Source organism: Veillonella sp. HPA0037, from assembly GCF_000411535.1.
GTDB classification, from domain to species: domain Bacteria; phylum Bacillota; class Negativicutes; order Veillonellales; family Veillonellaceae; genus Veillonella; species Veillonella atypica.
Genome location: NZ_KE150483.1, coordinates 1,734,961 through 1,792,631, shown reverse-complemented (window position 1 = coordinate 1,792,631; position 57,671 = coordinate 1,734,961). Strand labels below are relative to the sequence as shown.

Below are 57,671 nucleotides of genomic sequence, written 5' to 3'. Positions count from 1 at the left end.
AGCGTCCATCAATTCGCCTGCTAAGCGTTCTTTCATAGTGCGTTCACCACGAAGACGAGCGTAGTTTACAACCCAACGAATACCGAGGGTTTGACGGCGATCAGCACGAACTTCAACTGGCACTTGGTAGTTCGCACCACCGATACGGCGAGCACGTACTTCAAGTACAGGCATAACATTTTTCAATGCTTGATCAAAAACTTCCATTGGGTCTTGACCCATTTTGGAACGAATAATTTCAAATGCATCATATACGATAGTTTCAGCAATGCCTTTTTTGCCATCGTACATAACTTTGTTAATGAAACGTGTTACTAATTTGCTGTTGTACACCGGATCTGGAAGTACATCACGTTTCGGAACAGGGCCTTTTCTTGGCATGTTCAATTCCTCCTTTATATTGATGTGTGTTAATTTCGTTTAATGGCTAAAATTATTTTTTAGCTTTTTTCGCGCCGTATTTGGAACGACTTTGCATACGATTTTGTACGCCAGCTGTATCCAATGCACCACGAACGATGTGATAACGCACACCTGGAAGGTCTTTTACACGACCGCCTCTGATAAGTACAACACTGTGTTCTTGTAAATTGTGACCAATGCCTGGAATGTAAGCAGTTACTTCAATAGCGTTTGTCAAACGTACACGGGCAACTTTACGAAGCGCGGAGTTTGGTTTCTTTGGAGTAGCTGTGTACACACGAGTACATACACCACGTTTTTGTGGAGATTCTTGAAGCGCTGGAGCTGTAGATTTTTTAGTCAAGCTCATGCGACCTTTGCGTACTAGCTGATTAATTGTTGGCATTTGGGCACCTCCTTTCCAAATTTGAGATTTATAATTGATCCGTCATAACAAATTGTTACATCGGATATTACCGAGATTAACGTAGGATGCCTACCGCTGTGGCCCGCACCTTAATGCGGCACGCACGACCAAGGTCATCCATCGTATGCTTATCGTCGAACGGTATATTATGTTCCACGCAAGCCATCCGTACAGGATCTACTACGTAGCTATCGCTATCGCAGCCGAGAAACACAAACTTAACAGAGCCTTTTGCAATTGATTTAATCGTTTGCTTAGCACCTATTGTCTTGTTCGCCGATGCCAAACGGGCAATGTCCATGGTTACATCTTCTCCTTACGAAACTATGCTCAGGGCGCACTTGCCCTCTAAGCACTATGTAAGTATATCAATTACTCAAACGCATGTCAAAGGTTTTTTAACACTCAAAACCGCTATTTCACTGTATTTAATATGTACACCTATCCGTGTGTATCATTTATAAGAATTCCATGAAGTATTCTCGTTTTTTTATACAAATATAGATAATTTCGCTTATTTTTATACACTTTATACATATTCAATTCTATTGGCGCAGTCTTATTATGCAAAATTGATATAACAAAAAAAGAGATATCCCTAAATTATATAACAATCTAGGAATATCTCTTTTATTTTCTAATCATAGCTATAAGCTATAAAACCTTATTTTTCTATGATTTCACCGTCATCAGTTAATTCCAAAATTTCAGGAGCCTTTTTAACTACTTCAATTTTACGGTAACGGCTCATACCAGTACCGGCAGGAATCAATTTACCGATGATAACATTTTCCTTAAGACCCAATAATGGATCGATTTTGCCCTTAATAGCAGCATCTGTAAGAACACGTGTAGTTTCTTGGAATGATGCAGCAGACAAGAAGGAATCTGTAGCCAATGCAGCTTTAGTAATACCCAACAATGTACGTTTACCAGTAGCATTTTCACGGCCATTCAATGTTAAACGACGATTTTCTTCATCAAATGTGTTGATATCAATCATGTCGCCAGGAAGCATATCTGCATCGCCAGCAGTTTCGATTTTAACCTTATGAAGCATTTGACGAACAATAACTTCAATGTGTTTATCGTTGATTTCTACACCTTGAGATTTATATACTTTTTGTACTTCGTATACGAGGTAACGTTGTGTTGCTTGTGTGCCCATTACACGCATGATGTCATGAGGATTAATGGAACCTTCTGTCAAACGTGCGCCCAAGGATACAACATCACCGTCTTTAACGATAATGCGGGAACCATAAGGGATGAGGTAATCGAGTTCAATACCATCTTCACCTGTAATAAAGATAGTATTAGTACCTTTTTTACCTTCGTTAGGTACAACACGTACTACACCTTCATTTTCAGCAATGATTGCATTACGTTTTGGTTTACGAGCTTCGAACAATTCTTCAACACGAGGCAAACCTTGTGTGATATCGTCACCTGCGACACCGCCTGTATGGAATGTACGCATTGTCAATTGTGTACCAGGTTCACCGATGGATTGAGCCGCAATGATACCAACTGCTTCACCGACTTGAACTTGGTCACCTGTACCAAGGTCACGACCATAGCACTTACGGCATACGCCATAAGGGCTGCGACAAGTCAATACGGAACGGATTTTAACAACATCGTAATGTTTTACAACTTCATCAGCAAGTTCTTCAGTAATTTCACCATTCAATGGAACGATAACTTCACCAGTTTCCTTATTGATTAATTCTTCAGCTGCAATACGACCTACGATACGGTCTTTCAATGGTTCAATAATACCCGTACCTTCAACGATAGCTTCTACTTCAATACCGTTGATTTCATTATTGCGTACTTGTACCTCTTTTACATCAGAGTTTAGAATTGCTTCGATACCCTCTTCTGTAAGGCGTGTATCAGCAGGGTAGATTTCTACGCCATTGCTGTCCACGATAGCATTCACAGTATCCTTGTTCAACATATTTTGAACCATAGTTTCTTTTAATGTTGCACGGATACTATCGTCGCTTTCACCAAGAAGGATCTTTTGTACCAAATTAGTATGGTTAATATCGCTATCAGAGCCTAAATGTGCACCACGTAAGGAGATAGCAGTTACACCAGCATCTGCGATATCTGCTAAGCTTTGTTCATCAAGAATAGTTTCTGCAGGAACAGCCAATTCACCTGTTTCAGCATTTACTACATCTTTATCGAGAACGCGGCCAATCAATTTGTCTTTCAACATTTCAAGAGCTTGACGTGGAGATGTAGCCAAACGAGCGCGTTCACGAACGAGATCGATACCTACAACGTCACAATCGTCCTCACGAACGATAACGTCTTGAGATACGTCAACAAGACGACGAGTCAAATAACCAGAGTCAGCAGTACGAAGTGCTGTATCGGCCAAACCTTTACGAGCACCATGAGAGGACGTAAAGTAATCCAATACAGTCAAACCTTCTTTAAAGTTTGCCTTGATTGGCAAGTCGATGATACGACCAGATGGGTCAGCCATCAAACCACGCATACCAGCAAGCTGACGAATTTGTTGTTTGTTACCACGGGCACCGGAGATAGCCATCATATATACAGGGTTGAAGCCATCTTTATCGCGCGCCATATTATCCATCATGGCATCAGTAACATCTTCTGTTGCTTTTGTCCACAATTGGATTGTTTTACGATAACGTTCTTCTTCTGTAATAAGACCACGGCGATATAGACGAGATACTTTTTCTACTTCTTGTTCTGCAGTATCAAGTAAATCGAATTTTTCTTCTGGTACTTTTATATCCGCAATGGCTACTGTCATACCTGCACGACGTGCAAAGGAGTAACCAAGGGATTTAATTCTGTCTAAGAGTTCAGCAGTTTTTTCATTGCCGAATAATTGGAAACATTGATCTACAAGTTTACCAACCGTCTTCTTATCCATAACCTTACCCAATGTGTAAGTACCGTCTTCTTTTTGTTCATATTGCCATAATTCTGGGAACAAAGCGTTGTTAAAGATCAAACGACCAGCTGTAGTTTCTACGCGACCGTGTTCAGGCAAGCGAATGTATAAAATATCTTGCAATCCGATAACATGAGAATCGTAAGCAAGCATTACTTCGTCATATGTAGCAAATGTTTTTGCTTTATCACGAGTATCTTCGCGTACAACTGTTAGGTAATAAGTACCCAAAATCATATCTTGAGATGGAACCGCAACTGGCTTACCATCTTTTGTTGATAAGATATTATGAACGGATAGCATCAATGTACGAGCTTCGGATTGAGCTTCTACGGACAATGGTAAGTGACAAGCCATTTGGTCACCGTCAAAGTCGGCGTTGAAGGCTGTACATACTAATGGATGCAATTTGATAGCACGGCCTTCCCAAAGGATTGGTTCGAAAGCTTGAATACCAAGTCTATGCAATGTAGGGGCACGGTTCAAGAGAACTGGATGTTCTTTGATAACCTCTTCCAAAGATTCCCATACACCAGGACCTACGCGTTCTACTTGGCGCTTAGCAGCCTTAATATTGGATGCTTGTCCACGTTCTACCAAGCGTTTCATAACGAATGGCTTGAACAATTCCAATGCCATTTCTTTAGGCAAACCACATTGATGCATTTTAAGTTCTGGACCTACTACGATAACGGAACGACCGGAGTAGTCAACACGTTTACCGAGCAAGTTTTGACGGAAACGACCTTGTTTACCTTTAAGCATATCGGACAAGGATTTTAATGGACGGTTGCCAGGGCCTGTAACAGGACGGCCACGACGACCATTATCGATCAATGCATCAACCGCTTCTTGCAACATGCGTTTTTCATTGCGCACGATGATATCAGGAGCACCTAAGTCTAACAAACGTTTCAAACGGTTGTTACGATTGATAACACGACGATACAAATCATTAAGGTCAGATGTAGCAAAGCGACCACCATCTAATTGAACCATAGGGCGCAATTCAGGTGGGATAACAGGAACGACATCCATAATCATCCATTCTGGACGGTTGCCAGATTGACGGAATGCTTCTACTACTTCAAGACGGCGAACGGCACGGATTTTACGTTGACCACTTGCAGTGTTCAACTCTTCGCGCAATTCAGCATTTAATTGTTCTAAATCAAGTTCAGATAATAATGCTTTTACCGCTTCTGCACCCATGTCGATACATACGAATAAGATTTCTTCTGTAGCACCTAATTCGTAACGTTCTTCACGAGTTAATTCTTCATATTCTTTATCAGCTTCTGGAATTGTAGCATCTTCACGAAGTGCTGCATTATAACGTTCTTTACGTTGTGCTTCACGAACGATAGCCAAACGTTCATTACGTTGTGCCACAGTTTCGATAACTACGGATTTACCACCGATAGTATATCCTTCTTCATTGAATTGAGCTTCGTATTCACGGTATTCTTGTTCAGATAACAATTGGCGTTTTGCCAATGGGCTACCTGCAGGATCAACTACGATATAGGAAGCAAAATACAATACGCGTTCCAAGGAACGTGGAGATACATCAAGGATAAGGCCCATACGAGATGGGATACCCTTGAAGTACCAAATATGAGATACAGGTGTAGCCAATTGGATATGGCCCATACGTTCACGACGCACTTTAGCACGTGTTACTTCTACGCCACATTTATCGCAGACAACGCCTTTATGGCGGATGCGTTTATATTTACCGCAGTGACATTCCCAGTCCTTTGTTGGTCCAAAAATGCGTTCGCAAAATAGACCATCACGTTCTGGCTTTAACGTACGGTAGTTAATTGTTTCTGGTTTTTTAACTTCCCCATGAGACCATTCTAAAATTTGCTCTGGAGAGGCTAAACCGATTCGCATGGAATCAAATTCATTTACGTCTAGCACTACTATCGCTCCCTTCCTAATATTCAGTATCAGTCTTCATCTGCGGAGGATTCACTAATTGGATATGCTAATTGGCTAAGAATATCATCATCGCCACCATTAGATACTTCTTCCTCTACTTCTGGGTCTACAACTGTTACTTCATCTGTTTCAACAGCATCGCCGTCCATAACATCTTCAATACCAGTTTCTACCACTTCATCTTCGTCATCAAGTTCTTTCATAACAACTTCTTCTTGATCTTCGTTCAAGATTTTCACATCAAGACCGATACTTTGAAGTTCTTTGAGCAATACTTTGAAGGACTCAGGCACACCTGGTTCAGGAATATTTTCGCCTTTAACGATCTTTTCGTATGCTTTAACACGACCAACAACGTCGTCAGACTTAACAGTTAATAGTTCTTGAAGAGTATAGGCTGCACCATATGCTTCAAGGGCCCAAACTTCCATTTCCCCGAAACGTTGGCCACCAAATTGAGCTTTACCACCCAATGGTTGTTGTGTAACAAGGGAGTACGGACCTGTGGAGCGCGCATGGATTTTATCATCAACCAAATGGTGAAGTTTCAACATGTATACGTAACCAACCGTTACACGGTTATCCATAGGTTCACCGGTACGGCCATCGTACAATACAGTTTTACCATCATCTGGGCGACCAGCGATATCCAATGTTTCGAATACATCTTTTTCATGGGCACCATCAAATACAGGTGTAGCGATATGAATACCAGCTACATCCGGTTTTGGCATACCATAGGTATCATAGTCATAGCCTAATTTTTCCAAATCTTTGCGAATTTCAACGCGTTTAGCACGAGCTTCTTCGATATGGTTCAATGTAGCACGTACCTTGTTGATGCGTTCTAATTCTTCAACAAGAGCTGGATCCATTTCAGGCACTTCTTCTTCAGTGCCGAAATATTCCATGTGAAGTGCATTGTATTTAGATTCTAATGCTTTCAATTCATTGTAACGAGCTTCGCCACCAAGTGCAGCCAATTTCTTTTGAGCAGCTTCTTCTACGTGACCTAAGATTTGAGATTTCAAATCGATGATTTTTTCATCAATATCAAAATGAGCTACTGTTACATCTTCTTTCGCTTTAGCTTCTAACTCTTCAATTTCAGCATATAATTTGCGAATTGCATCGATTTGTTCCCAATAGGATTCATCAGTACGCGCTTCTTTCAATACATTTTGAATATGAAGATCTGTAGCCTTAATTTTCATGCCCAAGCCTTGAACAGCCCAGCCTAAGTGAGTTTCAAGAACCTGACCAATGTTCATACGAGAAGGTACGCCCAATGGGTTCAATACGATTTGTACTGGAGTACCATCTGGAAGGAATGGCATATCTTCTTTTCTCATTACGCGAGAAACGACACCTTTGTTACCATGACGACCGGCCATTTTATCGCCTTCGTGGATTTTACGTTTTTGAGCGATGTAAACGCGAACAAGTTTGTTTACACCTGGTTGTAACTCATCACCATTTTCACGAGTGAACACTTTAACGTCTACAACCTTACCACATTCACCATGAGGCACACGGAGGGATGTATCTCGAACTTCGCGTTCTTTATCACCAAAAATAGCACGTAACAAACGTTCTTCTGGTGTTAATTCAGTTTCGCCTTTTGGTGTAGCTTTACCCACGAGGATATCACCAGGATGTACTTCTGCACCGATACAGATGATACCATCTTCATCTAGGTTTTTAAGTGTATCATCACCAGTATTAGGCAATTCACGAGTGATTTCTTCGGCACCTAGTTTAGTGTCGCGCGCATCACATTCGTATTCTTCAATATGAATGGATGTATAGATATCTTCTTTGCAAAGTTCTTCACTAAGCAAGATAGCATCTTCGTAGTTATAACCTTCCCAAGGCATGAACGCTACAAGAACATTAAAGCCAAGAGCCAATTCACCACCATCAGTAGCAGGACCATCAGCCAATACTTGGCCTTTTACAACATGGTCACCACGATTAACGATTGGTTTTTGGTTAAAGCAGGTGGATTGGTTAGAACGAAGGAATTTATTCAAACGGTATGTATCAACACGACCATCGCTATCGCGAAGAACGTGGATTTCATTACCCCAGCAACGTACGACTTTACCAGCTTCGCGTGCCAATACGCAAACACCAGAGTCAGTAGCCGCTGTATATTCCATACCTGTACCAACTAAAGGTGCTTGAGCACGGAGCAAAGGCACCGCTTGACGTTGCATGTTCGCACCCATCAAGGCACGGTTCGCATCATCGTTTTCAAGGAATGGAATCATAGCTGTACCGATGGATACAACTTCTTTTGGACTAACGTCCATGTAATCAACCTTATCAGGTGTTACTTCTAATACGTCATGACCACGACGACATGCTACATGGTCATTAGCAAAACAACCGTCTGCATCAAGAGGGGAGTTCGCTTGGGCAATTGTCATGCCTTCTTCTTCATCGGCAGTCATATAAGCAACGCTTTCAGATACGCGTACTTTTACAACCTTATCCGCGTCAGCACCTTCGCCGTAAATTTTTTCAACCTTACGGTATGGAGCCTCGATGAAACCGAATTCATTAACCTTCGCATAGTTAGATAAGGAGTTAATCAAACCGATGTTAGGACCTTCTGGTGTTTCAATAGGACACATACGGCCATAGTGAGAGTGATGCACGTCACGAACTTCGAAACCTGCACGTTCACGAGATAAACCGCCAGGTCCAAGGGCAGATAGACGACGTTTATGTGTCAATTCTGCTAATGGGTTTGTTTGGTCCATAAATTGAGACAACTGAGAAGAACCAAAGAATTCTTTAATCGCTGCTACAACAGGACGAATATTAATCAACGCTTGAGGCGTAATGGATTCAATTTCTTGAATTGTCATGCGTTCACGTACAACACGTTCCATACGAGTCAAGCCAATACGGAATTGATTTTGTAACAATTCACCTACGCAACGAAGACGACGGTTACCCAAATGGTCGATATCATCTGTATGACCGGCACCATCCATCAAGTTCAAGAGGTAAGAGATATTAGCAATCATATCTTCTCTTGTAACTGTACGATGGTTAAATTCTAAGTTGCAGTTGTTGCAAATGATTTTGGATACTACACCATCTGGATTAGTGATATAGAATTCAGCAAAACCTTCGCCGCTAAATACACCGCTCTTAGCAACGATATCAAGTTGTTCTTCCCCAACTTGTACGCCTGCATCAAGGATGATTTCACCTGTTTCAGTATCAACAATTGGTTGTGCCAATGTTTGACCCAACATACGTTGACGCCATCCTAGTTTTTTATTTAATTTATAACGACCTACGCGCGCTAAATCATAACGGCGAGCATCGAAGAATAAATTATCGAATAAATTACGAGCAGATTCTACAGTAGGAGGTTCACCTGGACGTAATTTTTTATAGATTTCTACCAATGCTTCATCAGCAGATTGAGTTGTATCTTTTTCCAATGTACGAACAATGCGTTCATCATATACTGGTAAACCATCTTCATCTGTTTGACCGTTCCAGAAAAGATCAAGAATACTTTCATTAGTATCCCAACCTAATGCACGAACAAGCACAGTAGCTGGTAATTTACGGTTACGGTCGATACGAACGGCTACAACTTCGCTAGCATCTGTTTCTAATTCAATCCAAGCACCGCGATTTGGGATAACTGTGGATTCATACAAACGGTTACCCATGGTATCGATTTCTTTACCATAGTAAACGCCAGGGGAACGTACTAATTGAGATACGATAACACGTTCTGCACCATTGATAATGAAAGTGCCTGTATCCGTCATCAATGGGAAATCACCCATAAATACTTCTTGTTCTTTAATGTCCATATTTTCAGGATCATTATTAACTAAACGGATATTTACACGAAGTGGTGCTGCGTATGTAGCATCACGATTTTTGCACTCATTAATATCATACTTAGGCTCACCTAAGCTAAAACCTTCAAAAGAAAGTACTAAATTACCTGAATTGTCTTTAATCGGAGAAATATCGTTGAAAATATTTTGTAAACCGCTCTCCAAGAACCATTCGTACGATTTACGCTGAATGTCCAACAAATGCGGCATCTTAATAACTTCGTTAATTTTTGCATATGTATAACGAGTCCGTTTGCCTACCTGTTCAGGTTTGAACATATGTGCTTTCCCTCCTTCAAATACACTGGTCCACCATATTTCTATAACGGCATAGAAAAGACATCTTACAGGTCTCAGTTTTCCTGCTTTAATAACGCCAAATAAGCAAGGCCCTTTTTTATTTAAAAAATAACCTTGCTCTGTTCATTATCCAAGCACAACCTTGGAAGAAAACCCTTAATACGTAAGTTATAGCTTCTACATGGAAAAGTAGAAAATGCTACTTTTGCAATTTATAATTCTATCATCATATAAAAAAGCTGTCAACCAAAAGGCTGACAGCTTTCACATTTTCACGTATTATTCACATTATATGACAAAGTTCATTAATAAAAATTAATTTCCTTTGTGTTTTAACAAATCAGCAGCGGCAATACCAGGGCGTGTCATTTCTTTAGGAGAAAGAATATGATTGATTTCATCTTCGGTCAATAAACCTTTTTCTAGGATAATATCGCGAATAGCACGACCAGATGTGTAGGCTTCTTTTGCAAGTGCAGAAGCGGTTTCATAACCAAGGTGAGGCAACAATGCCGTTACGATACCAACAGAACGGTTCAACCAGTATTCGCATTGTTCACGGTCTACTTCAAGATCGATAAGCAATTTATCAACGAATGTGTTAACACCATTTTTAAGGTAGCAAAGATTATTGAACAAATTGTAAGCCAATACAGGTTCCATTACGTTCAATTCAAATTGACCATTTTCTACAGCCAAAGAAATGGTAAGATCGTTACCGATAACTTGATAACATACTTGATTCAATACTTCGGCGATAACTGGGTTCACCTTACCAGGCATAATGGAAGAACCAGGTTGACGAGCAGGTAATTTCAATTCCCCGATACCACAACGAGGGCCAGATGCCATCAAACGGAAATCGTTGGCCATTTTAATCAATACAAGAGCCGTAACCTTCAAACCACTAGAGATATCAGCAAAGATATCCGTGTTGTTCGTAGCATCAATCAAGTTATCTGCAGTATAGAATGGTTCGCCTACGACTTCGCTAAGTTCGTATGCTACGTCATGAATGTAATTTGGTTCTGCATTAAGGCCTGTACCAACGGCAGTAGCCCCCATATTGATAACATGTGCTCCTTCAACAGCAGATTTAATACGTCTAATACCACGGCGAACACCTGATGCATAAGCACCCATTTCTTGACCTAATGTAATAGGCACCGCATCTTGTAAATGAGTGCGCCCCATTTTTAAAATTTCGCTATACTCATCAGCCTTTTTCTCAAGTTCATCCACAAGGCGTTGCAACGCTTCAAGCAAAGGTTTAGATTTCAAAATCGCACAAACCTTAATAGCCGTTGGAAATGTATCATTGGTAGATTGCGCCATATTACAATGGTTATTAGGACTTACAATATCATACGATCCTTTTGGATGTCCCAAAATTTCACAAGCGCGGTTTGCTAATACTTCATTCATGTTCATATTCACAGAAGTACCTGCACCACCTTGAATTGGGTCGACTGGAAATTGATCTGCGAATTCGCCGGCGATGACTTCATCTGCGGCTTGAACAATGGCTTTACCAATAGATACATTGAGGCGACCTGTTTTCATATTGGCCAAAGCGGAGGCCTTTTTTACCATTGCTAAAGCTTTAATAAAATCTTGGTCTAAATGTTTTCCTGTAATGTGAAAGTTTTCTAACGCACGAATCGTTTGTACACCATAATATAACTCATCAGCTACTTCTAATTCACCTAGGAAATCATGTTCTTTTCTCATTGCTATCCTTCTTTCCACTGAATGTGTATATCATTCAAATTACATTGTATAAAATGGTCTTTCTTTTGAGTTTATTATAACATGTATTTTGTATACACAAAAGTCATTTAAGGTATTCCATAAAAACAATATTCTATATAATTTCTCTCATGACATATCTGAACCTTGCAAAGTATAGTAAAATATAAGCATATACTATTAACATAAAGGAGTGTTTAAAATTAACATAAGTCATCGAACACGAATCATAGCACTGTTTTTAATTACAGTCATAAGCTATGGTTTTTATAATGCCTATATACCGATTACCGATCCAGTAGAATCTAACTATGTATTAAGTGCCCTAACTATGTTAACTCACAATTCATGGATTTCACCTATGATTTACGACCATGTATGGTATGATAAACCACCATTAACATATTGGGCACTTATGATCTGCTATAATTTGTTCGGTATATCAGATTTTGTATCACGCATCCCCAATACATTAATTGCAGGGGCCAGTGTATCGCTCATGTATCACATGGTATACCGTATCAAACAGTCCGTCCCAGTCGCAGTAACCAGTGCCATCCTCTTGATGAGCACCTTACAATTTTGGTATATATCACATGCGGTTATAACAGATGGCTTTTTATTTTTCTTTAGTCTTGCCATATTTGGTTATGCTTACCTAGCTTTTACAAACAATGATAAGTCGTCAATGATGAAAGCCTATATTGCAGCTGCCTTTGCAGTCTTAACAAAAGGACCCATTGGATTACTATTACCAGGACTCATATTATTAGTGTTTATGGTCCTTCAAAAATATAGTAAGGCCAATAAGGATGAGGTAAGTTTACTAAGAAATTTAAAGATTGCGTTTACACCGCTAGGTATTGTATTATTTTTCGCCATTGCTAGTCCATGGTACATAGCAATGTATTCTATTCACGGCCAAGATTTTATTAGTGGATTTCTTGGTCTACAAAATGTAGGTCGTGCCCTCGTATCCGAACACCCTAAATTCGACGTGTGGTACTACTATCTAATAATTACGCCGCTTGCTTTATTGCCATGGACACCAGTGGTTATATATCAATTGCGGAAACTGAACTGGAAGGAATCATTCAACCTACTTGGCGGTATATGGTTTGTTATTATATTACTATTTTATTCTATTGTAGCAACCAAGTATTTAACCTATACACTACCCGCAATTATTCCATGTATCATATGGGGTAGTGAGGCAATTGTCAATTTACTGTTTAACCCTAATCTATCTAAATATTGTACTTCTTTAGTAACACTACCATTTGGCATATATACATGCATTCTAGGTATTGGCGTAGCCGTCAGTGCTAGCGACTATATCTTAGAGTATATGATCATAGTTAGCATAGGCGCTCTGATTTTTAAAATAGCTAGACATTACATACGAACACATTCACAACTCACATTGCTATTTTTACTTCCAATACTAGCCCTATATTCGGCCACTACCATTTCTGTAACGCCCATATTAACGAGTCAATCTGGTATTCAGTTTACATCTTATATAGAAAATACAAATCAACCTGTTTTCGTATACGGTGGATATTATACTTCAGTCGTGTATTATACAAAACATATACCAACACAAGTATATTTAAATAAGACTGATGACGAACGCTGGGCTAAGGCCAGAAACATTATGCCTACCATTACCAAAGATGAGTTTTTAGATCAACTTCCAAACGAATCAAATGCTATTGTTATCGTACCTAATCGGAATATAAAAGACTTTGAAAGTTCACCTGCAGCTGTCATTACAAAACCATTGGGCAAAACTAATGGAGCCACAATATATAAAGTACAAGATAGTATTTCATTTTAATAGAGCGTGTCCTTCGGGGCACGCTTTTTAATATCAAGTTTATACAGAGTCGTTTCACAGTAATCAGAACGCAAAAAAGGCGTACCTTTAGGTACGCCTTTTAATATGGCTAGAATTATTTCAATTCTACAGTTGCGCCAGCTTCTTCCAATTGAGCTTTTAAAGCTTCAGCTGCTTCAGTAGCCACGCCTTCTTTTACAGGTGCAGGAGCGCCGTCAACGATAGCTTTAGCTTCTTTCAAGCCAAGACCAGTTGCTTCACGAACAACTTTGATTACGTTGATTTTGGATGCGCCAGCTTCTTTCAAGATTACGTCGAAGGAATCTTTAGCAGCGCCGCCGTCAGCACCACCTGCAGCTGCTACAGCTACAGGAGCTGCTGCAGTTACGCCAAATTCTTCTTCAATTGCTTTTACAAGATCATTAAGTTCAAGAATAGTTGCTTCTTTTAATTCAGCAACGATGTTTTCAATGTTCAATGCCATTTTAGTTTTCCTCCATAAAATAGTTTATTGTATCGGTCTTAAGCGACCAATGAATAATTCACAGAAATTATTATTCTGCAGCTTCTGCTGGTTGAGCGTCTGCAACAGCTTTGACAGCGTATGCAACATTGCGAACAGGTGCTTGCAATACGGAAAGCAACATGGAAAGCATACCTTCGCGGTTTGGAAGGCTTGCGATTGCTTTAACGCCTGCAGCGTCCATAACTTCGCCTTCAACGATACCAGCTTTTACAGTAACAACTTCTTGTTCTGTAGCTTTGATAAATTGTTCGATTACACGAGCAGGTGCAACAGCATCTTCTTTAGAAGTAGCCAATGCAGTTGGACCTTCTAAATGCTCAGAGAAACCTTCAAGATTCAATTCGTTTGCAGCAATGCGAGTCAAAGTATTTTTGATTACTTTGTATTCAACACCTTCAGCCAACATTTTGCGACGAAGATCAGTTGCTTGCGCAACAGTCAAACCAGAGTAACCAATCAATACAGCACCTTTTGCTTCAGAAAGAGTTTCTTTCATTTGAGCAACGATTGCTTTTTTTGATTCAGTGACAGCCATTAGATTACCTCCTTATAGATTTTGTGGTGCTCTATGTACTATCTTAGCGTAAAAACGACCTCATCGCACGCGATGAGGTCGTAACTAGTCCTAGGTTGTTCTAGTGTCAGCCTCAGCGGGCGGATTTACATCCATTATACATACCAGCCGTCTACAGCTAAGAGACATATGTGATTATTGCTCTTTAGTTACGTTGCTCAATTTGAACACGTTCAAAGGCACACCAGGGCCCATTGTAGCGGACAAGGTTACAGATTTAATGTATTGACCTTTAGCTGCTACAGGTTTAGCCTTGATAATAGTATCAACGATTGTACGGTAATTGTCAAGTAATTTTTCATCATCGAAAGAAGCTTTACCGATGGAGCAAGAAATGATACCTGCTTTATCAGTACGGTATTCGATTTTACCAGCTTTAATTTCGTTTACTGCACGAGCAACGTCTGGAGTTACAGTACCAACTTTAGGGTTTGGCATCAAGCCTTTAGGACCCAAGATTTTACCAAGACGGCCAACTTGACCCATCATGTCTGGTGTAGCAACTACTACGTCGAAGTCGCTCCAACCACCTTGGATTTTAGCTACTAACTCTTCAGAACCTACGAAATCTGCGCCAGCTTCTTCAGCTGCTTTAATGTTGTCGCCTTTAGCGAACACAAGAACGCGTTTAGTTTTGCCAGTACCATGAGGCAATACTACTGCACCACGAACTTGTTGATCAGCGTATTTAGGGTCGACATTCAAGTTGAAAGCGATTTCAACTGTTTCATCGAAATTTGCAGTTGCAGTTTTCTTAACTAACTCAATTGCTTCAACTGGTTCATAGAACTTACCAGCTTCAATAAGTTTTACTGCTTCAGCGTATTTCTTACCTACTTTTGCCATTATAATATCCTCCTTATGTGGTCAAACGGGAATTCCCTCCCACCGATTTGCGCTTATGCGCAAGTCGTACGCTTATTAGTCAACGATTTCAATGCCCATGCTGCGAGCAGTACCTTCTACCATGCGCATACCTTGTTCTACGGTATTAGCATTCAAGTCAGGCATTTTCAATTCAGCAATTTCACGAACTTTATCGCGACCTACTTTAGCTACTTTATCACGATTAGGTACACCAGAACCTTTTGGGATACCTGCAGCTTTTTTCAACAATACTGCAGCTGGTGGTGTCTTAGTGATGAAGTCGAAGCTACGATCTTCATATACGTTAATAACTACTGGAATAATCAAGCCAGCTTGTTTAGCAGTACGTTCGTTGAATTCTTTTGTGAAAGCAACGATGTTAACGCCTGCTTGACCTAATGCAGGACCAACTGGTGGTGCTGGAGTAGCTTTAGCGGCTTCAATTTGTAGTTTTACTTGTTTAACTAATTTCTTAGCCATGGGTAATTAAACCTCCTATGATTCTACTGTGGTGGTAACGGATAAACATCCTCCCACTGCAACCAAAATCGATTGCTCTTTTAGAGTTATATTTATATATTAAAGAGCTTTTTCAACTTGAGAAAACTCTACCTCTACCTCTGTATCTCGATTGAACATTTCTACATTAAGTTTCAATGTTCCTTTTTCAGGGTTAATTTCGGTAATAACACCTAGTCTATCTTCAAAGGCACCGGATGTAATGCGTACCGTTTCACCAACCTCTACATCGACGTTGATTGTTGGTTTCTTATCCAAGCCCTGAGACTTAAGTATATGTTCTACTTCGGAATCAGAAAGTGGAACTGGTTTAGTGGCAGAGCCAACGAAACCTGTTACACCTGGTGTGTTGCGCACAACATACCAAGAACGGTCGTTAACTTCCATTTCAACCAATACGTACCCAGGAAATATTTTACGTTTTACTACTTTTTTAACCCCATCTTTTTCATCTATTTCATCTTCAAGAGGTACTAGAATTCGACTAATAACATCTTGTAAGCCCATAGATTGAACCTTAAGTTCTAAAGTGGTTTTAACTTTATTTTCGTAGCCTGAATAGGTATGAATTACATACCACTTCTTATCTGCTTCCATGTAATGGCCCCCTATCCAACAATCCGCAACAACATATTAATAAGTTGAGCAAAAATCGCATCAAATACATAAATGAGTAAAGCGATAAATATAGTTACCAAAAATACTACAATTGTGTAATTGATGAGCTCTTTTCTTGTTGGCCAGACTACTTTTTTCAGTTCAGCCTTTACGCCGCGGAAGAATTTACCAAATCCGCCACGTTGTTGTACTGCTGAGTTAGACTTTGCCATTTGTTCACATCCTCAAATCAACAGGTAATGAATGATAAGAATTATTTCGTTTCACGGTGTAATGTATGTTTACCGCAGAATTTGCAATATTTCATCATTTCAATACGATCAGGATTGTTTTTCTTATTCTTGTTCGTTTGGTAATTACGTTGTTTGCAATCTGTGCAAGCTAAAGTAATGGCATTACGCATCCGGACACACCTCGCTTTATATTTACTAATAAGTCTCTTGTACTCGAAAACGCTCGACTACATACTAATGAATAGTATCATATGTGTCTAGCAATGTCAAGATTTTAAGCAACTCAAAAAAGCCAGGCACATGTACCTGACAGGAATAGTATAACAAAAAATGGCGTTCCTTGTCTAGAACTTTACACAAAAATAGGACCCCTTACGGAGTCCTATTTATTACAAAGGCTACTAATTAACCTTCGATTTCAGTTACAACGCCAGCGCCTACTGTATGGCCACCTTCGCGAATCGCGAAACGAAGACCTTCTTCGATAGCGATTGGAGTAATCAATTCGATATTCATTGTTACGTTATCGCCAGGCATACACATTTCTACACCTTCAGGAAGGTTTACAACACCTGTTACGTCTGTTGTACGGAAGTAGAATTGTGGACGGTAGTTGGAGAAGAATGGAGTATGACGGCCACCTTCTTCTTTAGTCAAAACGTATACTTCTGCTTTGAATTTTGTGTGTGGGTTGATGGAACCTGGTTTAGCCAATACTTGACCACGTTCGATGTCTTTACGGTCAACACCACGAAGCAATGCACCAACGTTGTCACCTGCTACTGCAGAGTCCAAAGTTTTGCGGAACATTTCAAGACCAGTTACAACGTATTGTTCAGCTTTATCTTTCAAGCCTACAACTTCTACTGTGTCGCCTACATTTACTTGACCACGTTCAACACGGCCAGTTGCTACTGTACCACGACCAGTGATTGTGAATACGTCTTCCACAGGCATCAAGAAAGGTTTGTCAGTATCACGAACTGGTGTTGGGATGTAGGAGTCTACAGCTGCCATCAATTCGTCGATTTTAGCTACATATTGAGCGTCGCCTTCCAAAGCTTTCAAAGCGGAACCTACAATGATAGGTACTTCGTCGCCAGGGAATTCGTAGGAGGAAAGAAGTTCACGAACTTCCATTTCTACCAATTCGATCAATTCTTCGTCGTCAACCATGTCAGCTTTGTTCAAGAATACTACGATTGCAGGAACACCAACTTGGCGAGCCAACAAGATGTGTTCGCGAGTTTGAGGCATAGGGCCGTCAGCTGCGGAACATACCAAGATAGCGCCGTCCATTTGAGCCGCACCAGTGATCATGTTTTTAACATAGTCAGCATGGCCTGGGCAGTCAACGTGTGCATAGTGACGGTTTTCAGTTTCGTATTCAACGTGTGCAGTGTTGATTGTAATACCACGTTCACGTTCTTCTGGAGCTTTATCGATCATGCTGTAATCTTGGAAATCAGCTTGGCCTTTTTCAGCCAATACTTTAGTGATTGCAGCAGTCAAAGTAGTTTTACCATGGTCAACGTGACCGATAGTACCAATGTTAACATGCGGTTTCGTACGTTCAAATTTTTCTTTTGCCATTAGGATTATATCCTCCTTCACAAAAACAAAATACTTTTATAGTATTACTATAATATAATAACCTAATTTAATCAACGGAATATACATTCCTACAGATTATTATACCATAATACACAAATGTCAATAAACAAAAAATTACATCCTATTTCGAGGGATGTAATGAGTTATAATTATATTTTTATAGTAGATACAAAAAAATCCCCACCAATGTGAGGTTTAATGGTGGCGGCACACGGATTTGAACCGCGGACACACCGGGTATGAACCGATTGCTCTAGCCAACTGAGCTATGCCGCCATGTATGGAGCTAGTGACCGGGATTGAACCGGTGACCTTATCCTTACCAAGGATACGCTCTGCCGACTGAGCTACACCAGCACAATGAACGTTCACTTCACTGTGAAATTATGGTTGCGGGGACAGGACTTGAACCTGCGACCTTCGGGTTATGAGCCCGACGAGCTACCAACTGCTCCACCCCGCTATAAATGGTGGAGGGAGAAGGATTCGAACCTTCGAAGTCGAAGACGGCAGATTTACAGTCTGCTCCCTTTGGCCGCTCGGGAATCCCTCCATAAATAAAATGGAGCTGGCGATAGGAATTGAACCCACAACCTGCTGATTACAAGTCAGCTGCTCTACCTATTGAGCTACGCCAGCATCATTACGACAAGATGCATTGTATCATCTGACACACTAAGTGTCAAGAACCTTTTAAAACTTTTTTGAAAATTTTGTTCGTTCTTCGCGGTCACCCTTAGTGCTATATCAATATATCATGAAAGTTTTTCTGACGCAAGTATTTTTTTAGAATTTTTCCAACTTCATTTTTGCCTCATAGGAACTCACATCTAAACTCACATATATAAATAGATTATTGCTAGAATAGCAACTATAATTCGATAATATCCAAACGACGCCAACGAGGATCTATTTAGATACCATAAAAAACCTTTTACCGTTATATATCCCACTATATAAGATACAACGGTGCCAATGATAAACATAATGATATCATTTAATTCCAATACATGTATGACACGCACTAAATCATACACACACACGATAATCATAACAGGCACAGCCATGATAAACGAAAAATCAGCTGCGGCCCTCCGTGTACAGCCGATAAGCATCCCCCCTGCAATGGTTGCGCCAGAGCGCGAAAATCCAGGCCATAGACAAAGCATTTGATATAGACCTATTTGAAAGCATTGATATATAGTCAAATTATTTACAGAATCCACCAATCGCCCAGATACTGTTCTTTTTTCAGCATAAATCATAAATATAGCACCTATAATAAGGCCTACTATAACGGGAATGGGTCCAAATAAATACTCTTTTATAATGTATTGCAAAAGATATCCAGCCATTAATACGGGTAACATGCCCGCACTAATATGTAGCAAGGATACGCCGCGTGTTTTTATCCAATTTTTCCGTTTCAAAAAGCCGTTAAATGTACGTCTATAATGTGTATAAATAGCAAGGATGGCACCTATCTGAATAAACACTTCAAATACATCAGCATGTGTGCCTTCAAAATTGAGCATATGCCCAATAATAATCATATGACCTGTACTCGATACAGGAATACATTCTGTTATACCTTCTATAACACCTAAAATGAGGGCTATTACATATTGTTCCATGTCATTCACCTTCTTTCAAAATGTGGTCACAACGCATGGCAATATATAATGCCCTCATTAATTAATGTAACGCTAATTAATCAATAACCATAACACGCTCAGGTTTAGTGATTGTCACTACCGCATGTTTGGGATCATTATTGTGTTCTAAGTACAATTGATCACCTTCGAGATGACCACGCCAACCTACAACAATCGGATATGTTTTACTAATAGTCTTTAATAGTTCAAGAGGATTTAAATTTAATATCGGTGCAAACAATACATTAATACCATCGATAAGAACAACTTCTGTATCACTGCGACTTAATGCACGACGAATTACTTCTTCTGCAAGTTGTGGTCTTTCATCACGAGGTACTAACAAAAACTCTTCTTCAATAAGTTGTTTTGCTTCTAAGTACTTCCACCCTTTTTGTTCAGATAATTCACGAATCAATAAACTTTTACCAGAACCAGGACCACCAACGATAAACAATATGCGTTCATCATTATTTTGAATTTGTTCCCACCGTTCTTTCACATCTTGTACAGTAACCATATCCTTGCCTCCTCGCTGTAACCGTTCCTACTTAACTGGACGGTCAGATAACATAACGGATTTGATATATTGGTTTTTATCATCTAAGGCGAACTGCAAATAGGAATTATTCGACCTTGGATTTTTATATTCATATACCGTAGCCGTTCCCGTACTAGTTGTAGATTCAGCAATACGTGTCGGCATACCATATACAAAGAGCAATAAATATTTAGTATCACCCATAGCGATACCACGACGTGTTGGTGTGTAGACATTTAATAAAACGCGATTAATAAGCGAATTACCGTCAACACTAACACCATATTCATTATAGCCTATGAACGTAGACCCAAACAGCATGCCCTGTGTACGCCATTCACCATTTGCATCATTTACAAAATGTTGATTCAAATGCAATCCGCGTAGCACAAAGTCATCCTCAGTCAACTGACCGGCATGGAAGGAATACATAGGCGCCTTAGGCAATCCAAATCGAGACCATACTTGACCATCCAAAATATCAACAGCCTCTACCGTATTATTTTTAATGGTGAAAGCCACATAGGATTTTCCATTTTGAATAGTTTCTGGTAATTGGCTATTATTATTTGTATTCGCTACGGAAGAAGAAAATTCCTTTTTTTCTGGCCATGAATTTTCGGAATGACCTTCATATAAAAAGATATATGATTCATCAGTCTGATTCCGCCACATCGCATTAGGACTACCATAGGAGAAAATCATTTCCATACGAGAACTGCCTACGCCGATATCACGAATTGTAACCAATCCTTTATCAGTAGTATGAAGATTAGTAATAGTACCAACAGGGAATAAATAAGTCGCACCTTGTCCACGCAACTGATTATCTACTAAACGCGATTTGTCTGGGCCTGTATATACAGTTATATCCATATCTTTTTCATGATATGTTGTGAATACACCCTTCACAGTCTTTTGAGCTGATGGACTAGGTACATACACATCACCAACACGATAGACCGGACCAATACTTGTACCATCTTCAGACTCGGGCTTTTGAGCCAGACTATAGTCATCCTCATCACCAAGCGCTGGTAAATTATTAGACGTGTAAGAACGTCCGATATCTGCTAGATTATTTTTTGAATCTTGTGGCATAACACCATCATTTTCACTAGCAGCTTGCCAATACTGTAAGGAGTCACCAAAAGCAGTGACAGCCAACTGTTCTGCTAACCAACCTGTTTTCGAAGATTCATCAGCAGCAGGAGCTTTCACAACAGCTACTGCATTTTTTACTTCCGGTATTGTTGGTCCTGCATCAACGGCCCCCACCGATGCGGTTCCTAAAGCACTTAACACTGCCATCATCAATGCAGTACGAGATAACATATGTTTCATTAACGTTTCTCCATTTGTTCTCTAATCCATGTTAACCAAGGCGCCAATCCATCCTTAGCAGTACAGCTAATTTCAAATATATAGCCTTGAGGATTTAAATTACGAATATCTTTAATGGCTTTATCTTTATCGAATGGCACATACGGTAATAAGTCAATCTTATTGAGCAATATAGCTTTTGATTCCTTAAAAATAAGAGGATATTTCAAAGGCTTATCTTCACCTTCTGTAACAGATAAAACGGTAACCTTCATCGCCTCACCAATATCGAACTCAGCAGGGCATACTAGATTACCTACGTTCTCGATAATAATCATATCGAGTTCATCAAGATCTAAATCAGTTATAGCATCTTGAATCATATTAGCATCTAAATGGCAACCCCCAACGGTATTAATTTGTATAACAGGCACACCTAGGGCATGAATACGTTCTGCATCCTTAGATGTAAATAAATCACCTTCGATAACAGCTAATTTATAGTCTTTAACTAAATCTTGAAGTGTTGCTTCTAGCAAAGAGGTCTTTCCGGCCCCTGGAGAGCCCATTAGATTAAAGACAAATATATTTTTTTCTTTAAATACTTGTTGTAACGATGATGCAATGGCATCATTTTTCGCCAACACATTTGTTTTTACTTCTACTTGCATATATACCTCAATCTATATCAATAGATGTCACTTGTAATTCGCGACCACCTATAGTATTTACAAAATGGCTTTCACAATGAGGACAGATGAATTTGTAATCTTGTACATCAAATATCGTATCACAATCTAAGCATTGCCCTTTAATAGGAATCGTATGAATATCGATTTTTGAATGCTCTGCCGGCGTTTTCTTTGTAACGGCATCCCAGCAGAATAAGAGTGCATCAGGTTCTACACCACTCATCAACCCCAAGTCGAGTTGCACAGAATGAATGATAGACGCATCATTGTTTTTCATGGTTTCTAAGACAATATCTAAAATACCCTCAGCGATTGACATTTCGTGCATGGTACGCCTCATAAACAGCTTCTAACATCATCGTAGTCGTAACAGAGCCCACACCACCTGGTACAGGTGTGATAGCCGAAGCTACCGTGCTCACCGCCTCATAATCAACATCCCCTACTGTTTTTCCGTCTAATTCATTAATGCCTACATCGATAACAACAGCGCCAGCTTTCACCATGTTAGCTGTAATCATATGTGCTCGGCCCGCAGCAGCAATCACGATATCAGCTTGTTGTACATGGTTTGCTAAATCAGCCGTACGAGAATGGCAAATAGAAACCGTAGCATGACGTTCAAGCACCATCAACGCTACCGGTTTGCCAATCACTTGGCTACGACCAACAACGACCACATGTTTACCTTCTAAAGGAATACCATAATGATCCAAGATTGCTAGGCATGCCTTCGCAGTACAAGGTGCAAAACCACCTTTACCAGCTGTAACAAGACCGATGTTATAAGTTGTAAGACCATCGATGTCCTTCTTAGGATTCAATGCATCGATTAATTGCTCCGTATCAATTTGTTTTGGCATCGGCATGAGTGGCAATATGCCATGCACCGCATCATCATTATTCAAAGCCATCAATGCATCGTATACCTCTTGATGCGTAGCTGTACTTGGTAGTTGCTTACGCACGAAACCATAGCCAAAATTTTTGGCCGTTTTCTCCATGAAATCCGCGTACATGTTAGCGCCATGATCATCACCAACGAGCAATACAGCCATTGTAATTGTACCGGACTCTAGACCGGTCATCTTCTCTTGTAAAATCTCTTTATGTGCATCAGCTACAGCTTTACCACGTAATTCTATCATGTATATCTCCATTCATTATCTAAAGGATAAACTTCATATAAATTCATGTAAAAAGGTGCCTATAGAGGCACCTTTAGTTTTCTCTTATTCTATTATATAACGTTTTGTCTATAGTTGCAGTTACCTATCCTGCGACTAATGACTAAATTGAACCACAATAGGTGTTCCAGGAGATACTACGGTTCCCGGTAATTGTTCCTGTGAAATCGCCTTACCAGTACCATCTGGTTTAAAGTATAAACCCGCCGTATGCAACCAATCACGTACCTCTCCAAATGTATAGCCTCTAAAGTCTGGCAATACTACACTGCCATCACCATTAGGTTTTACTGCTGGAAGTTTGGCCGCTGGTACAGCCGCTACAGTAGCGCCATCCTTAACGGAAGGTGACATTTGGTAATACCGCACTAATTGAGACACGATATTCTTAAATACTGGGGCCGCAATTTGACTACCATAGATAGAACCTTTTTTAGAATCATCGATGGCAACAAGAACAACAAATTTAGGATCTTCTACCGGACCAAAGCCTATAAAGGATGCGATATAACGTCCTGCTAAATAGCCGCCATTTTTGGTGTCTAACTTTTGAGCAGTCCCTGTTTTGCCTCCAAAGTGATAGCCTTCAACCATCGCTTTAGTACCGCCACCTTCAGAGACTTCTTTTTCAAGAATATCCGCAATCGTTTTAGCCGTTTCTTCTGGTATTGGTTGCCCCACAACTTCAGGGTCAGTAGTACTAGTTACCTCACCTTTTATATTGCTGTAAGATTTAACAATATGTGGTTTCATCATGCTACCACCATTAGCTATAGCGCCAAAAGCACGGACCATTTGCAATGGTGTTACCGCAATACCTTGACCGATGGACATGGTTGCTACATCAAGCTTACTCATATCATCAGGATTATATAAAATACCATCACCTTCACCAGGCAATTCAATACCTGTTTTAGAACCAAATCCATAGTTACGAACATATTTAGATAATATATCCGCGCCTGTAGTGGTACCAATTTCTGCCATACCTGTATTGATGGAGAACTTCAAAATATCAATCAATCGAACAGGACCATAGCCTTCACCATTCCAGTTTTGCATAACATGTCCATTGGCCACAAAGGAACCTTTGTCGTTATACACTTGGTCTAGTTTCCATTTACCTGATGCCAATGCAGCAGATGCAATAATCGGCTTGAATGTAGAACCTGGTTCATACAAATTTGTTACTGCAATATTCTTAAAATCTTCCTCTGAACCTTGACTATAATGATTTGGGTCATAGGTTGGGCGGTTCGCCATCGCCAAGATTTCACCCGTTTTAGGATCCATAACAATAACGCTAGCATGTTTAGCGCCTGTATCTTCCATGGCTTTATCGAGAGCACGTTCTGCTATAAATTGAATACTTGCATCAATCGTTAGTGTCACACTCTTACCCTTATCAGGTAAATATTTAGATAGTACGGAGCCAAAGATGGCATTCCCCTTTCTATCTGTTGCAACTAGTTCCTTTTGGATACCGCCCTTCAATTCATCATCTAGCACCATTTCAAGACCATCAAGGCCTTTATCATCGGTACCGACAAAGCCGAGCACTTGTGCGGCCAAATTACCATTAGGATAATATCGTTTAGACTCTTCTACAAAATTAAGACCTTCTACATTTTTATCCTCAATCAATTGGGCTACCGCTTTCGACTTTTCTGGTTCCATCATACGGTCAATCCATACGAACGCAGTATCCTCTTGTAATGATTTCACAATGTCCTCTTTTGACATCGTCACATATGGCGCTATAAGTTCAGCAACTTCACTAGGCGATTGCTTAATCATCTTAGGATCCGCATATAGGGATTTTGTAACCACACTCATAGCCAGTGGTCTTCCATTGCGGTCATAAATCGTACCGCGCGGAGATTGTAATTTTCTATCCACTTGCACTTGGCTCAAGTTCTTCGCCTGCAAATCAGACTTATCTATTATTTGTAAAAAGAATAAGCGCCCCACTAATACGACAGCAATACACAGCAATACGCGTACCGTATATTCAATTCGCTTATTATCATTCCCTGAAATATTCATTATGGTCTCCCACTCAATATATTACTTCGATGACCTCTGCAACTTATGGATAAGCGCTTCATATAAATCATCCGGTGTATTGTTAACGACACCATTTTGCACCTGTTGCATCAAATATTGTAACCCTTTCGCTACATTATCGCTACAGGCTTCTAGAACGCGGTTGTCATAGTTCAAATCTTTTGTATGCACAGGCATTTCTAGGCTTAAATCAGCCATGCATTCCCCGAATGCCAATGTACCATCAGTAACGGAATATGGCTTACCACAACCAAGGACGTCGGCCGCACAAACCTTCGCCAATTGCAACCATGCTTCCCGCATACTTTGACTATCTCTAAACTCGCCACTTCGAATTTCCTTGCGCATCCATTTTTTCTCATCTGCCTCTTCATTTTGCACGAAGAAATGAAAGCGCATGTGATTTTTAACAATCCACGAAACGCGACTAGCAAATTTCTTATTATAGCCGAGACGAACCAATAGGTCATAGGCCATCTCTGCGCCTAGATTATCATGGCCTCGGTCGGTATAGCGTCCATTGATAACTTGCCTAATGGTAGGCATTCCCTTTGCCACATCATGTAATAGGGCGCCCCAACGAAGTGTTAAATCAGGTTCCGTTTCCGAAACGACAGCCAATGTATGATACCATCCATCAAATTCGTGAAACGCCTTTTCTTGAGGCAATCCCACTAAATGATATAGCTCTGGCAATATAGGAACCTCTTTAATTGCCCCATTTTCAACGACGCGGCACGAACATTCTGCCAAGCGCGATTGGACGAGTACATCTAGACCCTTCGCTACCGCTGGTTCCAATAATAAACGGTCCAATTCATTTCGTACTCGTTCTAGTGAAAGCCCCGATACCCGATGAAACGCTTTAGGCATAGCCTCTAATAAGGCCTTATCAGGAAGAAAATCGAGTTTTGCTATAAATCGACAAGCTCTAAATAATCGCAGTGCATCCTCTTGAAAACGTTCTTCTGGATTCCCAATAGTGCGCAACACTTTATGCTTAATATCTCGGCGTCCACCGACGAGGTCGATAACCTCCTTATAGCGATTCATCGCCATACCATTAACGGTAAAATCGCGACGTTTTACATCTTCTTCCAACGTATCTGCATAGATAACCTCTTCAGGACGATGGCTATCTGCACCATACCGCTCCTTACGATAAGTAGCCACTTCATAATGTTTTCCATCTACAATAGCTACTACCACGCCAAAGGATTTACCTATAATACCTGTCGTTTCAATATTCGCATCGTCTAAAACAGAGATGACCTGTTCAGGTCGGGCAGATGTAACGATATCAAAATCGTGTGGCTTTACATGCATAAGCATATCTCGCACAGCGCCGCCAATGATAAAAGCCTCAAAGCCCGCTTCTTCTAAAATTGTCAGCAAACGTATAGCTTGTTCCATACATCTACCCTCCCTTCTATTTATCTTTTTATTGTACTACAAATAGAGTTATGAAAAAAGGCTCACATACTATAAGCACATTGCAGATTATGCTCATAATAGTGAACCTTTTGTATATATGTAATTATAGTGAACAAACTTTCTCCGCTATGGCAAGACCTGTTTGAGTGACGGCTAAGCCACCATCACTTGTTTCGCGAAGAGCTGCAGGCATAGCGCGGCCAATATTATTCATAGCCTCAATTACCTCATCGGTAGGAATTTGGCTTTCAATACCAGCTAAAGCAAGTTCAGCCGCTGTAATGGCATGAACGGCATACACGCCATTCCGTTTCACACAGGGCACCTCAACAAGGCCTGCCACAGGATCACACGCAAGGCCTAGTAAATTTTTCATACACAATGACACGGCATGCCCGACCTGACGAGCAGTACCGCCCATCATTTCTACAATGGCAGCTGCCGCCATACATGCAGCTGTACCAATCTCAGCTTGACAGCCACCGACCGCACCGGCTACACAAGCGCGATTAGCAACCACATTCCCTACGCCTGATGCGGCAAGGAATCCTTTCACCAAGACATCTCTATCTAGTTTGTATTGCTCAGCCACGGCCTGAATGGCGCCAGGCATAACGCCACAAGACCCCGCCGTTGGACAAGCCACAATTCTGAACATTTTCGCATTAGCTTCGTTGACCGCAATAGCATAAGACATCGCCTTATAAGCAGTTTCACTCATGAATAATGGTTTTCGTTCCATTAAACGAGCCGCATCTCCACCAGACATATTGGATTGAGTCCGCTGTAAATGACGCATACCATCATGAATAGAGGCCTCAAAAATACTTAATCGATGCTTAATTTCTTTAACGATTTCCTTTTCACTACGATCATACTGTTCTAGCTCACTGCGCATTACCACATCACCAAAAGATATGTTATTCTCTTCGCTAAGTCGGATAATATCAGCTATCGTTTCATATTCATAACTCATCATATCCTCCTATAGGGCCTCAAAGGTCATCACATCTTGGATGCCTGGGCATTCACGCATAAATTGTACTGTAATAGGGTTTACAACGGAATCTGTGGTAATCACCATAACCGCATCCTTATATTTACCCTTTCTAAACACGCGCATAGACGCAATGTTGATATCCGATTCACTCAAGGCCTGACTAATAAGAGAAATTGCACCTGGTCTATCCTCATGGAATACAACAAGGGTAAATTCATCGCCCGTAATGGACATATCATTGCCATCAACCTCGGTGATCATAATTTGACCACCACCAATCGAACGACCTACAACGGACATATGACGATTATGGTCGCCGTATAAATCAAACTTAACTACATTCGGATGGCCTATATCGAGTGGTGATTCGATGAAAGTATAGTCTAAACCTGCTTCATCAGCGAGTTCCTTCGCATTACGGATGCGTTTATCATCCTCTTTAAAACCTAATAAACCACCTAATAAGGCACGATCTGTACCATGCCCTTTATATGTTTTTGCAAACGACCCATACAAAGTCATTTCAACTTTTTTCGGTGTATTCCCAAATATACAACGAGCCATCTTGCCAAGCCGTGCTGCACCAGCGGTATGCGAACTAGATGGGCCAATCATAACAGGGCCGATAATATCAAAAATACTGTTCATAATGAACCTCTATGCATATATAAATAAAGATATAATCTAATTCTTATCTATAGTATAGCAATCAATATCGAGGCTTGTCTATATGCACAATAGAGGTATGTTTGTCCACTTATGACAAACATACCTCTATTCCATTAATTAACTATTAATATAACTCAGCCAAGAAAATAATCGCAAATCCCCACAGTACAAGACCATATGTCGTATTTATTGTTACGACAAAAAAGGCTATACCATCCAAAGATGGCATAGCCTAATTTATATAGCAACAACCCGAATCATATAAGAGAGAGGGGATTAGGGCCGCTGTTATCAAGATTTAATCCGATTAGCCCAAGATAGCTTTCATATCAGCTTCTGGAGTTGTAATTGGATGTAATTGGAATTTTTCTACCAAAATGTTCAATACATTGCTGGAGAAGAATTTAGGCAAGGAAGGTCCGATGTAGATGTTGCGGATACCCAATGCCAATAATGTTAACAAGATACATACTGCTTTTTGTTCGTACCAGGACAATACCAATGTTAATGGCAAGTCGTTTACGTCACATTCAAATGCACCAGCTAAAGCTACTGCTACTTGAATAGCGGAGTAAGCATCGTTACATTGACCCATATCAAGGATACGAGGGATACCACCGATTTCACCGATGTTAAGGTCGTTGAAGCGGAATTTACCACAAGCCAATGTCAATACTACAGTATCATCTGGAGTTTGTTTTACGAATTCTGTGTAGTAGTTACGGCCTACTTTAGCACCGTCACAACCACCAACTAAGAAGAAGTGTTTGATTGCGCCAGCTTTTACAGCGTCGATTACTTTATCAGCAATACCCAATACTGTACCGTGACCGAAACCAGTAGTTACTTCGTGACCACCGTTGATGCCAGTGAATTCTTGAGCTTCTTTGTAGCCGCCCAATTCGATGGCGCGTTCAATAACAGCGGAGAAGTCTTTAGTGCCATCAGCTTTTTCTTCTACGTGTGCACAGCCGTCGAAACCTACCATATCTGTAGTGAAGATATTAGCTTTGTAGTTTTCTTTTGGTGGCATAATGCAGTTTGTAGTGAACAAGAATGCGCCAGGAACGTCAACGAATTCTTTTTGTTGGTTTTGCCATGCAGTACCGAAGTTACCTTTCAATTGAGGATGTTTTTTCAATTCAGGGTAAGCGTGGCAAGGTAACATTTCACCATGAGTATAGATGTTTACACCTTTACCATCAGTTTGTTCCAACAATTGATTCAAGTCATGAAGGTCATGACCAGTTACAACGATGAAAGGACCTGGTTCTACAGTCAAAGGTACTGTAGTTGGTACTGGAGTACCATATGTTTCAGTGTTAGCTTTATCAAGAATAGCCATGCATTTCAAGTTGATTTGACCGAATTCCATCAACAAGTTCAACCATTCTTCAGCACTGTGGTCTTTAGCGAATTCTACCATGCCTTTGATGAACCAAGCATCAACTTCAGGATCATGGAAACCAAGGCGTGCAGCATGCCATGCATACGCAGCCATACCACGCATACCTAACAATAATGTGGAACGAAGGGATACGATATCTTCTTCACCTTTCCACAATTGTTCCCAATCGAAGTTTTGAGCTGCGCTATCGATTTTTGCATGATAAGCGTTTACTTCGTCGATGAATTCTTGAACGCGGTCTTCAGAGAAGTTTACGTTTGTTACACACATGAACAAACCGCGCATTAAATAGTCAACGCCTTCTTTAGTTTGGCCTTTTACGTCTAAAGCGCGTGCTAAACCAACTAAAGCAGCAGTTAATTCGTCTTGTAAATTAGCAACTGGTGCAGTTTTACCACATACACCTTGTACAGTACAGCCGCCTGGTGCTGCAGATTGTTCGCATTGATAACAGAACATGCTCATTTAAAAATCCTCCTTTGCGAGACTTCCTCGCATTCAAGCTAGATAATATAAAACCTATACATTACACTGATGAATTATCAGGTGTCTGATTGATTACATTGAAAGTATAACGTAAAGGTGATACAATTTCTGTAGCTTGAGCAACAATAAAAAAACTTTTTCAAAAATTTCCTGACTCTTCTTTTGGAGCAGGCTGCTCACAAGAGCATATATAATTATTTTACAATACTCATTACAAATTACCTATAAAAAGCATCACACCATACGATGTATAATTCGGGCTAAAATAGCTATATACTATACTAGGAGGTACACATGATTAAACAAGTTCTATCCGATGACATTATCAAACAATACTTACCAATCTTAACAGCTTGCCCCCTATTCAATACATTGGGTATACCAGAATTAACGAGCTACTTACATAATGCAAAAGTGATTATAAAGAATTACAAAAAGAACGACTTTATCGCTATTTCAGGAGATCCTATGGAAGGAATTGGCGTTATCTTGGAAGGCAGTGCTATTCTTACGCGTGAAAATGTGCTAGGACAACGAGTTATCATGGCCAATTTAGAGGCATCCTCTATTTTTGGGGAAGCCTTGCTATTTAGTAAGCATCCACTTTGGCCAGCCACCATAAAAGCATTAAAGCCAACCAAAATTATGTTTATACCACTCGAAACATTTATCGAAACATTACCGGATTGCCATCAATGCCAAACCAAAATCCTTTCTAATCTATTAGAGGATTTATCGGAAAAAGCATTGCTTCTTACCAAAAAAGTTCATTATTTAACATTAAAGGGCATGCGTGAAAAAATTTACGCATATCTTACAGATATATACACGATGCAACACAGTGAAAAATTGGTTTTACCTCATAATCGCGAACAAATGGCGGAAGCCCTCAACGTTTCACGTACTGCGTTAAGCCGTGAGCTTGGAAGATTGCGCGACGAAGGTATCATTGAAATCAATGGCCGCCATGTGACATTATTAGACCCTCAACAAATTGTAGAATTTGGATTTAACAATTAAATACAGCGTGCACGCAACACAAAACCGCCTAGGCATAGCCTTAGGCGGTTTATTGTATATATGTATAGAATTAGAACCAATGAGATAAGTCAAATTCTTCCCCAATGGTTGCTTTCACATGAGCTCGACCTAAATAGAGACCAAGTAATGTAAGAGAAATAGAACACATAGGACTTTCATCATAGACGCGAGCCAAATCAGAAAGAACCGGACTAATATCGTCCATGATTTGACGAGCCTCTTCCCCTCTAAATGCAGTAGGTTTACTCTTCATCAAAGCTATGAGATCACGTTGCACCATTGGATCAGAGATGCGAGCCTCTCTAAAGAAGCGTTGTGCCAAGGATTCATCGACGACAGCCAATTTATAAAGATTAGAGTTTAAGCTGCGCACTACAAATCGTGGATCTACGCCGCGACCATCAGTAGCACGGAATAACTCTTCCTTTGTAAAGCCACGATAGTTAAATACAAACGGATAGGAATTACTCAATAATTGCGTCAATGTTACGGACTCACGTTCTTGCTGAGTACAACGTAAATAATCTAGCTGACGATAAAACGATGAGTCATGAGGCAAATCCGAAATAAATGGTTCGATATATTTTTCCACATAATGTTGGAAATGAATACGTCCATAGTTATTAGAATTACGAGAGTATTGTAATAATAATGTTAACGCCATTACTTGAAAGTGTCCTAATGTAAGATGGGGCAAAACGCGCAACGCATCAAAAGCTACCAAGTACGGTGTACTCGACTTAGGCGATTGAACCACATCGGAAAAGGCTTCTAGCGCAGCTGTTTTCATCCAAGTCGTCGGAGATCCTGCATAGGCTTTTTGCATAGCCAATAATGCTTCTTGAATTACGATATTTTGCAATAGTAATTTGACTTCGCTTAATTTCGCAATGCCTAAAACGGCTAATGCATCCCGCGTAATATCTGCAACGAATTGCATAGCATCACCATGAACGACACCGAAAGCATGAGCAAATGGTTCAATTGCAAGGGCTACGCGTTTATCCTCTTGTGCAGCCTGTGCCCATGGACCAATTGGTTCTGGCTCATCCTCTTCTTTGTTGGATAAATGTTCATTAATTTCATCGGCATTAAACATGCGTGTTTCTTCTAATGCAGATGGACCTTGTGGATTTACAGCTTCACTATTTTCACTGCCAAACATCTGCGTTGCATCAGCATCAAAGCATCGTGTTTCGTCCATTACATCAGGAGACTCGCCTAATGCAATAGTATCCTCTGTAGAAGATTCAACAGCAGGAATTTCCATCGTTTTTTCTGTATCAGTCACTGCATCAATAGGTTCTGCAACAACGGGTTCTGTAACAATAGGTTCTGCGGTAACAGAATTCTCAAAATCATGTTGTTCTACAGGATTATGTAATTGAATAGCATCCTTACTAATAGATGTTCGTTCATCAACATGAGCCTCGTATACATCAACATCATCATGTGTTTCCCGAGGTGTTATATGAACCTTCTCTTGTTCATACAAACGCCCTGGACGTGATGTTTTTGGAGGCTTTGATATTACGGAATGCGCTTCACTGTTACTTTCACTTTTATTAAATACCGCATAGCATACTCCAAAGAAACCAAGTACGACAACGGCCAATACGACATATGGGATAAACGTTGACATTACATTCTCCTCTTATAATAATGCGTCATTATATACCGCACGGATACCGCCGATACTCTTAGGGCGAACACGACAAGCTGTCACATGAGCTTCCCCAATTTCTTTTAAGCTTAATCGTACAGGAACCGTTACATGTTTCATATGCATACCAATGAAAGTATCGCCTATATCGATTCCCGCATCTGCTTGTATAAATTCAACAATTACAGGATCCTTAAAGCGGTTATACGCAGTCATAGCCATAGCGCCACCAGCATGCAATTGAGGAACAACATTACATTCCTCTTCCCAAGTCATAGCCTCACGTTCCATTACAAGGGCTCTATTTAAATGTTCACAACATTGTACAGCAAGATATAAACCTCGTTCGCTAACAGCTTTATAAATCTCATCAAATACAACAGCTGCTACATCCTCATGAGAATCAGTGCCAATCTTTTTACCACAAATCTCACTTGTAGAACATCCCACTACAAATAGCTGTCCTTCGTGTACCTTTGCTACTGTTAAGAGTTCTTCCATAGCAGTATGTACTTCTTGTCTAATTGTTTCAATAGAATGCATGATATCGCCCCTTTTTAATATTCAAATCTATAAATATATTATCATAAATTATATGTCTTTTATAGACCAAACTATAGGACATATGCGTGAAATTCTTATGATAAATTAATCTATTGTATATGTTACTAGTTTGAAATACAAAAAAGAGGCTCGCTAAAGCAAGCCTCTTCCAATCACTCAGTGGTGATATTAGATTTTTCTGTAAGGTTTTTGGCCTTGTTCGTAGAAGTTGTTACCTTCAGTATCGCCAACTACGATGCAAGGGAAATCTTCAACTGTCAATTCAGCCAAAGCTTCTGGACCAAGTTCACCATAAGCAAGTACTTCGTATTTTTTGATGGATTTTGCAATCAATGCTGCAGCGCCACCAACTGCTGCGAAGTATGTGCAACCATTTTTCTTCATGGATTCAACTACTTCTGGTTTACGGGAACCTTTACCAATCATGCCTTTGATACCTTGGTCAAGCATTGTTGGTGTGTAAGCATCCATACGACCGGAAGTTGTAGGACCAGCGGAACCAATTGGATCACCAGGTTTTGCAGGTGTTGGTCCAAGATAATAAACGAATTTATTTGTCCAGTCGATTGGTAATTTTTCACCACGCGCTAAAGCTTCAGTCATAACTTTATGAGCAGCGTCACGAGCGGAGTAAATTTTACCAGTGATAAGAACGCTATCACCAACTTTTAATTTGCGGGAAAACTCTTCATTATATTCTTCAGTATTAATGCGAATTGATTCAGCCATTGTTTTTACCTCCTATCGATTAAAGTACTACGTGAGCATGACGAGCAGCATGGCACATGATAGTAACTGCAACAGGAAGACCTGCGATGTGAGTTGCACCCCATTCGATGTTTACACCGATACAAGTTGTAGTGCCACCCAATTGTGGTCCAATACCAGTTTTGTTAACCATTTCCATGATTTCTTCTTCTAATTTTGCATAGTCTGCATCTTTATGAGGTACGCTAATGTCACGAAGCAACGCTTTTTTGGACATAACTGCTGCTTGGTCCATAGTACCGCCAATACCAATGCCGAGTACAATTGGAGGGCATGGGTTAGGACCTGCATGTTTTACGATTTCAAGGACTGCATTTTTAACGCCTTCCACACCATCAGCAGGTACGAGCATAGCTACATCGGATTTATTTTCAGAACCGAAACCTTTTAATTCTACTTGAATATCTACTTTATCGCCAGGAACGATTTCAGTATAGATGATTGCAGGTGTGTTATTTTGTGTATTTTTACGATTGAACAATGGTTCAGCTACAACGGATTTACGAAGATAACCTTCAACATAACCAGCTGCAACACCAGCATTGATAGCTTCTGTAAGATCACCACCAACGAAATGAACATCTTGACCAACTTTTAAGAATACCATAGTCATACCAGTATCTTGGCAGTATGGACGATCTTCAGCATCAGCAATTTCTGCATTTTTGATGATTTGATCGAGAACGATGCAACCAACTGGAGACTCTTCTGTTTCACGGCCTTTTTTCAAGCCTTCATAGATGTCTTTTGGCAAGTGGTAAGCTGCGTCCATACACATTTGACGGACTGTTTTTGTGATTTCAGATACTTGAATCTCGCGCAAGATAATCCCTCCTCAGGAAAATAATTAGATATTAACTCTAATACAATGAGATACATTTATTCTCAAAGTGTTAAGCTAAGATTAACTCTATGACTCCATACTAGCACACTACCGAAGGCCTTTCAACGCTTTACCTATACAGTTTTCTCAATGAAATTTATCGATTTGATAATTATTTTCAATGATTAATTATACCTTTTTTATGCACTTTGATAATATTAAAAATAGTAGCTTAACTCTAATAAAAGGCTATATAACTGTAATAAATATCACATTATATTATTGTATATGGTTCGTTTCCAATCAATATGTGTTCTAACCATAAAATATATTGCTTTCTTTAATGAGATTATCTATCATTTTTATATAAAAAGATTTTAATTATGAGTATGTATAACGATTATCTTCAATACAATTAATTTACTAACTCCCCTATTCATCAAGGAGTTCATATACACAAAAACACGCTTAATTACTGGATTTCTTGCCAATATATATAATTATCGATTTTTATGACTATCTTATCAAATTATTTTATCATTCCTCAAACTCTGTCTATTATGTGTTTTAGTTATAGTATATGCTAAAAATTTTTAACTTTTTATAACATTTCCCCTTGCTATTATCGATATGTTCCTTTATAATAATCACTATATTATTCCTCGATAGCTCAGTTGGTAGAGCAATCGGCTGTTAACCGATCGGTCGTAGGTTCGAGTCCTACTCGGGGAGCCAATATTGGCCCGTTGGTCAAGCGGTTAAGACACCGCCCTTTCACGGCGGTATCCCGGGTTCGATTCCCGGACGGGTCACCACATGGACGATTAGCTCAGCTGGGAGAGCGCCTGCCTTACAAGCAGGATGTCGGCAGTTCGATCCTGTCATCGTCCACCACAGTAAGAAGCAAGCTGACGCTTGCTTCTTTTTTATTGCAACTATGGTATACTGTAAGATATAGTTTTGATTATATTTATATCAAGGAGAGTCGAATATGAACTTTAGAGAAGCAACCATGCGTATCAGTTTTTGTCTCGCCTTAGCATTTGTTTCAACTTTCACAATCGCTAATGCAGCAAATGTAGATGCTCAAACTACAAAAGCCCGTTCTATTCCTATTGCGCCAGTAAAGATCATCCCTGATCCTGGCACTATCAAAACGTCGCCGATTCAAATTACTTCGACCACGTCAAATACACCATCTACAGTGGGAAAGGCTAACTACGATGGCCATTTAGATAATTTCCCATCTCGCAAGGTAACACTTGTAGTACCAACAACATTGCGCAATGAAAATACGGCTGCCTTTGGTAAATATTTATCCGATTCAGTGGCAAATGTCTTGCGCTATCCATACTACGATACAACCGTAGTAAGCACCAACACACCATTAGCACAAATCACAGCCGTTGATTTAGCCGAAGTGGCAGCATCACAACATTCCGAAATTGTCATTATGCCGGTGCCAATGCAAGACATATATGTACAATTACCAACGTCCTATCTCAGCCAATACTATCATGATGATAGCGACGACATTCACATTCAAGCTAAAGTATCTGCTATGATTTATTTCTACGATACTAATGAAGGTATCGTTCACACCATCCGTAGTGGTTTTAACCAAATCGATGATACCTTGACTATGCCAACACATAAATCCATATGGAATAAAGTCATAAAAGACTTACTTGAACAATTACCATATAAACGTGTTCCAACGGATCGAGATCGTTATCAAGCTCCTGGTATTAATGCAGAAATGCCAGTTGTTCCAGACTATGAATTTCAAGTAGAACAACCAAAAAATACAGCTTACTCGCTAAAAGGTGTTAGTGTATTATAATTCAAAACAATGCAACAGCAAAAGGGTGTCGCCCACATGGGTGACACCCTTTTTGCGTATACAAGCAAATAAGGAGTACTACAAGAGTACTCCTTATTTACCAAGGCTATATCAATGTATAACTACTATATGCGTTGTGTTACCTTTAAACGAAGTAATGCCCGAGCTAAGGCGAGTTCAGCACGCTCTACATCTATATCAGGTGTAGGGTTAGACAAACGGCCTTCAGCGCGTTCTTTTGCTCGTTTTGCGCGATCGATATCGATGACTTCTGGGCTTTCACAATTAGGTGTTACAATGCTCACCTTGTTGTGTTCAATTTCAACAAAGCCTCCGAAAACAGCAAATGTATGCTGTTGTCCATCAGGATTATCGACACGTAGAGGTGCTATATCAAGAGCGATAATCATAGGTGCATGATTAGGCAATACACCAAATTCGCCATCGATAGCATGTCCTACGAAAAAGTCAGCCTTATCATCATATACAATCGCATCAGGTGTTATTATCGTTAGGGTCATAGGTTCCGCCATGGATTATTCCCCCTTCTCTTGCATTTCCTTTGCTTTTGCAACGGCTTCATCAATGGTACCAACCATGTAGAATGCGCCTTCTGGTAAATCATCATGTTTACCATCAAGGATTTCTTTAAAGCCACGCAATGTTTCTTGTAATGGTACATATTTACCAGGAGAACCAGTAAATACTTCCGCTACGAAGAATGGTTGACTCAAGAAACGTTGAATTTTACGAGCCCGAGATACAGTTAACTTATCTTCATCAGATAATTCTTCCATACCAAGGATTGCGATGATATCTTGTAAGTCGCGATATTTTTGCAACACTTCTTGAACACCACGAGCCACGTTATAATGTTCATCCCCAAGTACATGAGGATCCAAAATACGGCTTGTAGAATCAAGTGGATCTACGGCAGGATAAATACCAAGTTCCGCAATGGAACGGGACAATACTGTTGTTGCATCCAAGTGAGCAAATGTAGCTGCTGGTGCAGGGTCAGTCAAGTCATCGGCAGGTACGTATACGGCTTGTACAGACGTAATGGAACCTTCTTTAGTAGATGTAATACGTTCTTGCAACGCCCCAACGTCATTTGCCAATGTAGGTTGATAACCTACAGCAGATGGCATACGACCTAAAAGGGCAGATACTTCAGAGCCGGCTTGAATGAAACGGAAGATGTTATCGATAAACAAGAGCACGTCTTGTTTCTTCACATCACGGAAATATTCAGCCATTGTAAGGCCGGTCAAACCAACGCGCATACGAGCCCCAGGTGGCTCATTCATTTGGCCATATACCAAGGCTGTTTTATTAATAACGCCGGATTCCTTCATTTCGTTCCAAAGGTCATTACCTTCACGGGTACGTTCACCTACACCGGAGAATACGGAATAGCCACCATGTTCTGTTGCAACATTGTGAATCAATTCCATAATCAATACGGTTTTACCTACGCCGGCACCGCCGAACAAACCGATTTTACCACCTTTTACATATGGTGCAATCAAGTCTACGACTTTGATACCAGTTTCGAGGATTTGCGTATCTGGTGAAAGGTCATCAAATTTAGGTGCTGGACGATGGATAGGCCACATTTCATCAGCTACTACAGGAGCTGGATCATGGTCTACGGTTTCCCCTAGCACATTAAAGATACGACCCAATACACCTTCACCAACTGGTACGGAGATTGCAGTACCAGTATCTTCTGCTTCCATACCACGGGTCATACCATCAGTAGAACTCATAGCAACGCAACGAACCATGTCGTCACCCAAGTGTTGCATAACTTCTACTACAATTTTTTGTCTATCGTGCGCTTTATGGTCATGGTAGATGTGGATGGCGTTATAGATAGCTGGTAAGTGACCAGCTTCAAAACGCACGTCTACAACTGGGCCGATGACCTGCACCACTTTCCCAATATTATTACTCATTAAGAGGTCTCTCCTTATCTATTGCAAGGCATTAGCACCGCCAACAATTTCAGAAATTTCATTCGTAATACTGGATTGACGTAATTTGTTATATTCAAGCCCTAAGGAACTGATGAGATCCCCAGCATTATCAGTAGCAGACGTCATAGCTGTCATACGAGCACCTAATTCGCTAGCTGCCGCTTGTAGTAATCCATTATATACGGTAATTTCTAAATATTTTGGTAATAATGCATCCAGAACTGCTGCAGGGTCCGGCATAAATTCATACTCTTCGCCCTTAACTTCATCATCTGGTTGCTCTAACGGTAGAATGCGCTCTGCCTGTGCAATTTGCGTCATAGAATTTACAAAGCGCGTATAAATCATGATAACTTCGTCAACTTCATGACGTTCATATAATGAAAGTGCATGATCCATAATATGTCGCGCGTGTTCGTAACTCGGTTTGTCGGAAAAACCACTGTACGATTGATCAATGTGATAGTGACGAGATTTCAAACTATCCTTTGGTTTTCGCCCAGCTGTAATGAGGCAATATTCATCAGTAGTTTTTTGACCGATTTGTTCCATTGCCAATTTTAATACATTAGACGAGTAGGCGCCTGCAAGGCCCTTGTCAGCACCGATAACGATATAACAAGTTCTCTTCACAGGTCTACTTTCAAGTAGAGGACTTACATAATCTCGTAAATCACTAGTGGAGATATGACGCAAGATTTGCCCTATTTTTTCTGCGTATGGCCGCGTTGCATCAGCTTTCGCTTGAGCCCTACGAAGACGAGCAGAAGCTACCATCTTCATCGCTTTTGTTATTTGTTGCGTATTAGTAACACTCTTTATACGCTTTCGCAAATCTTGTGCACTAGCCATACATTACGCCTCCTTACGGGAAACTAATGTATGTGTAGCACCAAAGGCTTCTACACATTCCGGAATAGCTTGTTTCAACAAGTTTTCTGTTGTTTCATCAAGTTTATTTGTGCTTTCAATATTGCTGATAATTTCAGGATAATTTGCACGAATAAAACGCAATAATTCCGCTTCAAAAGCCAATACATCATCTACTTGGATACTAGCTAAGTAGCCCTTAGTACCAGCGTATAAATTAATAACCATTTCGGCTACACTCATTGGCTCATATTGACCTTGTTTTAACATTTCAGTCAAACGTTCACCACGGTCCAATTGTGCTTTTGTAGCTGCATCAAGATCGGAACCGAACTGAGCGAATGCTGCCAATTCGCGATATTGAGCAAGGTCCAAACGCAATTGACCTGCTACTTGTTTCATCGCTTTAGTTTGTGCACTACCACCTACACGAGATACGGACAAACCTACGTCAACAGCAGGACGGATACCGGAGTAGAACATATCTGTACCCAAGAAAATTTGACCATCAGTAATGGAAATTACGTTTGTAGGAATGTAGGCTGATACGTCACCCGCTTGCGTTTCAATGATTGGCAATGCTGTAATAGAACCGCCACCAAGTTCTGGTGAAAGTTTCGCAGCACGTTCCAATAGACGGCTGTGTAAGTAGAATACGTCCCCTGGATACGCTTCACGCCCTGGTGGACGGCGTAATAATAGAGACATAGCGCGGTATGCAGCCGCTTGTTTTGTTAAGTCATCATATACGCAGAGTACATGTTTTCCTTTGTACATGAAATATTCGCCCATTGCAACACCTGCATACGGAGCAATGTATTGTAATGGAGCTCCTGTAGAAGCACTAGCAGAAACGACGATTGTATAATCCAATGCGCCAGTTTCTTCTAACTTTTGTACTACACGAGCTACAGTAGATTCTTTTTGACCAATTGCTACATAGATACAGATAACATCTTTACCTTTTTGGTTGATGATTGTATCAAGAGCAATTGCTGTTTTACCTGTACCACGGTCACCAATGATAAGCTCACGTTGGCCACGGCCAATTGGTACCATCGCATCGATAGCTTTCAAGCCTGTTTGCAAAGGTTCATTTACAGATTGACGATCCGCAATACCAGGTGCTGGATGTTCTACAGGACGGCGTTCTGTCGCTTGAATAGCACCCTTACCATCGATAGGTTGACCCAACGGATTAACTACACGACCAATAAGGGCATCCCCTACTGGTACGTCCATGATTTTGCCGGTACGGCGTACTTCATCGCCTTCTTTAATCAAGAAGTCGTCACCAAGTAGTACGGCACCAACATTGTCTAATTCTAAGTTCAAAACCAGGCCATATACGCCGTGTGGTAATTCTAACAATTCACCGGCCATGGCTCTTTCAAGACCATAAATATGGGCGATGCCATCCCCTACGTCGAGGACAGTACCCACGTCATCGACATTAAGGTCAACATCATAGTCCTGAATCTGCTGTTTGATTATAGCAGTGATTTCTTCAGGCTTCATTTTCATATATACCCATTCACCCCAATCTAATAGAGTCAGTTCGTACTAACGTTTTTTTCAATTCGTCTAAGCGACGTGCAATCGATCCATCAATGCGTTTATCACCGATTTGAATGATAATACCACCCATGATTCTAGGGTCTTGACGCACCGATACAATGACATCCTTGCCGGTCATCGCTTGTAATTTAGCTTGTACATCATCACGCAATGTATCAGTTAATGGTTCTGCTACAGTTACAATTGCTTCTAAAATACCTCGTGCTTCGCGAGATTTTTTTATGAAAGCTCTAATTGTATCTTGCAAATAACGATATCTGCCACGTTTAACCATGACATACATGAAATGAAGTACTGTCTTTTCTACAGCAGTGCCAAAGACCCTTCCAAGTAGAGAAATCTTTGCATCTGCTTCCACAATAGGATTATTAATAAACCCTACCAATTCTGGTTGTTCATTAAGAACAGAGTCCACATATAAAAGATTTTCTTCTGTAGTTACTAAATTACCTTGTTCTTGAGCTAGCTCTAACATAGCTGAACTGTATTTATCTGCTACAATTTCTGTGCTCATAATATCACAACCCTATCGTTTTACTATCAAGTTTCGCAATAGCGTCTTCAATTAATTTTGTATTAGTTTCGCTGTCCATATCTTTTGCCACAACCTTAGTCGCCATTGCAACAGATAAGGAAATAACTTCGTTACGCAAATTATTCATAGCACGATCACGTTCGTTTACGATATCTTGACGAGCTCGTTCTTTTTCACGTTCAATTTGTTCACGAGCCGCTGCCAATTGTTCACGCGTAGTCGCTTCTGCTTGTTGCACTGCCTTTTCAACGATTTGTTGAGCCTCTTGACGTGCATTCGCTATTTGCGCAGCATAATCAGCTTTGAATTGTTCCGCTTCATTACGAGCAGCTTGAGCATCTGCTAAGTCCTTAGCAATGCGTTCTTTACGCTCTTGCATCATAGAAACCAATGGTTTATATGCAAAACGGGCCAAAATCCAAACTAATATAAAAAAGTTTAGCATTTGAGCAAGAATTGTCCCTAGCGTTAAATCTACCAAGGTCGTTCCTCCTCGCTATTATCTGAACAATAAAATGAAAGCAACTACTACGCCGATGATAGGCATAGCTTCGATTAAGCCGATAGCTACGAACATTGTGGACATTAATTGACCGCGCAATTCAGGTTGACGTGTAATACCTTCAATAACTTTACTAGCTACCATGCCGTCACCAATACCTGCCGCGATAGCACCACAACCTACTGCGATTGCCGCAGCTAATGCGAATAAACCTTGAACTTCCATAATAAATCCTCCATTAAAATTAATGTTCTTCACTTAATGCCATGCCTAAATAGTTGGCTGTTAGAACTGTAAAAATAAAAGCTTGAATAATACCAATAAATAAACTGAAAGCAATCCAAACCCATGGTACAGGTACGAACCAAGGCAAATTATAAAGGATTTCCAATAAAATTTCGCCAGCTACAATATTACCAAATAGACGGAAAGCTAATGTGATAGGTTTTGCTATTTCTTCAAATATGTTTAGAACTAGCATAGCCTTATAAGGCTGTAAGAAATGATTAAAATAAGATAAGCCTTTAACTTTAATCCCCATTCCCCAAACTATAAAGCTACTGCACAATGCGAGTGCCGCTGTTGTATTAATATCCGCCGTAGGCGAAGTAACAGCATGTAGCGTTGGCAATAAACCAAGCTCATTACCAACAAAGATAAATAAGAAGAATGTGAATAACAATGAACTCACCATCGGCCAGTGTTTCCCAAGCGTTGGCGATAATTGACCTTCTAATGCTTCCAATATAGTTTCCACTACATTTTGAACACCCGAAGGCACTAAAGCTCGATTTCGCGTAGCAAGCACGGAAATGATGATGACGATCGCCATCGTAATCCACGTAGCAATTAATGTATCGATGTTAAACGATAAACCTAGCCACTGTACTACTTGATGGTGACCCGCATGCAGTTCCACAGACTCAACCCCTTTCTCACGTAGCAATATAAATTTTATATATATCCATATAATATATATCTATGTATTATCATACCTCTTTATAGGTATATAATCAACACTTCCAGAGTAAACAATTCGTGATTTACATATTAAAAATGCATTTTATGCATTTAAAATTCATAATAGGAATGTAATTAATCCTTATTTCATGCGATTTAGTCCTATCGCCCAATGCAATAAATTTTATTACTTACTTAATCGCCAAAACACGATATACAATACAGGCTGTATAAGTACAACTGAAATCAATAAGCTCTCAGCTCGTACACCAGGTATTTGCAATCCTATAACTACGAAGGCGCCAATCAGAGCCAATCGCCACATCATTTGACGTCGCGCCTTAGCTACAGCCTGGTGTGGATTGCCATATGCTAGCCCTTTATTATGTAGACCTAACAGTACTAAATAAACCATCATAGTCAACATGCCCCATAACCAACCAAGCACGTACTGATTCCAGCCCACAATATATTGGACAAGTAGGCCTAAAAAGGTAACAAAAAAACAGGCCCATAGCACATGACGTATGAATTTAATATATTGATTCATAAATACCTCACTATTTAACCTGTTTATATAACATATAAAAGCCTGTTACGGCACCGATTAATCCAAGAATAACCATGCATAGTGGCATAGTATCCATCCATGTATCCAGTTTATATCCTATCCAGATAAATCCACCGATACAAAATAGAAGGGTCAGCCCTGCCGATGTAGCCATCGCCAGAGCTTTCACCATATCCTTATCCATATTATTTACCAAATCGTTCTGGTCGATTAGCATCGCCTAAGAACTCGTGACGCAACGCTTGTAAAATACGTTCAGATGCTTTGCCATCACCATAAGGGTTAACGGAATTTGACATTGTCTTATAGGCTGCTTCACTGTGTAATAGCTCATAAGCAGCTTCATATACCGCGTCTTTATCAGTACCTACAAGGCGAACTGTACCAGCATCTACAGCCTCTGGTCGTTCAGTAGTATCGCGCAATACGAGAACTGGTTTACCAAGAGCAGGAGCCTCTTCTTGAATCCCACCAGAATCTGTAAGAATTAAGTAAGACTTAGCCATCAAGTTTGCAAATGGCTCATAATCTAGAGGATCGATGAGCGTTACGCGATCCACCTCGCCTAATTCCTCTTGAACCACTTGACGAACCTTAGGGTTTTTATGCACTGGGAATACCACTTGAATATCATCAAAATCATTCAATAAATCACGAATGGCTTGATACACATGGCGCATAGGTTCACCAAGGTTTTCACGACGATGTGTGGTAACAAGAACTGTACGCTTATTTGGATCCAGTGCATTAATAGCCGCATCATCAAAGACATAATTATCTTTTACCGTTGTATCTAGTGCATCAATTACAGTATTACCAGTAACATAAAGGTGATCAGTATTAATATTTTCTCGTTTTAAATTCGCTTCAGAACTAGCGGTAGGTGCAAAATGATATGTTGCCAAAGACCCTGTTAATTTGCGGTTCATCTCTTCTGGGAATGGAGAGTAAATATCACCTGTACGAAGGCCTGCCTCCACATGACCTACTGGGATTTCTTGGTAAAAGGATGCCAACGCACCTGCAAAGGTTGTTGTCGTATCACCATGAACGAGTACTACATCAGGTTTTGCTTCTTCTAAAACGGATTTTAATCCCATCAATGCACGATTTGTCACATCGTACAACGTTTGACCTTGGCTCATGATATTCAAATCATAATCAGGCGTAATGTCAAACAGGCGCAACACTTGATCGAGCATATCTCTATGTTGTGCTGTTACAGTTACAATTGGCTCCATATCTGGTGCCGCTTCTAAGGCTTTTACTAGCGGAGCCATTTTGATTGCCTCTGGTCTTGTACCAAAGATAGTCATTACTTTCAACATTTACTCATCCTCCACAGAGTCTAATAAAAAAGGGGCGCATTGCGCCCCTACATTGGTTACTCTTTTTTAGAGTCATCATCTGAATGCTCTAATGCTTTTGCCAATTCTTTGCGATCAAACGAAATAGTTTCATCTAAATCGCTACGTTCAATTGTAGGGCGTGGTAAGGGATGTCCCGCCGCATCACTATGTGTAATAACACCCAAGCGACGAGCCACATAGATACTACATAGGAAAATGGCTAAGACTAGTACGCAACCAATCCAAGCATTAACCTCTGCAACGATAACCGAAACACCACCGAAGAGAGCGGTAACGGCATACATCATCAATACTGCTTGTTTTTGAGATAAGCCTTGTGCCAATAAACGATGGTGTACATGACCTTTATCTGGTTTAAAGATAGGTCGTCCACTAATCTTACGACGTACGATAGCAAACAATGTATCTAATATAGGTAAACCAAGAACGATAGCTGGAACAACTAAAGCAATGGTAGCTGCCGTTTTCACGGCACCCATAACAGATATAGCTGCTAAGGTATAGCCGAGGAGCATCGAACCGGTATCCCCCATGAATATCTTGGCGGGATTAAAATTGTACCTCAAGAAACCGACCGTAGCACCTGCAAGAGCCAATGCGATACAAGCTAAATCAATTTGACCTAATTGTAATGTCATCGCACATACGGCAATACAAGCGATAAAGGAAATCCCTGCTGCCAAGCCATCAAGCCCATCGATTAGATTGACAATATTGGTAAATCCTACAATCCAGAATATGGTCAACGGAATGGCCCAATACTTTAAATAAACTACACCACCCCAAGGGAGGTTGATAAAGTCTACGCGAATATCATAGGCCACAAGAATGGCAGCAGCAATAATTTGCCCCATCAATTTCGTCTTCGGCTCAATTTGTCGAATATCGTCCCAAATACCAACAAGTACTAGAATAACAGTCCCCAATACGAAGCCGAATAATTTATGGTCATGAGGAATACTATTGTTAAATAACACAGATCCCATATAACCAAGGAAAATAGCCAATCCACCAAGACGGGGAATAGCACCATGATGCACTTTACGAGCATCAGGTTTATCAATGGCCCCTACGGCAACAGCAAATCGCTTAACCAAGGGGGTTAGTGCAAAGGTTATGACGAGAGCCAACACAAAGGCCCACACATAATCAGGCACATACTCACTCATAAGTACACCTCCAACAACTCGAATTCAACAGATTCGAGGTTTCAACTTAGTTTGTTAAGCTGCGAATAGGTGCTGGAATACGACCGCCACGAGCAATAAACTCAGCTGCGCTGTATGGACTTACTTCAATAATTGGAGCATAGCCAAGAAGGCCGCCAAATTCAACAACTTCACCAACTGTTTTACCAGGAACTGGGATAACGCGTACAGCTGTTGTTTTATTATTAATCATGCCGATAGCAGATTCGTCGGCGATAATAGCAGAGATTGTATCTGCTGTTGTGTCGCCAGGAATAGCAATCATATCGAGACCTACGGAACATACACAAGTCATAGCTTCTAATTTATCAAGGGATAGACTACCGCAAGATACAGCATCAATCATGCCTGCATCTTCAGAAACCGGAATGAAAGCACCACTTAAACCGCCTACGTGAGAGGATGCCATAAGACCACCTTTTTTCACCGCATCGTTTAACAATGCTAATGCTGCTGTAGTGCCATGACAACCACAAGAAGATAAGCCCATTTCTTCAAGTACATGAGCTACGGAGTCACCTACTGCAGGCGTTGGTGCCAAGGACAAGTCGATGATACCAAATGGTTTACCAAGGCGACGAGATGCCTCTTGTGCTACCAATTGACCAACGCGTGTAATTTTGAACGCCGTACGTTTAATAGTTTCGGCCACAACGTCAAATGGTTCACCACGCACTGCTTCAAGAGCATGTTTTACAACACCTGGGCCAGATACACCTACGGAAATAGCGCTATCACCTTCGGTTACACCGAAGAAAGCACCTGCCATAAATGGATTATCTTCTACAGGATTACAGAAAATAACGAGCTTAGCACAACCAAGTGCATCATTATCTTTAGTAAGGTCAGCCGTCTTTTTAACGATAATGCCCATATCACGAACTGCATCCATGTTGATACCTGTTTTAGTGGAACCAACACCAACAGAACTACAAACGATGTCTGTTGTGGCTAACGCTTCAGGAATAGAATCGATAAGAATACGGTCAGCTTTAGTCTCACCTTTCGTAACGAGTGCAGAAAAACCACCGATAAAATTAACACCCACAGTTTTGGCTGCGCGGTCAAGCGCTTCTGCAATTGGTACATAAGATCTTAAATCACTGCCACCAGCCACTAAGGAAATCGGTGTTACAGAAATACGTTTATTGATGATAGGCACACCAAATTCACGCTCAATGTCCTCACCGGTTTTAACCAAATGTTCAGCTTCTTTTGTAATACGGTCATAAATGCGATTGCAGAGTTCTTTACCAGAGCTAGATGCACATTCTAACAAGCTAATGCCCATTGTAATGGTACGCACATCGAGCTTGTTATCATGAATCATCTGATTCGTTTCAAGAATATTGTCAATAGATAACATGTGCGCCTCCCTATCCTACGCGGTGCATACTAAGGAAAATATCAGCATGTTGCGCACGAATTTCTACGCCTAATGTTTTACCTAGTTCGGATAAAGCATCTTGAATGGATGTTAAATCTTTTACGTCGTTAGTTTCGGTTTCACACATCATAATCATATTAAACAAACCATCTAAAATCGTCTGATTAATAGATAAGATATTTACTTTATGGTCTGCCAAAATACTGCTGACACCAGCAATGATACCTACACGGTCGACACCAACTACGGTAACTACTAATTTCATACAATCACCTTTTCTGACTCACTACAAACTATGTACATGAAAATTCATTCATTCTATAAACCATATTAATATATTATATCACATATATCATATTAAGAGCGTGAAAACTTTATGAGAATGCTCATTCGGTCTCTATGGTGCCATTTAATGCAGCATTGACAATTTCCTCACCTGCAGTGAGTAGTGCCACAAGACCTAAATCGCCTTTGTAACTTTCACCATAAATTTTGTATAAATCTTCTGTACCAGATGGTCTAGCTACGAACCACCCTTTATCAGTTTCTACGCGTACACCATCGATTGGCATATCATTATACAATGATGTGGTACGAATATTCGTGATGGGATCACCATCAACAGTAGTGGCAGTAATTAATTCAGCACTCATTTGTTTTAGGATTTGTTTTTGCTCTTTTTTGCATGGTGCATCAATACGGCCAAAACTTGGATTTCCAAACTCCTCAACAAATTCGTCAGCCATTTTAAGTTCAGATTTTCCCATAACGGCCATGATTTCCATACTTAACAAAGCCATAATCATACCATCTTTATCGGTAGTCCAAACAGTGCCATCCTTTTTCAAGAAGGAAGCGCCCGCACTTTCTTCACCACCTATGCCAATGGCTCCATCAAATAAAAGCTGTGAAAAATATTTAAAACCCACAGGTACTTCAAATACAGGAGTTTCAGCATCAGCAGCCCATTTATCAATCATCGTAGTGCATACAACAGTCTTACCAACACCCTTATTTTTCCATCCCCGCGTGGTAAATAAATAGCTAGCTGCTAATGTCAAAAATATATTAGCCGATATAAGCCCACTGGACACGACAATGCCATAGCGATCATAATCAGGATCATTACCAACTGCTAAATCAAAATCCCCGATTCGATTAATAACCGAAGCCATCACATAAGTGGAAGAACAGTCCATACGAACTTTGCCATCATGGTCATAGGTCATAAAACTAAAGGTCGGATCATAATCATCATGAATGATAGTTAAATCAAGACCATATCGTTCCTTGATAGCATTCCAATAGCTGGCGCCGCTACCACCTAATGTGTCCACCAATACCTTTGGACCGGCCTCTTTAATGGCCTCCATATTAATAACATCGCCTAATTCTTCCACATATAAGCCTTTATAGTCATATGGCACTTGTGCACTAGGTTCGATATTATCTATGCTAATGCGCTTAAAGTCCTCGCTTTCACAATAGGCAGTCAAATACTCGTTGGCACGCATCTCAATCCATTTTGTCACCACCGTATCAGCAGGACCACCGATAATCGTATTATATTTAATGCCCCCATTATCAGGCGGGTTGTGAGACGGTGTAATAATGATACCGTCCGCCTTATCGTCATGCTCTTCATTGTATCGAATAATAGCGCGTGATACAGAAGGTGTTGGAACGAAAGCCATATCACAATCTACCATAGCTGTAACGCCATTACCAGCTAATACCTCAAGCACGGTCACAAGTGCGGGCTGAGATAATGCATGCGTATCTTGGCCTACGAATATAGGACCAGTAGCACCAAATTGTTTACGACCATCACAAATGGCTTGTGTAATAGCCGCCACATGAAGGTCTGTAAATGTACCATCTACGGAGGTACCACGATGGCCAGATGTACCGAATGAAACCAATTGTGTAGGATTTGTCATATCTGGAACATTATCAAAGTACGCATCTACAATGGTCTGTACATCTATAATATCTTGTTCTTGAACAGGTTTTCCTGCTAATGCATGAGCCATGCTAGCCTCCTTATTCTAATCTTTGTGTTCTACATAATGAGCATTATCCTTACATTCTTTGACGAGATTTTCTATCGACGTCGGCACAACAGGTGTAGTGAATCCTTTGCCGATAACCTCTTGTGCATCTGTGATGAGAATGAAAGCCTCATTATCCACTTCTTCTATAACTTCTTTTAATTTATTGACTTGCAGCAAATTAACCGCTACCATTACAATCTGTTTCGGCGTTCTAGTATAAGCACCGATACCATTGATAATCGTCGCACCACGGCCGACCTTACTAATGACCGCATCACAGACCTCATAGGTTCGATAGGTAATGATGAAAGCTACCTTTCGTTGATTAAAACCAATGACGACCTTATTGGTAATAATCGTATATACATACAATGATACGAGTGTAACCGCTACAGCCTCTAAGCCAACCACAAATACAGCAGCTGCTAAGATAGCAGCATTGATGACACTATTAATGGATCCCATTTGAAGTCCATAGTATTTTCGGACAATCAATGCTATCGGATCAAGTCCACCCGTATTACCGCCAACACGATATACCATACCGAGGCCTATCCCCGTTGTAACACCAGCCATCATAGAACTCAATAATGGATCAGAAATGACCATATTGTATTGCAAGAAATCAAAGGCATCTACCATCCAGGACAACATGACGGTACCATACAAGGTATTGACCACCACGCGCTTGCCTAGCCAATGCCAAGCCGCCCAAAATATAGGAATGTTTAAAATCACATTCCATGTACCAACGGAAAGTCCTGTGATGTAATAGAGTATAAGACCAACACCACTAATTCCTGTGCTCACCAATTTGTGCGGTAACACAAACGCATCAAGGCCAGCGCCAAAAATAGCACAGCCAATGGCAACGATTATACATTGGTATACATCATCTTTATATTTAGACCACATATAGGCCTCCCTAAATTGCCATTTCACTATAAATATTCTATAATTAATTAATTGAATATATAGCAGTATCACTATATATTTACATACATATACAGTTTCATCATAAACTACTTAATGTTTATTTTCAATCATTTTTAATCTCATGTACGAATGGTATAGAAATTTGTACAAATCATATGTCGCATCGAGGATTTTATGTCAAAAAGTATCGAACAATTAGGTCATAGTAAAATCAATATTGGCCTTGCTATTACTGGTAAACGCGATGACGGATATCACAATATCGACAGTATATTCCAGTCTATTCGTTTGGCGGACTCCATCTACTTTGCCAAACATCACTCCGTTGTATTCTCCGGTGTAGCACCAGAGTTACCACAATACATTCAAGATCTCATCCCCTATGATGAACGCAATTTAGCATTAAAAGCATTGCGCGAAGTACAAAAGTATACAGGATGTAAGGCAGGCGCCGCTATTCACCTCATGAAACGCGTACCCGCGGCGGCAGGTCTTGGCGGTGGCAGCGCAGATGCAGCAGCGATGCTACTAGGCCTCAATAAGTTTTGGGATTTACGCCTCACCATGGATGAGTTGATGACATTAGGTGCTAAACTCGGCTCCGATGTACCATTCTTATTAAAAGGTGGCACGGCTCGTGGTACAGGTCGCGGAGAAAAACTCGTCTATCATCCATCACCTGAACCTCATTGGCTATTATTGGTAAAACCTGAAATTTCTGTATCCACTGCAGTAGCCTACGGTCGTTATAACGGCCAGTCCAACGCTACATCAGATACAATTACTAATGTATTACACCATTTAGAACAAAATGATATGTATGGGGCTTTCACAAATAGCGCTAATACATTTGAAGAATTATTATTCCCTGATCACGACGAACTGATTACGTGTAAAGAGTTCTTTACGAGCCGTGACTATCCAACCATCATGACCGGCAGTGGCCCTACCATGGTTGTGTTGTTAGAAAAACCGGCTCAAGCATTGTCCTTACAAGAAGAAATCAAAAAAGCTGGTCATAACTGGCTTTCACTAATTACAAAAACCTGCACACAGGAGGAGGTACAATGACAAAACGATTGCAACCTATACGTCTAGATGCCTATAAACCATTAAGCGAAGTAGTGAGTGAAACATTACGCTCAGCCATTCAGGACGGCACCCTTAAACCGGGCGAGCGCCTCATGGAAATTCCTCTCGCCGAAGAACTCGGTGTGAGCAGGACCCCTATCCGCGAAGCTATTCGCAAACTCGAACTTGAGGGATTCGTCGTAATGGTTCCACGTCGCGGTACCTATGTGGCAAATATTTCGTTAAAGGATATTACCCAAGTATTCGAAATCCGTTCCGCCCTTGAAGAATTAGCCGCTGGCCTTGCAGCAGAGCGCATTACAAGCGATGAAATAGAAACGCTAGAACGCATGCTCGTGGAAATCGGCGATCACATGGAAAACAAAGATATGGATAGTGTAGTAGCCGCAGACGTAGCATTTCACGAGGTTCTCTACAAGGCTTCCCGTAATGAACGCTTAGCAGACATCGTCCACAACTTGCGCGAACAAACATACCGATTCCGCAGCTTTTCCATGAACCAACCAGGCCGATTACGCAAAACGTGGGAAGAGCATCGCCTCTTGGTCGAAGCCATCGCATCCCATAACGCGGTACAAGCTCGTAAACTAGCGCGTATCCACATGGAACATTCTGAACAAACCTTATTACAAGGCATGGAGGATGCCAAGTCCTTTAATACAGAGGATATATAATACTAGAACCTCCTAGATGACTGCATACTACACGCATACATAGATATAAATTGTATTTATGTATGCGTGTTTGTTATATTCTATAGAAGAATGTTTCATTTTTTGGTACAATAGATACAAATTTTATAGTGTTATTAAAGAAAGGTGAGTTTTATGGAAGCTCTACTCAATGATGCAGTCTCCACGGTCAATACCTACCTGTGGAACTACTTGATCATCTTTATTCTCATCGGTGCTGGTCTCTTCTTTACGATGACCACTGGTGCCGTCCAAATCCGCATGTTTAAGGAAATGGTTCGCCTTGTCGCCTCTGGCGCTGGTTCTAAAACAGAAAAGAACCATGTATCCTCATTCCAAGCATTCTGCGTTAGTACCGCATCTCGCGTAGGTGTTGGTAACATCGCTGGTATCGCTATCGCCGTTGTACTTGGCGGTCCTGGTGCCGTGTTCTGGATGTGGGTTATCGCCCTTATCGGTGCTGCTACTGGCTTTATTGAAAGTACACTCGCTCAAATTTACAAGGAACCTGTTGCCAAAGGCGGTTTCTACGGTGGTCCTGCCTACTATATCCGCTATGGTCTTAACAACAAATTCCTAGCGGTTTTATTCGCTATTTTAATCAGCATTACCTATGGTTGGATTTACAACTCTGTACAAGCCAACACATTGGCTGCATCCCTTCAAATTTTCAACTTTGATGTAGCCTATACCGGTGTTGTTGTAGCCGTACTTGTCGGTCTTATCATCTTTGGTGGTATCAGCCGCGTTGCCAAAGCATCTGAAATTATCGTTCCAATCATGGCTGTTCTTTACATTGCAACGGCCTTATTCGTAGTCATCTCCAATATCAGCCAATTCCCTCATGTAATCTATACAATCGTTACATCTGCATTTGAACCATCTGCAGCCGGTGGTGGTCTATTAGGTGCTACTGTAATGAACGGTATTAAACGTGGTCTATTCTCCAACGAAGCCGGTGAAGGTTCTGTACCAAACGCAGCTGCAACAGCCGCTGTTAATCACCCTGTAGAACAAGGCCTTGTTCAAGCATTCGGTGTATTCCTTGATACATTTATTATCTGTACAGCATCCGCGTTTATCGTTCTCATGGTTGGCGACTATAGCACAACAGGTCTTACTGGTGTAGCACTTGTGCAACATAACCTAGCTCAAGAGCTCGGTTCCTGGGCACCTACTGCTGTTGCTGTATTCATCGTAATGTTCTCCTTTAGTTCCCTTATCGGTAACTACTATTATGGTGAAATCAACATCAGCCACTTAACAGACAAAAAATATTGTCTCCATTTATTCCGTATTGGCGTAGTCCTAATGACATTCATCGGCTCTATCGCATCCCTTGATCTTGTATGGAACTTAGCCGACTTATTCATGGCGTTCTTAGTGTTAACAAACATTAGCTCCATCGTTCGCATGGGACGTACCGCAGGTCTTGCGCTTGATGATTACATCAAACAACGTAAAGCCGGTATCGATACGCCTGTATTTAACCGTTCCGTTCTTAATCATACATTCGGTATTGTATGGTGGGGCGAAGGCCAAACTACAGATTCCTCTGTACCTGCTACACCTGTAGAAGATACAATCGAAAAATAATATATACCGATTCTTAGGGTCTTTATTCTTTGGAATAAGGACCCTATTTTTTGTGAAAGCACTAACTATTTACAATCATATCCAACTATAGAATATAGTTAACATTGTATGTAGGGTATTCATTCGTCCATGTCGAATACAATAAATAGCAAGATATTTAAACGATCCATTGATTCTGAATTATCAGGAGGACTTTTATATGCAAAACTATAATCCCTATGAAAACATGTTAAACACACTTGATGTAGCGGCCGAAAAGCTTGGCTACACAAGAAATGATTATGAAGTACTACGCCATCCAGAACGGGAACTAAAGGTGTCCGTTCCACTCCAATTAGACAATGGCGAAGTCCGCGTATATGAAGGCTATCGTTGCCAACACTCCACATTGCGTGGCAGTGCCAAGGGCGGTCTTCGTTTTCACCCAGATTCTGATGAAAACGAAGTTCGTGCATTAGCGGCTTGGATGACTATAAAAAATGCTATCGCTAATATCCCTTATGGTGGTGGTAAAGGGGGCATCAAGGTTGATCCTAAAACATTGAACCCTCGCGAATTAGAACGGTTAACGCGTAACTTTGTACGTCGCATTGCACCTATCATCGGCGTTAATACCGACGTTCCTGCTCCAGATGTAAATACAAATGCACAAATCATGAGCTGGATTGTTGACGAATACAGCACATTAAAAGGCGAATGGAGCCCAGGTATCGTTACAGGTAAACCTATCGAAGTAGGCGGCTCCCTAGGCCGTAATGAAGCTACCGGCCGCGGTTGCCTTATCGCATTGCAATGCTATTTAGCTAAAAAAGGCTTAGATATTAAAAACATGACTGTCGCCGTTCAAGGCTTTGGTAATGTAGGGTCCGTTGGTGCTCGCCTCATTGCAGAAGCGGGTGCTAAGGTTGTAGCTATCGGCGACGTAGCTGTTAATCTATACAATCCAAATGGCCTCGATGTTGAAAAAGCTTATGAATATGCTAATTCTCATGGTCGTTCCTTGGTTGGTTACACCGAGCCAGGCATGACTACCATTACCGGTCAAGAATTGTTAGCCCAAGATGTGGACATCCTCTATCTAGCAGCCCTTGAAAATCAACTTAACAAGGACAACATGGAAAATGTACGTGCTAAGATTATCTTAGAAGGTGCTAATGGTCCAACTACAAATGATGCGGATACATACTTCTTTGAAAAAGGCATCGATATTATTCCTGACGTACTTGCTAATGGTGGCGGTGTAGTTGTATCCTACTATGAATGGGTACAAAACAAAGCTGGCTTCTACTGGTCCCTCGAAGAGGTAAATGAACGCCTCACTAGAAATATGCAAAACAGCTTTGAAGCAGTATGGCAAATGCAACAAAAATACAATGTAGCCCCTCGCCTAGCTGCATACATGGTAGCCCTCGAACGACTTGTCATCGAAACAACACTTCGTGGCTACAATTGCTAAGGTTATTCTCCAACAATTTCATATAGTAAAAGGACTGACTTTCCATTGTGAAAGTCAGTCCTTTTATGTTATATGTTATGTAGTTATTTAATGGCGTTCATCAAAGCGGCTACTGTACGGCGAGATGCGAGAGCTTTCACCAATGTAGCACCTACGATGCCGGGGATTGTTTGACCAATCAATAAATTGATCACCAATGCCCAGTACGGAACACCTACGAGTGGGCTAAGCCACAATGGTACGCATAATGCAGGTACTAAGATGATTGGCAGCATCGCCCACCACGCGCTAAGTCCAGCACGGCGCATCAATACGATGATACCAGTCGTCAAAATACCAACACCAAAGCCCCCTACCATATCAAGGATGCCAAGGCCCCCGAACAAGAAATTAGAAATGAGGTTACCTATGCCCATAGGAACGATTAAGAACGGAAAGGCATAAGCAAGTGCATATAAAGATGTCGCTATACGAATTTGGTACGCACCGAAGGAAATTCCTTGGGTTAGATAAATAAGAACAATATACAATGCTACTACCATAGCAGAAATCGTTAATTTTCGTGTAGAAATCATGCACTCACCTCCTTTTCAATAAAAAAGAGCATGGCAAAACTACCATGCTCGAATGTGCTTATGTTTTCCGTAGTTTTGTTTAGAGACAGGATGGTTTCAAACTGTCTTATGTAGTTGTTCGCCGTTTGGCGGTACAATTATATTAGCATACTTTATGAATTACGGCAATGTACTCTTTGCCTGATAGAATTGATTGCTTTCGCACCCGCTCCAGCTAGCTTAACGGTCTTCGGCCGAGGGCCTTGACCTACTAAAGTCGCTCTGCGAAAGCAATCAATTCTACTGCATAACGGTTTATGCTCAATTGCATTCTTTACGTTATGCTAACATTGGTCCGTCAAACGGCGAACGACTAATTTGACGAGTTTTCGGATGAGGGCCTCGACCTACTAAAGCGCTCTGTAGAAGTAGTCAATTCTTTAGCATAACGGTATATGCTCAATTGCATTCTTTACATTATGCTAACATCCGCCCACCAAATGGCGAACATCTAATTTGACGAGTTTTCGGATGAGCACCTTGACCTACTAAAGTCGCTCTGTAGAAGTAGTCAATTCTACTGCATAACGGTTTATGCTCAATTGCATTCTTTACGTTATGCTAACATTGGTCCGTCAAACGGCGAACATCTATTTTGACGAGTCTTCGGGAGAAGGCCTCGACCTACTAAAGCGCTCTGCGAAAGCAATCAATTCTACGGCATAA

General features: G+C 40.6%; 53 protein-coding genes and 8 tRNA genes (1 of these 61 running past the window's edge). 10 read left to right on the top strand and 51 right to left on the bottom strand.

Annotation, left to right across the window (positions count from 1 at the left end; all coding sequences use genetic code 11):
- From rpsG to HMPREF1477_RS08040, 6 genes are all read right to left on the bottom strand, one after another.
- Positions 1-381, bottom strand: the 5' portion of a protein-coding gene (rpsG, locus tag HMPREF1477_RS08065) for a 30S ribosomal protein S7 (protein WP_004693556.1). It extends 90 nt beyond the left edge of the window; 381 of the gene's 471 nt are visible here — the first part of the coding sequence; its start codon is at positions 379-381; its stop codon lies beyond the left edge, outside the window.
- Positions 382-433: 52 nt separating this feature from the next.
- Positions 434-808 (bottom strand): 30S ribosomal protein S12, encoded by a 375-nt coding sequence (gene rpsL, locus HMPREF1477_RS08060; protein ID WP_004693554.1) that lies wholly within the window; start codon positions 806-808, stop codon positions 434-436.
- 76 nt (positions 809-884) lie between these two features.
- Positions 885-1,130 carry a ribosomal L7Ae/L30e/S12e/Gadd45 family protein gene (locus HMPREF1477_RS08055; RefSeq protein WP_016476502.1) on the bottom strand — a complete coding sequence of 82 codons (246 nt, stop codon included), beginning with the start codon at positions 1,128-1,130 and terminating at the stop codon, positions 885-887.
- A 363-nt stretch (positions 1,131-1,493) separates the two neighbouring features.
- A complete protein-coding gene (gene rpoC, locus HMPREF1477_RS08050) occupies positions 1,494-5,672 on the bottom strand; it encodes a DNA-directed RNA polymerase subunit beta' (protein ID WP_232197192.1) in 4,179 nt (1,392 codons plus the stop codon).
- A gap of 56 nt (positions 5,673-5,728) precedes the next feature.
- Positions 5,729-9,877 carry a DNA-directed RNA polymerase subunit beta gene (gene rpoB / locus HMPREF1477_RS08045; RefSeq protein WP_016476500.1) on the bottom strand — a complete coding sequence of 1,383 codons (4,149 nt, stop codon included), beginning with the start codon at positions 9,875-9,877 and terminating at the stop codon, positions 5,729-5,731.
- A gap of 336 nt (positions 9,878-10,213) precedes the next feature.
- On the bottom strand, positions 10,214-11,629 hold the full coding sequence (locus tag HMPREF1477_RS08040; RefSeq protein WP_016476499.1) for an aspartate ammonia-lyase: 1,416 nt from the start codon (positions 11,627-11,629) through the stop codon (positions 10,214-10,216).
- 211 nt (positions 11,630-11,840) lie between these two features.
- On the opposite strand from HMPREF1477_RS08040, the gene HMPREF1477_RS08035 reads away from it, so the two are divergent.
- Positions 11,841-13,487, top strand: coding sequence for a glycosyltransferase family 39 protein (locus HMPREF1477_RS08035; protein WP_038148143.1), 1,647 nt, complete (start codon positions 11,841-11,843; stop codon positions 13,485-13,487).
- A 115-nt stretch (positions 13,488-13,602) separates the two neighbouring features.
- Here the strand turns inward: HMPREF1477_RS08035 and rplL are convergent, their stop codons facing one another.
- The 24 genes from rplL to hcp form a co-directional block, all read right to left on the bottom strand.
- Entirely contained in the window at positions 13,603-13,971 is a 369-nt protein-coding gene (gene rplL, locus HMPREF1477_RS08030) for a 50S ribosomal protein L7/L12 (protein WP_005377172.1), read from the bottom strand.
- A 70-nt stretch (positions 13,972-14,041) separates the two neighbouring features.
- On the bottom strand, positions 14,042-14,548 hold the full coding sequence (gene rplJ, locus HMPREF1477_RS08025) for a 50S ribosomal protein L10 (protein ID WP_005382951.1): 507 nt from the start codon (positions 14,546-14,548) through the stop codon (positions 14,042-14,044).
- Between the two features lie 174 nt (positions 14,549-14,722).
- Positions 14,723-15,433 carry a 50S ribosomal protein L1 gene (gene rplA, locus HMPREF1477_RS08020; protein WP_005377180.1) on the bottom strand — a complete coding sequence of 237 codons (711 nt, stop codon included), beginning with the start codon at positions 15,431-15,433 and terminating at the stop codon, positions 14,723-14,725.
- 75 nt (positions 15,434-15,508) lie between these two features.
- The gene (gene rplK, locus HMPREF1477_RS08015) at positions 15,509-15,934 is read right to left on the bottom strand and encodes a 50S ribosomal protein L11 (protein WP_004693535.1); all 426 of its coding nucleotides are present in this window, start codon (positions 15,932-15,934) and stop codon (positions 15,509-15,511) included.
- Between the two features lie 99 nt (positions 15,935-16,033).
- Positions 16,034-16,570: a transcription termination/antitermination protein NusG gene (nusG, locus tag HMPREF1477_RS08010; protein ID WP_005377143.1), complete on the bottom strand. Its 537-nt coding sequence runs from the start codon at positions 16,568-16,570 to the stop codon at positions 16,034-16,036.
- Positions 16,571-16,581: 11 nt separating this feature from the next.
- Entirely contained in the window at positions 16,582-16,803 is a 222-nt protein-coding gene (secE, locus tag HMPREF1477_RS08005) for a preprotein translocase subunit SecE (protein WP_005377007.1), read from the bottom strand.
- 41 nt (positions 16,804-16,844) lie between these two features.
- Complete coding sequence (gene rpmG / locus HMPREF1477_RS08000; RefSeq protein ID WP_004693530.1) at positions 16,845-16,994, bottom strand: 50S ribosomal protein L33; 150 nt, start codon at positions 16,992-16,994, stop codon at positions 16,845-16,847.
- A 235-nt stretch (positions 16,995-17,229) separates the two neighbouring features.
- Complete coding sequence (gene tuf, locus HMPREF1477_RS07995; RefSeq protein WP_016476497.1) at positions 17,230-18,417, bottom strand: elongation factor Tu; 1,188 nt, start codon at positions 18,415-18,417, stop codon at positions 17,230-17,232.
- A gap of 220 nt (positions 18,418-18,637) precedes the next feature.
- A tRNA-Met gene (locus HMPREF1477_RS07990) sits at positions 18,638-18,714 on the bottom strand.
- Positions 18,715-18,719: 5 nt separating this feature from the next.
- Positions 18,720-18,795, bottom strand: a tRNA-Thr gene (locus tag HMPREF1477_RS07985).
- Between the two features lie 30 nt (positions 18,796-18,825).
- A tRNA-Met gene (locus tag HMPREF1477_RS07980) sits at positions 18,826-18,901 on the bottom strand.
- A gap of 5 nt (positions 18,902-18,906) precedes the next feature.
- A tRNA-Tyr gene (locus tag HMPREF1477_RS07975) sits at positions 18,907-18,991 on the bottom strand.
- A gap of 10 nt (positions 18,992-19,001) precedes the next feature.
- Positions 19,002-19,077 (bottom strand) — tRNA-Thr (locus HMPREF1477_RS07970).
- A 197-nt stretch (positions 19,078-19,274) separates the two neighbouring features.
- Complete coding sequence (locus tag HMPREF1477_RS07965; RefSeq protein WP_016476496.1) at positions 19,275-20,072, bottom strand: undecaprenyl-diphosphate phosphatase; 798 nt, start codon at positions 20,070-20,072, stop codon at positions 19,275-19,277.
- Between the two features lie 76 nt (positions 20,073-20,148).
- The gene (gene brxF / locus HMPREF1477_RS07960) at positions 20,149-20,613 is read right to left on the bottom strand and encodes a BREX-3 system P-loop-containing protein BrxF (protein ID WP_005377114.1); all 465 of its coding nucleotides are present in this window, start codon (positions 20,611-20,613) and stop codon (positions 20,149-20,151) included.
- Between the two features lie 27 nt (positions 20,614-20,640).
- Positions 20,641-21,978 (bottom strand): hypothetical protein, encoded by a 1,338-nt coding sequence (locus HMPREF1477_RS07955; RefSeq protein ID WP_016476495.1) that lies wholly within the window; start codon positions 21,976-21,978, stop codon positions 20,641-20,643.
- On the bottom strand, positions 21,978-22,628 hold the full coding sequence (gene hypB, locus HMPREF1477_RS07950) for a hydrogenase nickel incorporation protein HypB (protein WP_005377062.1): 651 nt from the start codon (positions 22,626-22,628) through the stop codon (positions 21,978-21,980). Before hypB ends, HMPREF1477_RS07955 begins: the two co-directional genes overlap by 1 nt.
- A gap of 7 nt (positions 22,629-22,635) precedes the next feature.
- On the bottom strand, positions 22,636-22,977 hold the full coding sequence (locus HMPREF1477_RS07945) for a hydrogenase maturation nickel metallochaperone HypA (protein ID WP_016476494.1): 342 nt from the start codon (positions 22,975-22,977) through the stop codon (positions 22,636-22,638).
- Complete coding sequence (locus HMPREF1477_RS07940; protein WP_016476493.1) at positions 22,955-23,797, bottom strand: bifunctional 5,10-methylenetetrahydrofolate dehydrogenase/5,10-methenyltetrahydrofolate cyclohydrolase; 843 nt, start codon at positions 23,795-23,797, stop codon at positions 22,955-22,957. The genes HMPREF1477_RS07945 and HMPREF1477_RS07940 overlap by 23 nt, the downstream gene beginning before the upstream one ends.
- Positions 23,798-23,932: 135 nt before the next feature.
- On the bottom strand, positions 23,933-25,882 hold the full coding sequence (locus HMPREF1477_RS07935; protein WP_016476492.1) for a penicillin-binding protein: 1,950 nt from the start codon (positions 25,880-25,882) through the stop codon (positions 23,933-23,935).
- Positions 25,883-25,903: 21 nt separating this feature from the next.
- Complete coding sequence (locus HMPREF1477_RS07930; protein ID WP_016476491.1) at positions 25,904-27,316, bottom strand: CCA tRNA nucleotidyltransferase; 1,413 nt, start codon at positions 27,314-27,316, stop codon at positions 25,904-25,906.
- A gap of 124 nt (positions 27,317-27,440) precedes the next feature.
- Positions 27,441-28,313, bottom strand: coding sequence for an L-serine ammonia-lyase, iron-sulfur-dependent, subunit alpha (gene sdaAA / locus HMPREF1477_RS07925; RefSeq protein WP_016476490.1), 873 nt, complete (start codon positions 28,311-28,313; stop codon positions 27,441-27,443).
- Positions 28,314-28,322: 9 nt separating this feature from the next.
- On the bottom strand, positions 28,323-28,985 hold the full coding sequence (gene sdaAB, locus HMPREF1477_RS07920) for an L-serine ammonia-lyase, iron-sulfur-dependent subunit beta (RefSeq protein WP_005377063.1): 663 nt from the start codon (positions 28,983-28,985) through the stop codon (positions 28,323-28,325).
- Positions 28,986-29,313: 328 nt separating this feature from the next.
- Positions 29,314-30,879 (bottom strand): hydroxylamine reductase, encoded by a 1,566-nt coding sequence (hcp, locus tag HMPREF1477_RS07915; protein WP_016476489.1) that lies wholly within the window; start codon positions 30,877-30,879, stop codon positions 29,314-29,316.
- A 315-nt stretch (positions 30,880-31,194) separates the two neighbouring features.
- Here hcp and HMPREF1477_RS07910 point away from each other — a divergent pair, with 315 nt between their 5' ends.
- Positions 31,195-31,920 carry a Crp/Fnr family transcriptional regulator gene (locus tag HMPREF1477_RS07910; protein ID WP_016476488.1) on the top strand — a complete coding sequence of 242 codons (726 nt, stop codon included), beginning with the start codon at positions 31,195-31,197 and terminating at the stop codon, positions 31,918-31,920.
- 70 nt (positions 31,921-31,990) lie between these two features.
- Here the strand turns inward: HMPREF1477_RS07910 and HMPREF1477_RS07905 are convergent, their stop codons facing one another.
- The 4 genes from HMPREF1477_RS07905 to HMPREF1477_RS07890 all read right to left on the bottom strand — a co-directional run bounded on the left by HMPREF1477_RS07905 (position 31,991) and on the right by HMPREF1477_RS07890 (position 35,759).
- Positions 31,991-33,583: an LPO_1073/Vpar_1526 family protein gene (locus tag HMPREF1477_RS07905; RefSeq protein WP_016476487.1), complete on the bottom strand. Its 1,593-nt coding sequence runs from the start codon at positions 33,581-33,583 to the stop codon at positions 31,991-31,993.
- 12 nt (positions 33,584-33,595) lie between these two features.
- Positions 33,596-34,147: a TIGR01440 family protein gene (locus HMPREF1477_RS07900; protein ID WP_005377059.1), complete on the bottom strand. Its 552-nt coding sequence runs from the start codon at positions 34,145-34,147 to the stop codon at positions 33,596-33,598.
- A gap of 189 nt (positions 34,148-34,336) precedes the next feature.
- Complete coding sequence (locus HMPREF1477_RS07895) at positions 34,337-34,897, bottom strand: Fe-S-containing hydro-lyase (RefSeq protein WP_005377058.1); 561 nt, start codon at positions 34,895-34,897, stop codon at positions 34,337-34,339.
- A gap of 19 nt (positions 34,898-34,916) precedes the next feature.
- Positions 34,917-35,759 carry a fumarate hydratase gene (locus HMPREF1477_RS07890; protein ID WP_005377154.1) on the bottom strand — a complete coding sequence of 281 codons (843 nt, stop codon included), beginning with the start codon at positions 35,757-35,759 and terminating at the stop codon, positions 34,917-34,919.
- Positions 35,760-36,418: 659 nt separating this feature from the next.
- On the opposite strand from HMPREF1477_RS07890, the gene HMPREF1477_RS07885 reads away from it, so the two are divergent.
- From HMPREF1477_RS07885 to HMPREF1477_RS07870, 4 genes are all read left to right on the top strand, one after another.
- Positions 36,419-36,494, top strand: a tRNA-Asn gene (locus HMPREF1477_RS07885).
- 5 nt (positions 36,495-36,499) lie between these two features.
- A tRNA-Glu gene (locus HMPREF1477_RS07880) sits at positions 36,500-36,574 on the top strand.
- A 3-nt stretch (positions 36,575-36,577) separates the two neighbouring features.
- Positions 36,578-36,653, top strand: a tRNA-Val gene (locus HMPREF1477_RS07875).
- A 97-nt stretch (positions 36,654-36,750) separates the two neighbouring features.
- The gene (locus tag HMPREF1477_RS07870; protein ID WP_005377182.1) at positions 36,751-37,602 is read left to right on the top strand and encodes a hypothetical protein; all 852 of its coding nucleotides are present in this window, start codon (positions 36,751-36,753) and stop codon (positions 37,600-37,602) included.
- Between the two features lie 125 nt (positions 37,603-37,727).
- Here HMPREF1477_RS07870 and atpC read toward each other — a convergent pair whose 3' ends face one another.
- From atpC to HMPREF1477_RS07790, 16 genes are all read right to left on the bottom strand, one after another.
- Complete coding sequence (atpC, locus tag HMPREF1477_RS07865; RefSeq protein WP_016476486.1) at positions 37,728-38,135, bottom strand: ATP synthase F1 subunit epsilon; 408 nt, start codon at positions 38,133-38,135, stop codon at positions 37,728-37,730.
- Between the two features lie 3 nt (positions 38,136-38,138).
- On the bottom strand, positions 38,139-39,563 hold the full coding sequence (gene atpD, locus HMPREF1477_RS07860; protein ID WP_016476485.1) for a F0F1 ATP synthase subunit beta: 1,425 nt from the start codon (positions 39,561-39,563) through the stop codon (positions 38,139-38,141).
- An 18-nt stretch (positions 39,564-39,581) separates the two neighbouring features.
- Positions 39,582-40,436, bottom strand: a complete 855-nt coding sequence (gene atpG, locus HMPREF1477_RS07855) for an ATP synthase F1 subunit gamma (RefSeq protein WP_016476484.1) — start codon at positions 40,434-40,436, stop codon at positions 39,582-39,584.
- Between the two features lie 3 nt (positions 40,437-40,439).
- On the bottom strand, positions 40,440-41,978 hold the full coding sequence (gene atpA / locus HMPREF1477_RS07850; RefSeq protein ID WP_016476483.1) for a F0F1 ATP synthase subunit alpha: 1,539 nt from the start codon (positions 41,976-41,978) through the stop codon (positions 40,440-40,442).
- 10 nt (positions 41,979-41,988) lie between these two features.
- Positions 41,989-42,546: an ATP synthase F1 subunit delta gene (atpH, locus tag HMPREF1477_RS07845; protein WP_016476482.1), complete on the bottom strand. Its 558-nt coding sequence runs from the start codon at positions 42,544-42,546 to the stop codon at positions 41,989-41,991.
- 4 nt (positions 42,547-42,550) lie between these two features.
- Positions 42,551-43,048: a F0F1 ATP synthase subunit B gene (gene atpF / locus HMPREF1477_RS07840; protein WP_005381595.1), complete on the bottom strand. Its 498-nt coding sequence runs from the start codon at positions 43,046-43,048 to the stop codon at positions 42,551-42,553.
- An 18-nt stretch (positions 43,049-43,066) separates the two neighbouring features.
- Positions 43,067-43,294, bottom strand: a complete 228-nt coding sequence (atpE, locus tag HMPREF1477_RS07835; protein ID WP_005377043.1) for a F0F1 ATP synthase subunit C — start codon at positions 43,292-43,294, stop codon at positions 43,067-43,069.
- 19 nt (positions 43,295-43,313) lie between these two features.
- Entirely contained in the window at positions 43,314-43,988 is a 675-nt protein-coding gene (atpB, locus tag HMPREF1477_RS07830; RefSeq protein WP_005377061.1) for a F0F1 ATP synthase subunit A, read from the bottom strand.
- Between the two features lie 228 nt (positions 43,989-44,216).
- Positions 44,217-44,579, bottom strand: coding sequence for a hypothetical protein (locus tag HMPREF1477_RS07825; RefSeq protein ID WP_005377033.1), 363 nt, complete (start codon positions 44,577-44,579; stop codon positions 44,217-44,219).
- A 10-nt stretch (positions 44,580-44,589) separates the two neighbouring features.
- Positions 44,590-44,784 carry an AtpZ/AtpI family protein gene (locus HMPREF1477_RS07820; RefSeq protein WP_038148240.1) on the bottom strand — a complete coding sequence of 65 codons (195 nt, stop codon included), beginning with the start codon at positions 44,782-44,784 and terminating at the stop codon, positions 44,590-44,592.
- A 1-nt stretch (position 44,785) separates the two neighbouring features.
- Positions 44,786-45,928: a non-hydrolyzing UDP-N-acetylglucosamine 2-epimerase gene (wecB, locus tag HMPREF1477_RS07815; RefSeq protein WP_016476480.1), complete on the bottom strand. Its 1,143-nt coding sequence runs from the start codon at positions 45,926-45,928 to the stop codon at positions 44,786-44,788.
- Between the two features lie 56 nt (positions 45,929-45,984).
- The gene (locus HMPREF1477_RS07810; protein WP_016476479.1) at positions 45,985-47,139 is read right to left on the bottom strand and encodes a glycosyltransferase family 4 protein; all 1,155 of its coding nucleotides are present in this window, start codon (positions 47,137-47,139) and stop codon (positions 45,985-45,987) included.
- Positions 47,140-47,185: 46 nt separating this feature from the next.
- A complete protein-coding gene (locus tag HMPREF1477_RS07805) occupies positions 47,186-48,544 on the bottom strand; it encodes a PFL family protein (RefSeq protein WP_016476478.1) in 1,359 nt (452 codons plus the stop codon).
- Positions 48,545-48,554: 10 nt separating this feature from the next.
- Positions 48,555-48,830, bottom strand: coding sequence for an ACT domain-containing protein (locus HMPREF1477_RS07800; RefSeq protein WP_016476477.1), 276 nt, complete (start codon positions 48,828-48,830; stop codon positions 48,555-48,557).
- Between the two features lie 121 nt (positions 48,831-48,951).
- Entirely contained in the window at positions 48,952-50,598 is a 1,647-nt protein-coding gene (locus tag HMPREF1477_RS07795; RefSeq protein ID WP_016476476.1) for a phosphoglucomutase, read from the bottom strand.
- Between the two features lie 15 nt (positions 50,599-50,613).
- Entirely contained in the window at positions 50,614-51,534 is a 921-nt protein-coding gene (locus HMPREF1477_RS07790; RefSeq protein WP_005377146.1) for a YitT family protein, read from the bottom strand.
- 195 nt (positions 51,535-51,729) lie between these two features.
- On the opposite strand from HMPREF1477_RS07790, the gene ispE reads away from it, so the two are divergent.
- The 4 genes from ispE to HMPREF1477_RS07770 all read left to right on the top strand — a co-directional run bounded on the left by ispE (position 51,730) and on the right by HMPREF1477_RS07770 (position 56,391).
- Entirely contained in the window at positions 51,730-52,626 is an 897-nt protein-coding gene (ispE, locus tag HMPREF1477_RS07785; RefSeq protein WP_016476475.1) for a 4-(cytidine 5'-diphospho)-2-C-methyl-D-erythritol kinase, read from the top strand.
- The gene (locus tag HMPREF1477_RS07780; RefSeq protein WP_005376998.1) at positions 52,623-53,321 is read left to right on the top strand and encodes a GntR family transcriptional regulator; all 699 of its coding nucleotides are present in this window, start codon (positions 52,623-52,625) and stop codon (positions 53,319-53,321) included. The genes ispE and HMPREF1477_RS07780 overlap by 4 nt, the downstream gene beginning before the upstream one ends.
- A gap of 153 nt (positions 53,322-53,474) precedes the next feature.
- Entirely contained in the window at positions 53,475-54,935 is a 1,461-nt protein-coding gene (locus tag HMPREF1477_RS07775; protein ID WP_016476474.1) for a sodium:alanine symporter family protein, read from the top strand.
- Between the two features lie 199 nt (positions 54,936-55,134).
- The gene (locus tag HMPREF1477_RS07770; RefSeq protein WP_005381581.1) at positions 55,135-56,391 is read left to right on the top strand and encodes a Glu/Leu/Phe/Val dehydrogenase; all 1,257 of its coding nucleotides are present in this window, start codon (positions 55,135-55,137) and stop codon (positions 56,389-56,391) included.
- 83 nt (positions 56,392-56,474) lie between these two features.
- Here HMPREF1477_RS07770 and HMPREF1477_RS07765 read toward each other — a convergent pair whose 3' ends face one another.
- On the bottom strand, positions 56,475-56,966 hold the full coding sequence (locus tag HMPREF1477_RS07765; RefSeq protein ID WP_009661691.1) for a QueT transporter family protein: 492 nt from the start codon (positions 56,964-56,966) through the stop codon (positions 56,475-56,477).
- Positions 56,967-57,671: the final 705 nt, after the last annotated feature.

What these genes read in the sequence shown, in the direction of transcription:
- rpsL (WP_004693554.1), bottom strand. Translation starts at nt 808, where the DNA reads ATGCCAACAATTAATCAGCTAGTACGCAAAGGTCGCATGAGCTTGACT.
- HMPREF1477_RS08055 (WP_016476502.1), bottom strand. Translation starts at nt 1,130, where the DNA reads ATGGACATTGCCCGTTTGGCATCGGCGAACAAGACAATAGGTGCTAAG.
- rpoC (WP_232197192.1), bottom strand. Translation starts at nt 5,672, where the DNA reads ATGCGAATCGGTTTAGCCTCTCCAGAGCAAATTTTAGAATGGTCTCAT.
- rpoB (WP_016476500.1), bottom strand. Translation starts at nt 9,877, where the DNA reads ATGTTCAAACCTGAACAGGTAGGCAAACGGACTCGTTATACATATGCA.
- HMPREF1477_RS08040 (WP_016476499.1), bottom strand. Translation starts at nt 11,629, where the DNA reads ATGAGAAAAGAACATGATTTCCTAGGTGAATTAGAAGTAGCTGATGAG.
- rplL (WP_005377172.1), bottom strand. Translation starts at nt 13,971, where the DNA reads ATGGCATTGAACATTGAAAACATCGTTGCTGAATTAAAAGAAGCAACT.
- rplJ (WP_005382951.1), bottom strand. Translation starts at nt 14,548, where the DNA reads ATGGCTGTCACTGAATCAAAAAAAGCAATCGTTGCTCAAATGAAAGAA.
- rplA (WP_005377180.1), bottom strand. Translation starts at nt 15,433, where the DNA reads ATGGCAAAAGTAGGTAAGAAATACGCTGAAGCAGTAAAACTTATTGAA.
- rplK (WP_004693535.1), bottom strand. Translation starts at nt 15,934, where the DNA reads ATGGCTAAGAAATTAGTTAAACAAGTAAAACTACAAATTGAAGCCGCT.
- nusG (WP_005377143.1), bottom strand. Translation starts at nt 16,570, where the DNA reads ATGGAAGCAGATAAGAAGTGGTATGTAATTCATACCTATTCAGGCTAC.
- secE (WP_005377007.1), bottom strand. Translation starts at nt 16,803, where the DNA reads ATGGCAAAGTCTAACTCAGCAGTACAACAACGTGGCGGATTTGGTAAA.
- rpmG (WP_004693530.1), bottom strand. Translation starts at nt 16,994, where the DNA reads ATGCGTAATGCCATTACTTTAGCTTGCACAGATTGCAAACAACGTAAT.
- tuf (WP_016476497.1), bottom strand. Translation starts at nt 18,417, where the DNA reads ATGGCAAAAGAAAAATTTGAACGTACGAAACCGCATGTTAACATTGGT.
- HMPREF1477_RS07965 (WP_016476496.1), bottom strand. Translation starts at nt 20,072, where the DNA reads ATGGAACAATATGTAATAGCCCTCATTTTAGGTGTTATAGAAGGTATA.
- brxF (WP_005377114.1), bottom strand. Translation starts at nt 20,613, where the DNA reads ATGGTTACTGTACAAGATGTGAAAGAACGGTGGGAACAAATTCAAAAT.
- HMPREF1477_RS07955 (WP_016476495.1), bottom strand. Translation starts at nt 21,978, where the DNA reads ATGAAACATATGTTATCTCGTACTGCATTGATGATGGCAGTGTTAAGT.
- hypB (WP_005377062.1), bottom strand. Translation starts at nt 22,628, where the DNA reads ATGCAAGTAGAAGTAAAAACAAATGTGTTGGCGAAAAATGATGCCATT.
- HMPREF1477_RS07945 (WP_016476494.1), bottom strand. Translation starts at nt 22,977, where the DNA reads ATGCACGAAATGTCAATCGCTGAGGGTATTTTAGATATTGTCTTAGAA.
- HMPREF1477_RS07940 (WP_016476493.1), bottom strand. Translation starts at nt 23,797, where the DNA reads ATGATAGAATTACGTGGTAAAGCTGTAGCTGATGCACATAAAGAGATT.
- HMPREF1477_RS07935 (WP_016476492.1), bottom strand. Translation starts at nt 25,882, where the DNA reads ATGAATATTTCAGGGAATGATAATAAGCGAATTGAATATACGGTACGC.
- HMPREF1477_RS07930 (WP_016476491.1), bottom strand. Translation starts at nt 27,316, where the DNA reads ATGGAACAAGCTATACGTTTGCTGACAATTTTAGAAGAAGCGGGCTTT.
- sdaAA (WP_016476490.1), bottom strand. Translation starts at nt 28,313, where the DNA reads ATGAGTTATGAATATGAAACGATAGCTGATATTATCCGACTTAGCGAA.
- sdaAB (WP_005377063.1), bottom strand. Translation starts at nt 28,985, where the DNA reads ATGAACAGTATTTTTGATATTATCGGCCCTGTTATGATTGGCCCATCT.
- hcp (WP_016476489.1), bottom strand. Translation starts at nt 30,879, where the DNA reads ATGAGCATGTTCTGTTATCAATGCGAACAATCTGCAGCACCAGGCGGC.
- HMPREF1477_RS07910 (WP_016476488.1), top strand. Translation starts at nt 31,195, where the DNA reads ATGATTAAACAAGTTCTATCCGATGACATTATCAAACAATACTTACCA.
- HMPREF1477_RS07905 (WP_016476487.1), bottom strand. Translation starts at nt 33,583, where the DNA reads ATGTCAACGTTTATCCCATATGTCGTATTGGCCGTTGTCGTACTTGGT.
- HMPREF1477_RS07900 (WP_005377059.1), bottom strand. Translation starts at nt 34,147, where the DNA reads ATGCATTCTATTGAAACAATTAGACAAGAAGTACATACTGCTATGGAA.
- HMPREF1477_RS07895 (WP_005377058.1), bottom strand. Translation starts at nt 34,897, where the DNA reads ATGGCTGAATCAATTCGCATTAATACTGAAGAATATAATGAAGAGTTT.
- HMPREF1477_RS07870 (WP_005377182.1), top strand. Translation starts at nt 36,751, where the DNA reads ATGAACTTTAGAGAAGCAACCATGCGTATCAGTTTTTGTCTCGCCTTA.
- atpC (WP_016476486.1), bottom strand. Translation starts at nt 38,135, where the DNA reads ATGGCGGAACCTATGACCCTAACGATAATAACACCTGATGCGATTGTA.
- atpD (WP_016476485.1), bottom strand. Translation starts at nt 39,563, where the DNA reads ATGAGTAATAATATTGGGAAAGTGGTGCAGGTCATCGGCCCAGTTGTA.
- atpG (WP_016476484.1), bottom strand. Translation starts at nt 40,436, where the DNA reads ATGGCTAGTGCACAAGATTTGCGAAAGCGTATAAAGAGTGTTACTAAT.
- atpA (WP_016476483.1), bottom strand. Translation starts at nt 41,978, where the DNA reads ATGAAAATGAAGCCTGAAGAAATCACTGCTATAATCAAACAGCAGATT.
- atpH (WP_016476482.1), bottom strand. Translation starts at nt 42,546, where the DNA reads ATGAGCACAGAAATTGTAGCAGATAAATACAGTTCAGCTATGTTAGAG.
- atpE (WP_005377043.1), bottom strand. Translation starts at nt 43,294, where the DNA reads ATGGAAGTTCAAGGTTTATTCGCATTAGCTGCGGCAATCGCAGTAGGT.
- HMPREF1477_RS07825 (WP_005377033.1), bottom strand. Translation starts at nt 44,579, where the DNA reads ATGAATCAATATATTAAATTCATACGTCATGTGCTATGGGCCTGTTTT.
- HMPREF1477_RS07820 (WP_038148240.1), bottom strand. Translation starts at nt 44,784, where the DNA reads ATGGATAAGGATATGGTGAAAGCTCTGGCGATGGCTACATCGGCAGGG.
- wecB (WP_016476480.1), bottom strand. Translation starts at nt 45,928, where the DNA reads ATGTTGAAAGTAATGACTATCTTTGGTACAAGACCAGAGGCAATCAAA.
- HMPREF1477_RS07810 (WP_016476479.1), bottom strand. Translation starts at nt 47,139, where the DNA reads ATGAGTGAGTATGTGCCTGATTATGTGTGGGCCTTTGTGTTGGCTCTC.
- HMPREF1477_RS07805 (WP_016476478.1), bottom strand. Translation starts at nt 48,544, where the DNA reads ATGTTATCTATTGACAATATTCTTGAAACGAATCAGATGATTCATGAT.
- HMPREF1477_RS07800 (WP_016476477.1), bottom strand. Translation starts at nt 48,830, where the DNA reads ATGAAATTAGTAGTTACCGTAGTTGGTGTCGACCGTGTAGGTATCATT.
- HMPREF1477_RS07795 (WP_016476476.1), bottom strand. Translation starts at nt 50,598, where the DNA reads ATGGCTCATGCATTAGCAGGAAAACCTGTTCAAGAACAAGATATTATA.
- HMPREF1477_RS07790 (WP_005377146.1), bottom strand. Translation starts at nt 51,534, where the DNA reads ATGTGGTCTAAATATAAAGATGATGTATACCAATGTATAATCGTTGCC.
- ispE (WP_016476475.1), top strand. Translation starts at nt 51,730, where the DNA reads ATGTCAAAAAGTATCGAACAATTAGGTCATAGTAAAATCAATATTGGC.
- HMPREF1477_RS07780 (WP_005376998.1), top strand. Translation starts at nt 52,623, where the DNA reads ATGACAAAACGATTGCAACCTATACGTCTAGATGCCTATAAACCATTA.
- HMPREF1477_RS07775 (WP_016476474.1), top strand. Translation starts at nt 53,475, where the DNA reads ATGGAAGCTCTACTCAATGATGCAGTCTCCACGGTCAATACCTACCTG.
- HMPREF1477_RS07770 (WP_005381581.1), top strand. Translation starts at nt 55,135, where the DNA reads ATGCAAAACTATAATCCCTATGAAAACATGTTAAACACACTTGATGTA.
- HMPREF1477_RS07765 (WP_009661691.1), bottom strand. Translation starts at nt 56,966, where the DNA reads ATGATTTCTACACGAAAATTAACGATTTCTGCTATGGTAGTAGCATTG.